The 56,332-nt window shown below is 66.3% G+C and carries 53 protein-coding genes; 3 read left to right on the forward strand and 50 right to left on the reverse strand.

The features are described 5' to 3' along the window. The 42 genes from AC1Q5A_RS07280 to AC1Q5A_RS07485 all read right to left on the reverse strand — a co-directional run. On the reverse strand, positions 1-509 hold a 509-nt coding region (locus tag AC1Q5A_RS07280; protein ID WP_492699717.1), incomplete at its 3' end, for an IS5 family transposase. A 64-nt stretch (positions 510-573) separates the two neighbouring features. Then, the gene (locus AC1Q5A_RS07285; RefSeq protein WP_492700179.1) at positions 574-1,569 is read right to left on the reverse strand and encodes an ABC transporter ATP-binding protein; all 996 of its coding nucleotides are present in this window, start codon (positions 1,567-1,569) and stop codon (positions 574-576) included. Then, positions 1,569-2,312 carry an ABC transporter permease subunit gene (locus AC1Q5A_RS07290; RefSeq protein ID WP_492699719.1) on the reverse strand — a complete coding sequence of 248 codons (744 nt, stop codon included), beginning with the start codon at positions 2,310-2,312 and terminating at the stop codon, positions 1,569-1,571. Before AC1Q5A_RS07290 ends, AC1Q5A_RS07285 begins: the two co-directional genes overlap by 1 nt. Before the next feature lie 20 nt (positions 2,313-2,332). Beyond that, the gene (locus AC1Q5A_RS07295; protein WP_492699721.1) at positions 2,333-3,244 is read right to left on the reverse strand and encodes an extracellular solute-binding protein; all 912 of its coding nucleotides are present in this window, start codon (positions 3,242-3,244) and stop codon (positions 2,333-2,335) included. Continuing rightward, the gene (locus tag AC1Q5A_RS07300; RefSeq protein WP_492699723.1) at positions 3,241-3,591 is read right to left on the reverse strand and encodes a hypothetical protein; all 351 of its coding nucleotides are present in this window, start codon (positions 3,589-3,591) and stop codon (positions 3,241-3,243) included. The genes AC1Q5A_RS07295 and AC1Q5A_RS07300 overlap by 4 nt, the downstream gene beginning before the upstream one ends. Next, positions 3,588-4,160 (reverse strand): molybdenum cofactor guanylyltransferase, encoded by a 573-nt coding sequence (mobA, locus tag AC1Q5A_RS07305; protein ID WP_492699725.1) that lies wholly within the window; start codon positions 4,158-4,160, stop codon positions 3,588-3,590. Before mobA ends, AC1Q5A_RS07300 begins: the two co-directional genes overlap by 4 nt. Continuing rightward, complete coding sequence (locus AC1Q5A_RS07310) at positions 4,144-4,653, reverse strand: molybdenum cofactor biosynthesis protein MoaE (protein WP_492699727.1); 510 nt, start codon at positions 4,651-4,653, stop codon at positions 4,144-4,146. The genes mobA and AC1Q5A_RS07310 overlap by 17 nt, the downstream gene beginning before the upstream one ends. Position 4,654: 1 nt before the next feature. After that, positions 4,655-4,915 (reverse strand): MoaD/ThiS family protein, encoded by a 261-nt coding sequence (locus AC1Q5A_RS07315; RefSeq protein WP_492699729.1) that lies wholly within the window; start codon positions 4,913-4,915, stop codon positions 4,655-4,657. 3 nt (positions 4,916-4,918) lie between these two features. Next, positions 4,919-6,154, reverse strand: a complete 1,236-nt coding sequence (locus AC1Q5A_RS07320) for a molybdopterin molybdotransferase MoeA (protein WP_492700181.1) — start codon at positions 6,152-6,154, stop codon at positions 4,919-4,921. An 8-nt stretch (positions 6,155-6,162) separates the two neighbouring features. Then, positions 6,163-7,161, reverse strand: a complete 999-nt coding sequence (moaCB, locus tag AC1Q5A_RS07325) for a bifunctional molybdenum cofactor biosynthesis protein MoaC/MoaB (RefSeq protein ID WP_492699730.1) — start codon at positions 7,159-7,161, stop codon at positions 6,163-6,165. Positions 7,162-7,164: 3 nt separating this feature from the next. Next, positions 7,165-8,196, reverse strand: coding sequence for a GTP 3',8-cyclase MoaA (gene moaA / locus AC1Q5A_RS07330; RefSeq protein WP_492699732.1), 1,032 nt, complete (start codon positions 8,194-8,196; stop codon positions 7,165-7,167). A 21-nt stretch (positions 8,197-8,217) separates the two neighbouring features. Further along, complete coding sequence (locus tag AC1Q5A_RS07335; protein ID WP_492699734.1) at positions 8,218-9,057, reverse strand: uroporphyrinogen-III synthase; 840 nt, start codon at positions 9,055-9,057, stop codon at positions 8,218-8,220. A gap of 34 nt (positions 9,058-9,091) precedes the next feature. After that, a complete protein-coding gene (cysG, locus tag AC1Q5A_RS07340; protein ID WP_492700182.1) occupies positions 9,092-10,528 on the reverse strand; it encodes a siroheme synthase CysG in 1,437 nt (478 codons plus the stop codon). 29 nt (positions 10,529-10,557) lie between these two features. After that, positions 10,558-13,260: a molybdopterin-dependent oxidoreductase gene (locus tag AC1Q5A_RS07345; protein WP_492699736.1), complete on the reverse strand. Its 2,703-nt coding sequence runs from the start codon at positions 13,258-13,260 to the stop codon at positions 10,558-10,560. Continuing rightward, positions 13,257-13,640, reverse strand: a complete 384-nt coding sequence (gene nirD, locus AC1Q5A_RS07350; RefSeq protein ID WP_492699738.1) for a nitrite reductase small subunit NirD — start codon at positions 13,638-13,640, stop codon at positions 13,257-13,259. The genes AC1Q5A_RS07345 and nirD overlap by 4 nt, the downstream gene beginning before the upstream one ends. 4 nt (positions 13,641-13,644) lie before the next feature. Next, on the reverse strand, positions 13,645-16,215 hold the full coding sequence (gene nirB, locus AC1Q5A_RS07355; protein ID WP_492699740.1) for a nitrite reductase large subunit NirB: 2,571 nt from the start codon (positions 16,213-16,215) through the stop codon (positions 13,645-13,647). Further along, positions 16,212-17,579 (reverse strand): MFS transporter, encoded by a 1,368-nt coding sequence (locus AC1Q5A_RS07360; protein WP_492699742.1) that lies wholly within the window; start codon positions 17,577-17,579, stop codon positions 16,212-16,214. Before AC1Q5A_RS07360 ends, nirB begins: the two co-directional genes overlap by 4 nt. A gap of 529 nt (positions 17,580-18,108) precedes the next feature. Next, complete coding sequence (locus AC1Q5A_RS07365; RefSeq protein WP_492699744.1) at positions 18,109-18,903, reverse strand: SDR family NAD(P)-dependent oxidoreductase; 795 nt, start codon at positions 18,901-18,903, stop codon at positions 18,109-18,111. A gap of 690 nt (positions 18,904-19,593) precedes the next feature. Further along, positions 19,594-20,001, reverse strand: coding sequence for a hypothetical protein (locus AC1Q5A_RS07370; RefSeq protein WP_492699746.1), 408 nt, complete (start codon positions 19,999-20,001; stop codon positions 19,594-19,596). 98 nt (positions 20,002-20,099) lie between these two features. Beyond that, a complete protein-coding gene (locus AC1Q5A_RS07375; RefSeq protein ID WP_492699748.1) occupies positions 20,100-20,678 on the reverse strand; it encodes a GTP-binding protein in 579 nt (192 codons plus the stop codon). Between the two features lie 202 nt (positions 20,679-20,880). Beyond that, positions 20,881-21,516 (reverse strand): hypothetical protein, encoded by a 636-nt coding sequence (locus AC1Q5A_RS07380; RefSeq protein WP_492699750.1) that lies wholly within the window; start codon positions 21,514-21,516, stop codon positions 20,881-20,883. Between the two features lie 404 nt (positions 21,517-21,920). Beyond that, complete coding sequence (locus AC1Q5A_RS07385) at positions 21,921-22,301, reverse strand: hypothetical protein (protein WP_492699752.1); 381 nt, start codon at positions 22,299-22,301, stop codon at positions 21,921-21,923. A 201-nt stretch (positions 22,302-22,502) separates the two neighbouring features. After that, on the reverse strand, positions 22,503-23,093 hold the full coding sequence (locus AC1Q5A_RS07390; protein ID WP_492699754.1) for a 2-hydroxychromene-2-carboxylate isomerase: 591 nt from the start codon (positions 23,091-23,093) through the stop codon (positions 22,503-22,505). A gap of 225 nt (positions 23,094-23,318) precedes the next feature. Continuing rightward, complete coding sequence (locus AC1Q5A_RS07395; RefSeq protein ID WP_492699756.1) at positions 23,319-24,677, reverse strand: DUF1329 domain-containing protein; 1,359 nt, start codon at positions 24,675-24,677, stop codon at positions 23,319-23,321. Positions 24,678-24,723: 46 nt separating this feature from the next. Further along, positions 24,724-26,679, reverse strand: coding sequence for a DUF1302 family protein (locus AC1Q5A_RS07400; protein WP_492699758.1), 1,956 nt, complete (start codon positions 26,677-26,679; stop codon positions 24,724-24,726). Positions 26,680-26,828: 149 nt separating this feature from the next. Beyond that, entirely contained in the window at positions 26,829-29,282 is a 2,454-nt protein-coding gene (locus AC1Q5A_RS07405; protein ID WP_492699760.1) for an efflux RND transporter permease subunit, read from the reverse strand. A gap of 11 nt (positions 29,283-29,293) precedes the next feature. After that, the gene (locus AC1Q5A_RS07410; RefSeq protein WP_492699762.1) at positions 29,294-30,265 is read right to left on the reverse strand and encodes a WD40/YVTN/BNR-like repeat-containing protein; all 972 of its coding nucleotides are present in this window, start codon (positions 30,263-30,265) and stop codon (positions 29,294-29,296) included. Positions 30,266-30,360: 95 nt separating this feature from the next. Further along, the gene (dmpG, locus tag AC1Q5A_RS07415; protein ID WP_492699764.1) at positions 30,361-31,407 is read right to left on the reverse strand and encodes a 4-hydroxy-2-oxovalerate aldolase; all 1,047 of its coding nucleotides are present in this window, start codon (positions 31,405-31,407) and stop codon (positions 30,361-30,363) included. A gap of 10 nt (positions 31,408-31,417) precedes the next feature. After that, a complete protein-coding gene (locus tag AC1Q5A_RS07420) occupies positions 31,418-32,323 on the reverse strand; it encodes an acetaldehyde dehydrogenase (acetylating) (RefSeq protein ID WP_492699765.1) in 906 nt (301 codons plus the stop codon). A 20-nt stretch (positions 32,324-32,343) separates the two neighbouring features. Continuing rightward, entirely contained in the window at positions 32,344-33,132 is a 789-nt protein-coding gene (gene dmpH / locus AC1Q5A_RS07425; protein WP_492699767.1) for a 2-oxo-3-hexenedioate decarboxylase, read from the reverse strand. 12 nt (positions 33,133-33,144) lie between these two features. After that, positions 33,145-33,927 carry a 2-oxopent-4-enoate hydratase gene (gene dmpE, locus AC1Q5A_RS07430; RefSeq protein ID WP_492699769.1) on the reverse strand — a complete coding sequence of 261 codons (783 nt, stop codon included), beginning with the start codon at positions 33,925-33,927 and terminating at the stop codon, positions 33,145-33,147. A gap of 10 nt (positions 33,928-33,937) precedes the next feature. Beyond that, the gene (locus AC1Q5A_RS07435; RefSeq protein WP_492699771.1) at positions 33,938-34,780 is read right to left on the reverse strand and encodes an alpha/beta fold hydrolase; all 843 of its coding nucleotides are present in this window, start codon (positions 34,778-34,780) and stop codon (positions 33,938-33,940) included. A 19-nt stretch (positions 34,781-34,799) separates the two neighbouring features. Then, positions 34,800-36,263, reverse strand: a complete 1,464-nt coding sequence (locus AC1Q5A_RS07440) for a 2-hydroxymuconic semialdehyde dehydrogenase (protein WP_492699773.1) — start codon at positions 36,261-36,263, stop codon at positions 34,800-34,802. A gap of 40 nt (positions 36,264-36,303) precedes the next feature. Next, positions 36,304-36,741, reverse strand: coding sequence for a GlcG/HbpS family heme-binding protein (locus AC1Q5A_RS07445; RefSeq protein ID WP_492699775.1), 438 nt, complete (start codon positions 36,739-36,741; stop codon positions 36,304-36,306). 13 nt (positions 36,742-36,754) lie between these two features. After that, on the reverse strand, positions 36,755-37,729 hold the full coding sequence (locus AC1Q5A_RS07450) for a catechol 2,3-dioxygenase (protein ID WP_492699777.1): 975 nt from the start codon (positions 37,727-37,729) through the stop codon (positions 36,755-36,757). After that, a complete protein-coding gene (locus tag AC1Q5A_RS07455; RefSeq protein ID WP_492699779.1) occupies positions 37,713-38,141 on the reverse strand; it encodes a 2Fe-2S iron-sulfur cluster-binding protein in 429 nt (142 codons plus the stop codon). The genes AC1Q5A_RS07450 and AC1Q5A_RS07455 overlap by 17 nt, the downstream gene beginning before the upstream one ends. Before the next feature lie 9 nt (positions 38,142-38,150). Next, positions 38,151-39,227, reverse strand: a complete 1,077-nt coding sequence (locus tag AC1Q5A_RS07460) for an NADH:ubiquinone reductase (Na(+)-transporting) subunit F (protein WP_492699781.1) — start codon at positions 39,225-39,227, stop codon at positions 38,151-38,153. Between the two features lie 12 nt (positions 39,228-39,239). Beyond that, positions 39,240-39,602 (reverse strand): phenol hydroxylase subunit P4, encoded by a 363-nt coding sequence (locus AC1Q5A_RS07465; protein WP_492699783.1) that lies wholly within the window; start codon positions 39,600-39,602, stop codon positions 39,240-39,242. Positions 39,603-39,636: 34 nt separating this feature from the next. Further along, positions 39,637-41,205 (reverse strand): aromatic/alkene/methane monooxygenase hydroxylase/oxygenase subunit alpha, encoded by a 1,569-nt coding sequence (locus AC1Q5A_RS07470; protein WP_492699785.1) that lies wholly within the window; start codon positions 41,203-41,205, stop codon positions 39,637-39,639. A gap of 39 nt (positions 41,206-41,244) precedes the next feature. Continuing rightward, positions 41,245-41,514, reverse strand: coding sequence for an MmoB/DmpM family protein (locus AC1Q5A_RS07475; protein ID WP_492699787.1), 270 nt, complete (start codon positions 41,512-41,514; stop codon positions 41,245-41,247). Then, on the reverse strand, positions 41,511-42,548 hold the full coding sequence (locus AC1Q5A_RS07480; protein WP_492699789.1) for an aromatic/alkene monooxygenase hydroxylase subunit beta: 1,038 nt from the start codon (positions 42,546-42,548) through the stop codon (positions 41,511-41,513). The genes AC1Q5A_RS07475 and AC1Q5A_RS07480 overlap by 4 nt, the downstream gene beginning before the upstream one ends. Positions 42,549-42,592: 44 nt before the next feature. Beyond that, positions 42,593-42,850 (reverse strand): phenol hydroxylase subunit, encoded by a 258-nt coding sequence (locus AC1Q5A_RS07485; RefSeq protein WP_492699790.1) that lies wholly within the window; start codon positions 42,848-42,850, stop codon positions 42,593-42,595. Positions 42,851-43,131: 281 nt separating this feature from the next. Here AC1Q5A_RS07485 and AC1Q5A_RS07490 point away from each other — a divergent pair, with 281 nt between their 5' ends. The 3 genes from AC1Q5A_RS07490 to msrA all read left to right on the forward strand — a co-directional run bounded on the left by AC1Q5A_RS07490 (position 43,132) and on the right by msrA (position 46,162). After that, positions 43,132-44,817: a sigma 54-interacting transcriptional regulator gene (locus AC1Q5A_RS07490; RefSeq protein WP_492699792.1), complete on the forward strand. Its 1,686-nt coding sequence runs from the start codon at positions 43,132-43,134 to the stop codon at positions 44,815-44,817. Between the two features lie 389 nt (positions 44,818-45,206). Next, the gene (msrB, locus tag AC1Q5A_RS07495) at positions 45,207-45,656 is read left to right on the forward strand and encodes a peptide-methionine (R)-S-oxide reductase MsrB (protein ID WP_492699794.1); all 450 of its coding nucleotides are present in this window, start codon (positions 45,207-45,209) and stop codon (positions 45,654-45,656) included. Beyond that, complete coding sequence (msrA, locus tag AC1Q5A_RS07500) at positions 45,653-46,162, forward strand: peptide-methionine (S)-S-oxide reductase MsrA (protein ID WP_492699796.1); 510 nt, start codon at positions 45,653-45,655, stop codon at positions 46,160-46,162. Before msrB ends, msrA begins: the two co-directional genes overlap by 4 nt. A gap of 8 nt (positions 46,163-46,170) precedes the next feature. Here the strand turns inward: msrA and zipA are convergent, their stop codons facing one another. The 8 genes from zipA to asnB form a co-directional block, all read right to left on the reverse strand. Beyond that, a complete protein-coding gene (zipA, locus tag AC1Q5A_RS07505) occupies positions 46,171-47,139 on the reverse strand; it encodes a cell division protein ZipA (RefSeq protein ID WP_492699798.1) in 969 nt (322 codons plus the stop codon). Between the two features lie 10 nt (positions 47,140-47,149). Beyond that, a complete protein-coding gene (gene smc, locus AC1Q5A_RS07510; protein ID WP_492699800.1) occupies positions 47,150-50,659 on the reverse strand; it encodes a chromosome segregation protein SMC in 3,510 nt (1,169 codons plus the stop codon). Positions 50,660-50,801: 142 nt separating this feature from the next. Then, on the reverse strand, positions 50,802-51,056 hold the full coding sequence (locus AC1Q5A_RS07515; protein ID WP_492699802.1) for a BolA family protein: 255 nt from the start codon (positions 51,054-51,056) through the stop codon (positions 50,802-50,804). Then, positions 51,053-51,352 (reverse strand): YciI family protein, encoded by a 300-nt coding sequence (locus tag AC1Q5A_RS07520; RefSeq protein WP_492699804.1) that lies wholly within the window; start codon positions 51,350-51,352, stop codon positions 51,053-51,055. Before AC1Q5A_RS07520 ends, AC1Q5A_RS07515 begins: the two co-directional genes overlap by 4 nt. Positions 51,353-51,355: 3 nt before the next feature. After that, positions 51,356-52,888 carry a lysine--tRNA ligase gene (gene lysS, locus AC1Q5A_RS07525; RefSeq protein WP_492699806.1) on the reverse strand — a complete coding sequence of 511 codons (1,533 nt, stop codon included), beginning with the start codon at positions 52,886-52,888 and terminating at the stop codon, positions 51,356-51,358. Between the two features lie 105 nt (positions 52,889-52,993). Next, positions 52,994-53,320, reverse strand: coding sequence for a hypothetical protein (locus AC1Q5A_RS07530; protein WP_492699808.1), 327 nt, complete (start codon positions 53,318-53,320; stop codon positions 52,994-52,996). Between the two features lie 42 nt (positions 53,321-53,362). Beyond that, a protein-coding gene (gene prfB, locus AC1Q5A_RS07535) for a peptide chain release factor 2 (RefSeq protein WP_492699810.1) occupies positions 53,363-54,488 on the reverse strand; the annotation gives its coding sequence in 2 pieces (ribosomal slippage) (positions 53,363-54,412 and positions 54,414-54,488; 1,125 coding nt in all). Positions 54,489-54,641: 153 nt separating this feature from the next. After that, a complete protein-coding gene (gene asnB / locus AC1Q5A_RS07540; RefSeq protein ID WP_492699812.1) occupies positions 54,642-56,309 on the reverse strand; it encodes an asparagine synthase B in 1,668 nt (555 codons plus the stop codon). Positions 56,310-56,332: the final 23 nt, after the last annotated feature.

The raw sequence follows: 56,332 nt of genomic DNA on the forward strand, positions 1-56,332 counted from the left end.
TTCTTGGTCTGGTGCATCTCCGGGTCGCGTTGCTTGTCCTTGTTCTTCGTCGACGACGGTGCCTGGATGATCGTGGCGTCCACGATCGTGCCCTGGCGCAGTAGCAGGCCCTTGCCGCTCAGATGCGCATTGACCGTTTCAAGGATCTTCACCGCCAGGCCGTGCTGTTCCAGAAAGCGGCGGAACTTCAGGATCGTCGTCTCGTCCGGAATCGCATCCTCGTTCAGCTCCAGCCCCGCGAACCGCCGCATCGACTCGATCTCGTACAGCGCATCCTCCATCGCCGGGTCGCTCAGCGCGTACCACTGCTGCATGAAGTGGATGCGCAGCATCACCGACGGCTGCATCGGCGGGCGTCCGCGACGGCCCGCCGTGGGGTAGCTCGGCACGATCAGCGCCAGCAGCGCCTCCCACGGCACCACCTTGTCCATCTCGCCAAGGAATTTCTCTCGGCGGGTTGGCTTCTTCTTGACGTCGAAACTCAACGACGCGAACGAACGCTGCTTCATCGGGGATGGGTTTCCTGGGGCTCGTCGCTATGATGCCGCAGACGGGGAATAGATCAGAGCATCCCTAGTGGGGATATCCACGCGGCCAACAGCGAATCGCTGCCGCCGGCAGGTGCAGGTGCAACGCCTCAGGCACGTCTCGTGATAATGGCAGCTCAGCCCAAAGCAGTGCCTTCCCGCAGCGTAGACCCACGTAATGACCACCTGCTCCTACTTGTCGCATCTCCATGCTGACCGCAACGGTTTCCGAGGACACCGCAGATAGATCGTGCAGCTCAACCGCCTGTGGCGCGATATGCCAGTCCACGGCGCTGCCATCGGGAAGCTCCGTGCATACCGGCAGCTCGACTCCGGCTTCCTGCCACAGCAGTCGTTGTGCGCTCCCCACGCCAGCGAGTTTTCCACAATACACGTTGCGGTATCCGAGCAAGCGTGCCACTGCGCCGCTGGCCGGTTTCGCATGCACTTCCGCTGGCGTGCCGGTCTGCACGATGCGATGTTCATGCATCAGCACCAGCCGGTCGGCCACCGCGGCAAGCGCGGGATCGTGGCTGACCGCAAGCGCGGGAATGCGAGCCGCACGGATTTCCGCGATCAACTCGGCGAGTACGTCGTCGCGGGTGGCCGGGTCCAGCGCCGAAGTCGGTTCGTCCAGCAACAGCAGGCGCGGCCGTCGCGCCAGCGCGCGGGCCAGCGCCACGCGTTGCTGCTGGCCGCCGGACAGCGCGGCGGGATAGCGTTCGGCGAGCGCGGCCAGGCCTACGCGCTCCAGCAGCTGCATGGCCTGCTCGCGCCGTCGCGGACCGCGCAGCGCGAAAGCCACGTTCTGCCACGCGCGCAAATGCGGAAACAGCGTGTGTCCTTGCGGCAGGTAGCCCACCGCGCGGTCCTGCGGCGGCAAGCCATCGAACGGCTCGCCACGTGCCGGCGCCAATCCGGCGATCGCGCGCAGCAGCAGCGACTTGCCCTCGCCGCTGGCGCCCAGCAGTACGGTGAAACCGGCCACCTCGAAGCGGGCGTGCAACGTCACCGGGTGTTCGATGCGGTAGTCGATGCGCATCACGGCAAGCGCCCGCGCACGGCCAGGCCAAGCACCAGCGGCAGCGGCAATGCCGTCAGGAAGAACACCCACAAGAGCGGATACACCGCATCGAGTCCGATCTCCTGCAGATTCACCCACAGTTTCACCGGGATGCCCTGCGGGTAGTACGCCACGATCAGCACCACCCCGAATTCGCCCAGCGCACGCACCCAGGCCAGCGCCACCGCGGCGGCGAGGCCCAGCCGCGCCAGCGGCAAGCTGACCTGGAAGAAGCAGCGCGTCGGCGAATGGCCGAGCGTCAGCGCGATCTGCTCCAGCTCGCGCGGCACACCCTCGAACGCGGCGCGCGCAGCGATAACGTAATACGGCAGCGCGGCGTAGAACTGCGCCATCACGAAGGCTGGCGGCGAATTGGTGAGCACCAGACCGGCACGCTCCAGCAGCTGGCCAGCCGGCCCATAGTGACCGTAGATCGTGGTCAGTAACAGGCCCATCGCCAACGGTGGCGTGAGCAGGGCCAGCAGCAGCAACGCGTCGATCAGCCACTGCCCGCGCACGCGATGGCGTGCCAGCCACCAGGCGAACGGCGTGCCCAACGCCACAATCAACAGCAGGGCGACCAGGCTGTAGCCCAGCGACACCGCCACCGCACCGCCGTCGCCATGAGCGAAACCGAAGTGGCGCCAGTCGGTGGCCAGCAGCAGACCCGCGAACGGTGCAGCCAGCAGCAGCAGTGCCAGGCCAGCTGCGAACGTTGGCAAGCGTGGTCGCATGGCGTGCATCACAGCGCCGGTCCGTGCGGCGGGTCGTAGCCGTGCTCGCGCAGCATCGCCTGCCCTTGTGCGCCTTGCAGGAAAAGCACGAAGGCACGGCCGAGTGCGGGCTGCTGCGCATCGGCCGGCACCGCGGCGTAGAACACCAGCGGCTGCACCGCGACCCGCTTGCCGTTGGCCAGGCTGAAGCCGGCTTGCGCATACCACGCCTTCTGCATGGCCGGCTGTGCCAGGTCGATCTGCGCAGGCAGGTCGATGACCGGCAGATGGTGCGAGAACGCCGCGCTGGCGTAGCCGATGGCGGCATCGACCTGGCCGGCTTCCAGTTGGGACATCAGCGAAGGCTCGGCAAAGATCTGTCGCGGGTTCTGCACGTCGCCGGCCACCTTCCGCAGCAGGTCGGGCTGGTGGTAATAGCGCGCCGCCAGCTGCAGGGTGAGCAGTGCATTGGCGCCTTGCGGATCGACCGCAGGATTGGTGCGGCCCAGTCGCAGACCGGGTTCGCGCAGCACCTCGTACCAGGATCGGCTGCCCTTCGCGGCAGCCGCGAAGTCGGCGGCGAAGCGACTGCGCGGGCTGTAGATCACCACCATGCGCGTGCTGGCCACCGGCACCGCATGATCCACCAGGCCGGCCTGCCGCATCACTTCGATCGGGCCCGGCGTGATCGCCACGAAAGCGTCAGCCTGCAACTGCTTTCCAGCCAGCAGCCGGGCCAGCGCGTAGGAGCCTTGGCCGATGCCTTGATAGCCGGCATGGTGCGCCCTGCCGAAAGCCGGGCCGAGCGACTGATCCATCACCGCGCCCATCGAGCCGGCGTAGGCCACGCGCAGCACCGGTGCATCGCTGGCCGACACGGCCATGGCGGACAGCAACAGGAACGGCATCAGCCAGCCCGCGAAGCACCGCCATGCGCTCATGCCCTGCCCTCCCGATCGACGCGGCGCCGGCGCACGCTGTCGCGTACGTCCACGTCGAACAGCAAGCTGAGCGTGGCGCCTCCGGGCACCACAAGTTCGAACTGCAAGCCGTCGCGACTGGGCAGGCGCGTGGCCAGCTCGCGCACGGCCGCATCCGCCAGCGCCACGCGCCAGCCGTCGGGGCTGCGTTGCCAGCCGTGCTGCGCAGCCAGCACGAGCTGGTGGCGTTCGACATGGCCGTCGGGCCAGCGCGTTTCATTACCTACCGTGCCGCCCGCCAGCAACGCCGCCAGTTCCGCCTCGTTGATACGCAGGCGCAACGACTGTTGTTGCTGTTGCACTCTCATCGACTCACCTCGTTCCAGATGGTTTCGGTATTGCAGTCGAGCAGTTGCGATGCCTCGACGGGATCGAGCGCGAGCTCCTCGCAACCCACCGCCTGCTGCAATGCGCGCAGCGAGCGACGGTGTGGCTCGCGCTGCTTCAACAAGGTCCGCACGAACGCGCGGCATGCTTCGTCCAGGTGCAGGCGCAGCGGTAGCACGTGGCCGGCGCAACGCAGGCCACGCGCTTGCGGATGCTCCCTGCGCAGCCGGTACAGCAAGGCGGCGCTGAGCATCGGCATGTCCACTGGTACCACCAGCAGGTCGACGCCGACCGTCACCGCATCGGCAACGCCGGCGAGACCGCCCAGCGGGCCAAGCTGCGGTTGCGCATCGGCAATGCCGCGGTAGTCAGGGCGATCGCCGCTCACGCGCACATCATCCACGCCGGATGCGCGCAGTGCGTCGATCTGGCGCTCGATCAATGGCCGGCCGTGCCAGTCGAGCATGGCCTTGTCGCGGCCCATGCGCGTGGACAGGCCGCCAGCCAGTACCACGCCGATGCATGGAGGTCGGTCAGTGACGGTGGCCATGGTCGCTTCCGGCATGGCTGGCTTGCGCGTGATCGGCTTCGTGCTGCTCCTCGCACAACGAACAACCTTCGCTCCAGGCGCTGTCGCCGTCGATGTAGTGTTCCTGCTTCCAGATTGGCGCCTCGTGTTTCACTGCTTCGATGGCCAGCCGGCAGGCACGGAACGCCTCGTCTCGATGTGGCGTGCCAGCCGCGACCACCACGGCAAGGTCGCCAATGCCAAGACGGCCTTGCGCGTGGGCAATCCACAGCTTGAGCGGCGCCGCCACCTCGGCGCGCGCTCGCTCGCCGATGGCCTGGAACATGCGCAGCGCCAGCGGCTGAAACAGGTCGTAGCTGATCCCGGTGACGATACGGCCCAGGTTGTGCTCGCGCACCCGGCCGACGAAACACGCGATGCCGCCGAAGCGCGGATCGGCCACGAAATCCAGCGCCGCGGCCACGTCCAGCGCGGCCACGCGGCGTTCCACCACGGCGACGTGCAGATCGTCCATCTCAGCCTCCGCTCACCGGCGGGAGCACCGCCAGTTCCACGCCTTCGGACACCATGCGGTGGTTGTGCAGGATCTCCTCGGTGCTGGCGAAGGCCGAGCGGCACACCAGCCCCGCGGGGATCGCCGGCGCGTGTTCGCGCAAATGCGTTGCCAGCAGGTCGCGCAACTCAGCGATGCGGCTGCCGGCGGGCACCTCCAGCTCGACATGACCGCTGGCTTCGGCTTCGCGCAGCGCACCGTACAGCGCGATTCGGATTTTCATGCATCACCCCCTGTCGATGTAGGGACTTTCCAGATGGCCGGCACCGTAGACATCCACCAGCGTGCCGGCCGCGAGTGCGCCGGCTTCGATCGGCACCACGACCCAGGCGTTGGCCTCGGCCAGCGGACGGATGCGGTAAGACTCCTGCCCCGGCAACACGCGGGCGGCGAGGCGGCCTTGTGCGTCCAGCGTCACGCGTGATTTCAAATGAAAACGCAGCCGGGCCTTCTTCGCGTAATCGGCGGCCAGCGACATGCGCCACGGAGTCTCGCGCGGCAAGCCGAGCAGGGTCCGGAGCGCTGGTTCCACGAAGAAGCGCTGCCCCACCGCCACCGCGATCGGGTTGCCGGGCAGACCGAAAAACAGCGTGCCGTCAGGCAGGCGCGCAAACAGCAAGGGTTTGCCGGGACGGATCGCCAGCTTGTGGAAGATCGTTTCGGCACCCAGGCGCGCCAGTGCCTGCGGCACGAAGTCGTAGCGGCCCATCGACACCGCGCCGGTGGAGATCACCACGCGCGCACCGGCTGCCTTGGCGCGCGCGAAGGCAGCCAGGAAGGCTTCCACTTCGTCGCCCACCGTCTCGATATGGCTGAGTTCGACGCCAGCCAGCGGCAGACGCGTGGCAAGAAAGGGGCCATTGGCATTGCGGATCTGTCCCGGCGCCAGCGACTGCGCGGCATCGTCCACCAGCTCACGGCCAGTGCACAGCACGGCCACGCGCGGGCGTTCGACCACACTTGCACGCCCCACGCCCAAGGCCGCAAGCAGCATCTGGTGTTGCGGCGCGATTACCGTGCCGGCGGCGAGCACGACCTCGCCCGCCGCCACGTCGGAACCGGCAGCGCGCACGTTCTGGCCCGGTGCCACGTCCGCCAGCAGACGGATACGCGGCGGTGCTTTCAGCAATTCGACCTGTTCCAACGGAATCACCCGATCCAGACCATCGGGCAGGCGCGCGCCGGTCATGATTTCCCATGCGCCGCGCGCGTTGCCGCGCACACCGTCGCCGGCGGCCTGCTCGCCTTCGATGGACCATTCGCTGCCGGCGACGAGCGGATCGACGCCACCACCCAGCGCATAGCCGTCCATCGCCGAGTTGTCGAACGGCGGCAACGCGCCGGGCGCGATCACCGGCGCGGCGAGCACGCGGCCGATGGCGACGACGACGCGAACCTCCTGCGCGGGCAACGGCGTGCAGCAAGCGAGGATCAGCCGCAGCCCCTCTGCCGGATCGAGCAGGTCGTGGCTCATGCGTGCCCCTCGCCGGTGACCATCGCCAGCGCGTGCGCGAGGATGGGCGCGAGGATATCCATGCCCTGCGCCACCGCCCTGGCGCTGCCGGGCAGCGCGATCACCAGCATGTCGCCCAGCAGCACCGCCTCGGCGCGGCTCAACCAGGCCAGCGGCGTGTGCTGGCTGCTTTCGGCGCGGAACAGTTCGCCGATACCGGGCACGCGGCGCGCGTCCAGCACGGCCAGGGCCTCGGGCGTGACGTCGCGGGGCGACAGGCCGGTGCCGCCGGTGCACAGCACCAGACGAACCTTGGCGGTGGCCAGTTCGCGCAGGCGCGCGGCGAGCGGCTCGGCTTCGTCCGCACGCACTTCGGCTGGGCCTGCCTCGGCGCCCAACGCACGCAGCCGCTCCACCAGCAGCGGGCCGGAAACATCCGCGTACTCGCCGCGACTGGCGCGGTCGCTCAAGGTAATGACGGCCGCCGGCACACCTTCCAGACGCGGCGTGGCGCGCGGTCGGTAATGCTCGCGCTCGGCCTCGCTGATACCGTCAGGATGAAACCACAAACCTTTCTTGCCCCCTTCCTTGAACAGCAGGCGCACGTTGCCGAAGGACAACGCCGGCTGCACCGGCTTGGTGAGGTCGTACAAGGTCAGCAGGGCGGCGCTGACGCCGGCCAGCGCCTCCATTTCCACGCCGGTGCGGGCGCAGGTGGCCACCTCGCAATAGACGCGAATGGTGCGGCGTGCCGGTACCGGTTCGCAACGCACCGCGATGTGTTCAAGCGGCAACGGGTGGCACAGCGGTATCAGCTGCGCGGTGTTCTTGGCGCTCTGCAGGCCGGCGATCTCGGCCATCACCATCGCGTCGCCCTTGGGCAGGCGTCGTTCGACGATGTCGTCCCAGGCGCTGCCGGCGTCCAGTTCGCCCACGGCTACCGCGCGGCGCGCGGTGGCGCGCTTGCTGCGCACGTCGGCCATGTGGAAATGCGGGCGTTCGTCGCGCACGGGCATGGATCAACCTCCGGTGGATGCAAGATGCGGCGTGATGCCGGTGCGGCCCAGGTGCAGGGAATGGCCCGGCTCCTTGTGGCCGATCCGGCCGCCAATGGTGCGCACCAGCGCGTCGAGCTGACCGTCGTTCTGCAGCAGCGGGCGCAACGGGATGCCGAACTCGCCGAACAGGCACAGCCGCAGGTCGCCGGTGGCGGTGACGCGCAGACGATTGCAGTTGGCGCAGAAACCCTGTGAATACGGCGCGATGATGCCGATGCGCCCGGCGTAGTCGGGGTGGGCGTACTCGCGCGCGGGGCCGTCGTCGAGGGCGCGCGGCAAGGCCTGCCAGCCGCATTCGCGGAGTTCGTCTTCCAGTGTCTCCGCGCGTACATGGTGGTCGCGGAAGAAGGCCAGGTTGTCGCCGGTCTGCATCAGCTCGATGAAGCGCAGGCCCACCGCGTGGTCGCGCAGGTAGTCCAGCCAGCGCGGCAGTTCGTTGTCGTTGACGCCGCGAAGCAGCACGGCGTTGAGCTTCACCGTCTGCAGCTTCGCGTCCAGCGCCATGTCCACGCCGTGCAGGATGTCATCCAGCCGGTCGTGCCCGGTGATGCGCGCGAAGGCCGCGCGGTCCAGGCTGTCCACGCTGACGTTGATGGCGTTGAGCCCCGCGTCCATCCACGCGTGCAGGCGCCTGGACAACAGCGTGCCGTTGGTGGTCATCGCCAGTTTTTTCAAGCCGGGCACGGCAGCGGCAGTGCGCAGCACGTCGGCGAGGTCGCGGCGCACGCCGGGTTCGCCGCCGGTGATGCGCAGTTTCTGCATGCCCAGCTCGGCAAAACCGCGCAGCAGGCGCGCGATCTCGTCCAGCGTCAGCGGCCCGGCCACGCCCGCTTCGGCGTGGTAGCCGTGCGGCAGGCAGTAGCGGCAGCGGAAGTTGCAGGCTGGCGTGATGGACAAGCGCAGGTAGGGAAAGCGGCGACCATGATGGTCGGCCAGCGGGACCCTGTCCGTGCTCCCTTCCGGTACGGGACTGGGGTGTAATGCCGAGTGCATTTCCACGGAACCTGACCTCGCTCAGATTGACAAGGCATCGATCAGCGCCTGCACCAGCGGCTTAAGGTAATAGCGATCGATCGGAACGACCGTGACCGCCACGCCGCGCCGCGCCAGCGCCTCGACAACGACCGGCCCGACGGCAGCCACGACCGTTCGCCGCAAAGCCTCACTCAACGCCTCGCCCTGCCCCTGGCCGCTCGCAAGCCGGAACAAGCGCTCCACCTGCTGGAGGCTGGTGAACGCGATCGCGTCGACTTCGCCCTGCTGCAAGCGCCGCATCAAGGCGAGCACATCGGCGTCGCAGGCGTCGTCGGCATAGCGATAGGGGGCGACCGGCAAGGCCAGCGCTCCCGCCTCGGCGAGGAAGGTCATCAACGGCACATTGGGTTCGCTGCCATACAGCTGCACGCCGACGCGGCGGCCATGCAAGTCGAACTCGCGCAGGCAGGCGATCATGCCCGGCGTGGTGGCCGGCTCGGCGATCCGCTCCGGCCGCAGCCCCAGTTCGCGCAGCACGCGTGCCGGCTTCGGGCCGCGCACCACGATGCGCACCTGCGCCAGGCGTGCAATGAAGTCGACCCGCTCGGCGGGTGCATGCCGGTCGAGTGCGTCGAGCAGACGGCTCAGCCCCTCACCGGTGAACAGCAACAGGTCGTCGCAGCCGCCCGCGTTGAACCGGCGCAGCCAATCCAGCACGGGCACCGGATCGGGCGCATCGAGGATGTCCACCAGCGGACAACGCAACACGCTGGCGCCGCGACGTTCGAGCAGGGTTGCAAACACATTCAGCTCGCGCGACTCGGGCACAGCGATGCACTTGCCTGCCAGGGGCAATCTGGGCTCGCCGCCGACGCTCATCGCGATGCCCCGCGGCTGACCGGCAACGCGTCCATCACGCGAGGTCCGCCATCGGTTCGGCAACGAGCTGCCCGACACGGGCGTCGACCAGTTCGCCGAACCATGCCTGCGAAGTTGCACAGGCCGCGACCTCGCCGACGATCAGCAGCGCCGGCGAGCCTACCGCGTGTTCCCGCACGAGCCCCGGCAGTTCGGCCAGCACGCCGGCAATCACGCGCTGTTGCGGCAGGCTGCCGTTCTCGACGATGGCCACCGGCGTGTCCGCGGCGCGACCGTGGGCAAGCAGCCGCACCGTAAGAGCGTCGACCCGCTCGACGCCCATGTAGACGGCCAGGGTCTGCCCACGCTGACCCAGCGCATGCACGTCCGGCATGTCGCTGCCCGCCTTGCCGTGCGCGGTCAGCAGGCAGACCGACTGTGCCAGCCCGCGCTGCGTCAGCGGGATGCCGGCAAAGGCGGCGCAAGCCACGGCGGCGGTGACGCCAGGCACCACCGTGCAGGCGACGCCATGGCGACGCAGAAACGCCAGCTCCTCGCCACCGCGGCCGAACACGAACGGATCGCCGCCCTTCAGGCGCACCACGCGCCGACCCTCGCGCGCGTGTGCCAGCATCAGCCGATGGATCCGCTCCTGCGCCACCTGGCGGCCGCCGCAGCGTTTGCCCACGTCGATGCGTTCGGCATCGCGCCGCACCATCGCGAGGATCGCCTCGCCCACGAGCTGGTCGTGCAGCACCACGTCCGCCTCGTTCAGCGCACGCAGCGCCTGCAGGGTGAGCAGACCGGGATGTCCGGGGCCGGCGCCGACCAGCGTCACCGAACCCTCGCGCCGTGGCGGCCGGTCGCCATGCAGGGCAGCGAGCAGCACCTGTTCGGCCTCCTGCCCACGCGCTGCACGCAGCAGCGGCAGCACCGGGCCATCGTGCAGCCAGTCGTAGAAGGCGCGACGGTCGGCAAGGTTTTCGTGCCGGCGCACGATGCGCGCACGCTGGCGCTGTGCCAGCGCCACCAGCGCGCCGAGTCCATGGTCCAGCACGCGTTCCAGCGTCTCACGCACGCGCCGCGCCAGTGCCGGTGCCGCGCCGGCGGTGGAGACGGCCACCACCAGCGGCGAGCGATCCACCACCGCGGGCACGTGAAAGCGCGAATGCGAGGCATCGTCCACCACGTTGGCGAAGAGGCGCCGCCCGGTCGCGGCGGCGGCCACCTCGGCGTTCAATCCGCGGTCGTCGGTGGCGGCGATCACCAGCCACATGCCGTCGAGCCAACCGGGCACGAATTCGCCACGCTGCCAGCGGATCGTCCCCGCTTCGGCCCAGGCGGCGAGTTCCGCGTCCAGTCGTGGCGCACCCACCGTGACCTGCGCGCCGGCGCCGAGCAGAGCCTCGGCCTTGCGCCGCGCCACGCCGCCGCCGCCGACCACCAGTACCGGCAACCCATGCAAATCCGCGAAGAGGGGATACAGCTTCATTGTCGGGCTCCGGTTTGCCGTGATGTCGTTCATGCCTCGCTCCCGGCGTGTGCTTCGGCGATCAGTCGACGGATCTCCGGAATGCACGAGCCGCAGTTGCCGCCCGCGCGCAGCACGGCCGTCACGCCGACTGGTGTATCCAGGCTCTTCTCGCGGATCGACGTGCAAATCGTGTTGCGGCCGACGCCGAAGCAGGCGCACACCACCGGCCCGGGATCGCCGTCCGCATCCGGCGATTCGCCGGCAAGCAGGCCGGCGCGGTCGGCATCCTCCAGCCGCGGCTTGCCGAACAGCTGCGCCAGCCACCGGCGCGACAGCAAGCCGGGGCGCGGGGAAAGGAACACGCAGGCTTCGAGTCGATCCTCGCGCAACAGCGCGGCGCGATAGATCCCGGCATCGGCGTCCTCGTATTCCAGCCACTCGGCAGCGGTGGCGGCATTCAGCCAGGCCCTGGCCCACGTGCCGCAGTCGCCCGGCCGTTCACGGTGCGCGATCTCGTAGCGCCAGAACTGCTCGCCGCGGATCAACGCCCAGTAACTCAGCTCCGCCGTCGGCAGCCGGCGGCGTCCGAACGCGAAACCGTACCAGCGCACCGGAAACGGCTCCACCTGCACCGGCGTGTGCTTGAACTCCGGCTGGCCGGAGACCGGATCGACCATCGGGCTCACCAGCGCGCCCACGCGCGCATCGGAGGCGAACTGGTCGTTCCAGTGGATCGGCACGAACACCTGGCCAGCCGGGACGCCGCCGCCATGGCGCACCCGCGCCACCATCGCCCCCCAGCGCGAGACCACATGCGCCAGTTCGCCCTCGCGCACGCCGCTGCGCAACGCATCGTGCGGGTGCATGTCGACAAACGGCTCGCCGAGATGGCCGGCAAGCCTTGGCGATTTGCCGGTGCGCGTCATGGTGTGCCACTGGTCGCGTATGCGGCCGGTGTTGAGCAGCAACGGATACTCGCGGTCCGGCGCGTGGGCCGGCAGGCGTCCGGGAGTGGCGACGAAACGCGCCCGGCCATCGGCATGCGCGTAGCGGCCATCCTCGAACAGGCGCGCCGTGCCGCTGCCGTCTTCGCGCACCGGCCACTGCACCGGCGCCAACGCGTCGTAGGCCGACGTATCGAGCGCAGCCAGCCCGCCCAGATACAGTTGCCGTCGCGCCGCCGGCTGACCGCCGACGACGGGCTCGTGGTTGCGGAACGCGGTGAGCCGCGCGTGTTCGACGAAGATCTCGTGCGGCCCGGCGTAGTCGAAGGCTTCGGCAAAACCCAGGCGTTTTGCCACCTCGCAGACGATGTGCCAGTCTGCCCGCGCCTCGCCCGGCGCCGGCAGGAACCGGCGCTGGCGCGAGATGCGCCGCTCCGAACTCGTCACGGTACCGTCTTTCTCGCCCCAGCCCAGCGCCGGCAGACGCACATGCGCATGCACGCTGGTATCGGTGCGCTCGACGATGTCGGAACACACCACCAGATCGCAGCCCTGCAGCGCCTGCCGGACCCGGTCGGCATCGGGCAGGCTGACCACCGGATTGGTGCCCATGATCCACAGCACCTTGATCCGCCCTTCCCGCACCGCGTCGAACAGCGCCACCGCCTTTAGTCCCGGTTCGACGGCGATGTGCGGCGAAGCCCAGAAGGCCTGCACGATCTGCCGGTGCGCCGGCTCGTGCAGATCCATGTGTGCCGCCAGCATGTTGGCCATCCCGCCGACCTCGCGCCCGCCCATCGCGTTCGGCTGCCCGGTGATCGAGAACGGTCCCGCCCCCGGCTTGCCGATGCGCCCGGACAGCAGGTGGCAGTTGATGAGGCTGTTGGCCTTGTCGGTGCCGCTGGTGGACTGGTTCACGCCCTGCGAGAACAGGCTGACCACGCGTTCGTGCCGCGCGAACAGCCGGTAGAACGCCAGCAGGTCGGCTGGCTTCACTCCGCACATGCGCGCCACCGCATCCGGGTCGCCGGCCTCGGCGCTGGCCAACGCCAGTGCGGCGTTCATGCCGTCCGTGTGCGCGTCGACGAAGCCCACATCCATCACCCCATGCCGGAACAGGAAGGCGAGCAGGCCGTTGAACAGCCATACGTCGGTGCCCGGCTTGATCGGCAGGTGCAGGTCGGCCGACTCGCAGGTGGCGGTGAAGCGTGGGTCGACGACCACCAGCTTCGCCCCTGCCGCCTTCGCCTGGGCGATGCGCTGGAATGCCACCGGGTGGCACCACGCCGTGTTGGAGCCCACCAGCACCACCAGTTCGGCCTGCGCCAGGTCTTCGTAGCAGCCCGGCACCAGATCCTCGCCGAAGGCACGCTTGTGCGCGGCGACCGCCGAGGACATGCACAGGCGCGAGTTGGTATCGATGTTCGCGGTGCCCAGGTAACCCTTGGCCAGCTTGTTGACGACGTAGTAGTCCTCCGTGAGCAATTGCCCGGACACGTAGAACGCTACGGCATCCGGGCCATGCCGATCGACTGCGCGGCGGAAGCCGTCGGCCACGCAGTCGAGCGCCGCGTCCCAGCCGACTCGGCGAAAGCTGCCGTCAGCCGCGCGCAATTGCGGGTGCAGGAGACGCCCGTGCAGGTCCGTCGTTTCGCCCAGCGCCGCGCCCTTCACGCACAGGCGGCCGAAATTTGACGGATGCGCGGGGTCGCCTTCGACGCGGGTTGCGCCCGCATCGCCCACGCGCGCCAGTACACCGCAGCCGACGCCGCAGTAGGGGCACGTGGTGGCCACTGCCGCACTCATGTGTCGTCAGCGCCTGCGTCGCGGCGGCTCGGTGCCGCCTCGCGCCTGACCAGCACGCGGTCGCCATCGCGGCGCACCGGCCACGCCGGCACGCGCAAGGCCGATTCTTCCAGGCATTCGCCGCTGCGCAGATCGTAGTGCTGCTTGTGGATCGGCGAAGCCACCACCACCCGTTCGCCGAGATTGCCAACCAGACCGCGCGACAGCACCGCCGCGCCCGATTCGGGGTCGATGTTGCCGATCGCATGGATCGTGTCGTCTGCAAGGCGGAACACCGCCACCTGCTCGCCATCCACCAGCGCGCACACGCCGGTGCCAGGCACGATCTCGTCGATCCGGCACACGCAGGTCCACTCATCCATCATTGCACCGTTGCTCATCGTCTCACTCCGTCTCGACCACAACCGGGATGCGCGCCAGCCGGCTGCGCTTCTCTTCGGGCGTGGCGGGTCGGATCTGGCCACGCTCCGGCACGAAGGCCACCCGATCGTCGCCGGCCTCGCTGTTGACGAAATGCCGGAAGCGGCTGCGCACCTGCGGGTCGTTCACCGCCCGCTTCCATTCGCACTCGTAGCTGTCGATCACTAGCCGCATCTCCGCCTCCAGCTCGGCGCCGATGCCCAGCCTGTCGTCGACGATCACCGCGCGCAGGTAATCCATGCCGCCTTCCAGATTGTCGCGCCACACGCTGGTGCGCTGCAGGCGGTCGGCGGTGCGGATGTAGAACATCAGGAAGCGGTCGACGTAGCGGACCATGGTTTCCGTATCGAGGTCGCCGGCCAGCAGTTCCGCGTGCCGCGGCTTCATGCCGCCGTTGCCGCACACATAGAGGTTCCAGCCCTTTTCGGTGGCGATGATGCCGACGTCCTTGCTCTGCGCCTCGGCGCATTCGCGCGTGCAGCCGGACACGGCGAATTTCAGCTTGTGCGGCGAGCGCAGCCCCTTGTAGCGGTGCTCCAGGTCGATCGCCTGGCGCACCGAATCCTGCACGCCGTAGCGGCACCAGGTGGAGCCCACGCAAGACTTCACCGTGCGCACGGACTTGCCATAGGCATGGCCGGATTCGAAGCCTGCCGCGATCAGCTCCTCCCAGACCAGCGGCAACTGCTCCAGCCGGGCACCGAACATGTCCACGCGCTGGCCGCCGGTGAGCTTGGTATACAGGCCGTACTTGCGTGCGATCTGGCCGATCGAGATCAGTCCGTCGGGCGTCACCTCGCCGCCGGCCATGCGCGGCACCACCGAATAGGTGCCATCCTTCTGGATGTTGGCGAGGAAGTAGTCGTTGGAATCCTGCAACGAAGCGTGTTCCTGCTGCAGCACGAACTCGTTCCAGCAGGAAGCCAGGATGCTGGCCACCACGGGCTTGCAGATGTCGCAGCCCAGGCCGTGGCCATGGCGTGCCAGCAACTCGTCGAAGCGACGGATGCGCTCGACTCGCACCAGGTGATAGAGCTCCTGCCGCGAATGCGCAAAGTGCTCGCACACGTGGTTGTCCACCGCCAGTCCGGCGCGCACCAGCTCCGCCTTCATGATCTGCGTGACCAGGGGCATGCAACCGCCGCAACTGGTGCCGGCCCGCGTCGCCTGCTTGAGTGCATCGAGCGAGGCGGCGCCGGCCGCCACCGCCTCGCACAGCTGCCCTTTGCTGACGTTGTTGCACGAGCACACCTGCGCCGACGCCGGCAACGCATCGACCGCCAATCCCGGCTTGGGTTTGCCATCGCCTGACGGCAGGATCAAGGTCTCCGGCGACTCCGGCAGCTCCATGCCGTTGAGCATCATCTGCAGCAGCGAACCGTAATCGGCCGCGTCGCCCACCAGCACGCTGCCGAGCAGGCGCTTGCCGTCCTCGGACACGACCAGCTTCTTGTAGACCTGCCGGCGCTCGTCGCTGAACTGGTAGCTGAAGCTGCCCGGCGTGGCACCGTGGGCGTCGCCGATGCTGGCCACGTCGACGCCCATCAGCTTGAGCTTGGTGGACATGTCCGCGCCGGCGAATTCCGGCAAGTCGGGCGCCGGGCGCCGGGCCTGCAGCGCATAAATGTGCTTGGCCACCACCCGCGCCATGTCGTAGCCCGGCGCCACCAGGCCGAACACCTTGCCGCCCCACTGCGCGCACTCGCCGATGGCGTAGACGTCACGGTCGCGCGTGCGGCAGAAGTTGTCGACCATGATGCCGCCGCGCTGGCCCACGCCCAGCTCGCTCTGCCGGGCCAGCTCGTCGCGCGGGCGGATGCCGGCGGAGAATACGATGAGGTCGGTTTCCAGATGGCTGCCGTCGGCGAACTCCATGCGATGGCGCCGCGCGGCGCCGTCGACGATCCGCTGGGTGTTCCGGCCGGTGTGCACCACCAGACCGAGGTCCTCGATCGCCTTGCGCAGCATCTGCCCGCCGCTGTCGTCCACCTGCACTGCCATCAGGCGCGCGGCGAATTCCACCACGTGCGTTTCCAGCCCCATGTCGCGCAACGCCTTGGCGCACTCCAGCCCGAGCAGGCCACCGCCGACCACCACGCCGTGCTTCGACCGGCCGCCCCACTCCGACAACGCATCCAGGTCGTCCAGCGTGCGGTAGGTCAGGCAACCGGGGCGGTCGCCGCCCGGAATCGACGGCACGAACGGCGCGGAGCCGGTGGCGATCACCAGCTTGTCATAGGGCAGTTCGTCACCATCGCTTGTCGTCACGCGCTTCCGCGCGCGGTCGATGCCGGTCGCACGGGTCGCCAGCCGCAAGCAGATTCCGGCCTGCTCGAAGAACCCGGGTGTCACCAGCGACAGCTCCGCCGCGGTCTTGCCGGAGAAAAACTCCGACAGGTGCACCCGGTCGTAGGCCGGCCGCGTCTCCTCGCCGAGCACGGTGATCTCCAGATCCGGCGGCTGCAGGGTCGCCAGCTCTTCCAGCAGCCGGTGCCCCACCATGCCGTTGCCCACCACGACTAGTCGCGTCGTCATATCGATGCCCTCCCCGTGGGATCCGCCGACAGCCCTCTCGCTTGCAGCAGAACGTTCTGCCGCAAGGCCTCCTGGTACAGGTGTTCCTCGCTGGCCACGTGCTCGCGGCTGAAGCGCACAGCGAGTGCGCACAGGGAACCGGCGATCACGAAGCCGCCAAGCGCCGCAAAGGTGTGCTGCACCGAGCCGATGTATTTCTGCAGGAACCCGGCCGCAACAGCGCCGACGTTGCCGCCGGCACCGATGATGCCCGCCACGCCACCCAGTGCCTTGCGATCGACGAAGGGCATCAGCGCATAGGTTGCCCCGCACGCCATGTGCATGAACAGGCCGAAAGCCAGCATCGTCGCCACCGCCATGGCCACGCCTTGCGTGTTCGAGAAACACAGCAGCCCGACGCCTTCGCAGAACATCAGCGCGCACAGAAGTCGCGCACGGGACGCCAGGCCTCGCCTGCGTGCCAGCCGATCGGACGCCATGCCGCCCATGGCCCGTGCGAACAAGGCCAGCAGACCGAATCCGCCGACGGCCAGGCCCGCGCCATGCAGGCTCAGCCCGAAGTGGTCGACGTAGTAAGAAGCCGCCACCCCATGCACGAAAAGTTCGATGCCGAAGCAGCCCGCATAGGTGATGCACAGCGCCCACACCCGGTAGTTGCCGGCCGCCTGGCGAAACGCCATCCAGCCACCCGCTTTGCCTTGGCCTGCAGCACCGCCGTTTACGCTCGGTCCGCGGCAATCGCCTTCCGGGCTGTCCTGGGTGAACTTCCAATACAGCACGCCCACGATCACCATCAACACGCCGGGCAGCAGCATGACGATGCGCCAACCGAGACGGTGGTCCACGCCGAGCGCAAGCACACCCGCCAGCGCCAGCGGTATCGCCGCCTGCGCGACGCCACCGCCCGCGTTGCCCCAGCCGGCCGCGGTTGCGTTTGCTGTACCCACCACGTTGGGCGCGAACATCACCGACGTGTGGTACTGCGTGATCACGAAGCCTGCGCCGACTGCGCCGATCGCCAGGCGCACGATCAGGAGCGACACATAGCCCTGCACGAACATCATCCCGAACACCGGAATGGAGCCCAGCAGCAAGAGTCCAGCATAGGTGCGTCGCGGTCCCAGCCGGTCGCACAGCGGGCCGACAAGCAGGCGTCCGAGGATGGTCATCGCCACGGCGGCGATGGTGACATTCGCCACCTGGTCAGAACTGAGTCGGAGATCTTCCCGCAGCAGCGGCATCAGCGGAGCCACCGCGAACCACGCGAAGAAACAAGCGAAGAACGCCAGCCAGCTCAGATGGAACGCACGCATCTGGGGCGTGCGCCATTGGAACAATTCGATCCGTGTCGCCTTGCCCGACATGAGTTTCTCCGATCGAAGATTTACGGATCGCCTTCTGCACGTTGCCGTGCAAAACGCATCTCTGGTTCGCTCGGAATATTGCGAAGCAACATGCATGCCAGCGTGAGCATCGACGGGAAAACGCGGGTCAGCGGATTTTCTGGAGCTGTCCGGCCCGCGATATGCACCATCTGCCGCGCGGTTTTCTTTGATTTGCACCACTGCCGTGCAGTTGGCGGTCTACTTCATCGAGCCCCCGGGCAAAACCTCAGGTGATACGCGCGCCGATTACCGAAGCAGTGGTCGTGGCAACTCGCGACCCATCGAGCCGCCAACCCGATACGACGGCATGGTTCAAACGACGACCTGTCACCTGTGGAGTTCGAGCGGCGCTACGCGCAACGAAGGTCCTGAGCGTCTACGGAACTCTGGGCGGACACTCACTAGCCGCGATAACCCACCCTGATCACCCTGCCCGCGCAGCGCGCATCCCGTCAGGCTACCGAAGTGGACGAGCCTGCAGTTGAACACTGGCGCATCGCTGGTTTACTCAGACAACCGAGCGCACCACGCCACCATCTACCCGCATGGCGGCACCCGTGGTTGCCGAAGCCTGTTCCGAAGCGAGATACACCGATAGGCTGGCCACCTCCTCCACGGTAGCCAAACGCTTGATCAGTGAGGCGGGACGGTGGGTGGCGATGAATTCCCTTTCCACCTGCGCCTGCGGCACGCCGCGCTCGGCGGCGATCTTGCCGAAGAATTCGCTCACGCCTTCAGACAAGGTCGGGCCAGGCAGGATCGAGTTGACCGTGACGCCGGTACCGGCAAGGGTTTCGGCCAGGCCGCGCGATACCGCGAGCTGGGCGGTCTTGGTCACGCCGTAGTGCACCATCTCGGCTGGAATCTGCATGCCCGACTCGCTCGATATGAACTGAATGCGCCCCCAGCCGCGCCTGGCCATGCCCTGCGCATAGTGCCGCGACAGGCGCACGCCGCTCATCACGTTGACTTCGAAGAAGTGCTGCCAGTCGGCGTCCGGGATGTCGTAGAAGGCCTTGGGCTCGAAGATGCCGAGGTTGTTGACCAGGATGTCTGCCTCCGGCACCGCCTCGATCAGTGCGTCCACGCCCGCAACCGTGCCGAGATCGGCAGCGACGCCGCCGAGCTTCGCCTGCGGCAGTTCCTTCCTGATCGCGGCGAGCGCTGCATCGACGCGTGTTTTCGTGCGACCGGTGACCACGACGTGTGCGCCAGTGCCGGCCAGTCCTTTGGCGATGGCCAGGCCGATGCCAGCGGTGGAGCCGCTGACGATGGCGGTGCGAGCGGAGAGATCGATGTGCATGGGAAATATCCTTCAAGGGCGCTGTCGCGCCGGGCGACAAGCAGGAAGCAGGAAGCGGGAAGCGGGAAGCGGGAAGCAGAGGCATGTGCAGCCGTGCCGGAGAGAAGCCATTCCATTTCTGCATCGATGATGATGCATCCGAGTGACCTCCCGGAGCCCGGCGAAGCAATCCCCTCTCCCTCCGGGAAAGGGCGCCCCGCAGGGCGGGTGAGGGTACGCAGTCGCCTCATCGTGCGGCCCGGCCTCGGTGTCGCTCTGCGCGCAGCCGTACCCTCATCCGGCGCTACGCGCCACCTTCTCCCGAAGCGAGAAGGGACAAGCCGGCCGCGACGCGAAGCCATCGGGTGGCATTGGCTTGGAATTGGAATCACGCGGGTGTCGCTCGATCCGCGGCTCGTTGACCGACGAAGAGCGTGGCACCGGCGACCGGCGCCACGCTTCGATGCAACTCGGGCACGGGGGACGTCACCCTGTCGGAACGGCACGACCGGGCACGCAGGAATTTCATTGTCATGAGCAGCTCCTGGCCGAAGAGGGAAATCTCATGCGGCAGAAGCGGGATTGACTCCTCTCCCCGCCTTTTCTGAAAACTGGGAAGCGGCTCCTTCCCACGACTTCCTCTCTCCAGGAAAGCCATCTTCCCAAGTTTCAGACGGTCCGAAAATCGCCGGGCCGTGAAGGGGCGCGGATTCAAGACGCGTTGCCGTCCAGCAGGCGTTCCATCTTGCCGGCTACATATTGCAGGCCGACGATCATCACGCCCAGTGCGGTGCCTTCGGCCGCGGCCATCAGGATCAGCGGCCGGCGCTGTTTGCGCACGGTCATGCCCAGCACCTGGAAGCGACCGGCCTGCACCGTCAGCAGATCCATCGACCGGCTGCCCAGTTCGGGACGCAACTCGCACATGGCGGCATCGCCGATCGACAGCAGCGAGCTGGACAGCGCCGCCAGCTTGCCTACCTGTTGCTCGTCGACCCCGAGGGAACAGACGTTGAAGCCGTCCGGCGTGCACAGCACTGCCGCGCTCAGATTGGGAATGCGCTGGGGGATTTCTTCCATGACTGGCAAGACAAACCGGCCGAGGGCTGCGGATTCCATGGTCCATCTCCTTTCAAGGGGTGATGCAGGCGGCGGGGCACTGCCCGAAGCTCCGGCCGATGCCGCCGCCAACGGTGAGTTGGCCGGACCCGGAGACACTAGGCAACGCCGGCGGACACTGACGGACATGGCGTGCTGAGTGCCACCATGATGGCTTGCAGCACACTGTCGGCTTGTCGCGGATCGGCGGTGATCACCGGCGCCAGCGGGTGAAACTCGCCGGTCAGATCACGGTACGGGTCCAGTGCGCTGTCCGGGCTATCGTCGGGCAGCCGGGTCACGGCCACCGCCAACCGCGACAAGGCGTTGCGCGCGGCCAGTACCTCGAGCCAGAAGCGGCCGTCGGCCAGGGCGCTGGGGCGATTGCCATACAGCCAGAGCACGACCGCCGAGCTGCCGGGCAACAGCGAGTCCCACATGGCCTCGAAGCGTTGCTGACCGGGAACCCCGATCAAGCCCACGCGCTCGTCGCCGGCAAGGCTCCATTCACCGTAATCAAGCCCCACGGTGGTGGTGGTCTTGTCCTGGTTTCCGAGTATCCGGGTTTCGTCGCTGGCAATCTCCGTGCTGGTCACGGGAATGTCCGAGACCGCACGCAGCGCGGTGGTCTTGCCCACTCCGAAGGGGCCCACGAATACCACCCTATGCTCGGTTTGGTAACCCAGTACAACCTTCATTTGTCTGTCTTTCCGCAAGGGTGTAGTTGAAGGCGCGCGTAGCGCCGGGGACAGACGGCCAGGCTGCCTTCCTCGCTCCTCGAAGCCGGGTCCGACCACGGCCTCTCCCCGCGTGCGACGTCACGCCTGTGCTCTGCGGGCATACAGGCCGATGGCGCCTGCGCTGAATAGGCCAGGACATCCTCTGGGTCCATCAGCCGTTTCATTTCGTTGAAAACCGGGCCAGCACGCGTTTGATCAGGCCTCGATGCAGACGCTCGTCGCCGGTTTCGCCGGCACTGGTTTCGGCCGGCTGTGTGGCGGGCGCGTCGGTGTCCACTTCCAGCAAGCCGTCACGGTGGGCGTCAGCCAGCAACTGGTCGAGTACCGTCGCCGTGGCTCCCCATTGCAGCGCCTGCTCGTAGCAGATCGGAGCCCTGAGCAGATGCGAGCAGGTGATGGTAAGGCGCAGGCGGTTGCCGTAGCGGCTGACATTGGGCCATCGAAGCAGGTGCAGCCGTTTATTGCGCCACGGCGAGGCAGCGGCGTCGGGGTCGGCATGGCGATCAGGCGGGACCGGTACCTGGGGCAGCGCCCTCAGGGTGGCGGCGTGCGGATCCACCCAGTCGAGGACCAGCCGCGTGCGCAGCGGCGGTTTGAAGAACGTCCACGACGAGCGAGGCATCTGGCTCAGGAGCCTGGCGATAAAAGCCACTTTCGGCTTGTGGCTGACCTGATCATAGCGCTCGGCCAGAGCGGCAATATCAGCCTCGGCCGCGCTGTCGACGATCCACCATTGCGCCTGTGCAGATGACGAAGTCCATTCCCATGGCAAGGAGGTCAGGCGCAGCGTTGCCATGAAGGCCTTGGTTCCTGGCGCGTCCCTGGTTGATGACCAAACGGAATAATTCATCAAATCGTTCACATGCCGTCGGAGGTTGGATAGCGGCCGCGCGGAAGATTCTTCGAGGGCCGCCATCCGCCCGGATACGGATGCCGCAGCTTGTGTTGCCTGCACGCGGATGCTCGGCCAGGCAGACAACCAGGGGCCCGGAGCCTGTGAAGATTTCCCCTTCCTGTGGAAATCTTCATCGGCGCGTCCGGCGCATGTCCGTACGCACCTCCGTAAATCAGCCACTTGCATGCCTGCTTTGCGACCGGCCATCCGTGCCGGACTTCGAGTTTGAAAAACCCACAAACTCCCAGACTGCGGCGCGCCGGTGCCGGGTCAAGCCGAGGGATCGAGCGGACTGGCGGGATTTTCTAGCTACGCGCCTTGGCAACGGCTTCGAGCGCACGCGGAATGACGATGCTGAACACAATGCCCATATTGGCCTTGCGCGAATTCAGCAACAGCCCCTGCCGCAGATCGTCACCGTGGCGAAGAATCAACACCGAATTGTCGTCCTTGAGATCGACCAGGAAGTAGCGATCCAGCAAGGGAAAACCCGATTCACCGAGTATGCGGCTGATCTCGTCGGTCACCTGATTGAATAAAGCGACGGCAGCCGGTTGCTGGTTGTGGCCCACCAGCGACAGGCCGGTGTCGGCCACCCATATGTCGGTGGCGATGAGGCCGTCCTTGAGCATGCTGCGCAAATCAGCGACCAATTGCTCAAGCTTGGAGATATCGATGTCCAGCATGCCAAACCCTCCCCTGTTGCTTGCAGAACCTTTGATTGTCGAATCATGCAGCCGATGCTGCACACGTCCGGATGATCGATCCCGGCGGGACAAGGCGACCTGACCGGCGACCTCGCTCCACCGCTCGTTACGTGATTCGGGGCAGTGCCGCCGCTTCACGAAAAGCAGGATTTCCGATGCGCTATCGATGCTGCCATCGATTCAGAGGCGGGCCAGGCGCAATTCGGTCAGATGTTCGCGCACGAAATCGATGCGGTCCTGCCCCCAGTAGATCTCCTCGCCGACCATGAAGGTGGGCACGCCGAAGATGCCGTGCTCCTGTGCCCTCCTCCAGTTTTCTTCCAGCACCTCGTGGCGAACCGGATCGTCGGCGGCGGCGGCCGCAGCGCGTCGATCCAGACCCACACGTTCCGCCACCGCCAGCAATACGTCCAGGTCGCCGATGTCCTGGCCTTCGGCCCATTCCGCACGCATGACCTCGATCACATAGGGCCGCAACCGCCCCTGTTCCTGTGCGAGCAGGGAAACCGCGCCGGCGCGCGTCGGGTCCGTGGTCTTGGGCGGCGGGTTGTAGGGAATGCCCATGCGCCGGGCGAAGCGGCCGACATCCTGCCGCGCAAGGGGCACTTTGAGCTTGGCGCGCTCCGGCGGCGACCGGCCGCTCCAGCCGCCCAGCGGTAGCCACACGAGGTTCACATGGAACTCGTCCAGCAGGTCGAACATGCGCTTGGAGGCCAGGTAACAGTAGGGGCTGCGAAAGTTGAAGAAAATCTGCAGATCAACCGCTTGCATCGTTCATCTCCATGACGGCCAGGCACCCGGCTCGCCGGCAACTCGGACAGGATAAGGTCGGACTTCGACGATTGCCGTCCGCATGATCACGTGATCGCCGGCCTGCCGCGCTCGTTACGGTGGAAATCTTCCCGCCGCATCCGGCCAGCATGTCGACGCGCGGAAGCGTTCTTCCGGAAACCAGGCGGAGGTCGCGCACGACCTCCGCCACAACCGCGGAGGGCGTCAGTCACCGCCTCCCGAATCACGCATGTTCTGCACCTGGAACAGGCTGGGCGGATTCAGCTTGTACGAGATCTGGCCCTTGAAGTGGCCGGTGGTGCAGTGCATCGCCTCCAGGTCGACCATCGAGAACGAGTCGTCGATCGGGATGCCCGAATGCTTGTTGATCGGCAGGTGGTGGTCCGGATCGGTCTTGCCGATGATGAAGCTCTTCCACAGATTGCCCTTGCGGTCGTAGATCAGCGTGCGCGACAGCGCACCGGTCTGCGCATCCACAAAGAACAGGCGCTTGCTGATCGGCGACCCGTTGTTGACCGGCACGGCCTCCAGTTCGTAGGTCTTGCGCAGCTGCCAGGTGATCTCCGGGAAGCAACCGCCCTGGCCACCGAACGCGACGAACTTGTAGCCGTCCGGCTGCGGGAATTCGTCCGACAGCTTCAGCTCGTTGTGGCGGTACAACGGCATCAGGATGTCCTTGGCGCCCTTGTAGGTCCACTTCATCTCCGCCACGCGGTCGTTGTAGCCCTCGAAGTCCTGGATCATCAGATCCGAGCCGAGGAACGAGTCCGTGGTCTGCCCGGTAGGCAACCGCCGCACGCGCCGCTGGAAGCCAAGGTACAGATAGGCGTCGTCCTGCTTGCGGTCGTCGTCGTAGCGCTGGATCAGCAACTGCGTATTGCGCACGTCGTCCGGACTCAGCACCTTGACGTAGATGCCGCGGTACAGGTCGGAGGGGTTGGGGGTGACCTCCGGGATCGGCGCGTCCTCGAACCGGTGCTTGTAGTTGAGGAAGTTGAACTGGAAGTCGATGACGCGCTCCACCTGCCCCGTCTTCATGTTCCGGTATTGCCAGTAGAACGGGTTGATCGTGCCGTTGTCGCCCCAGTTCACCCCATGCAGGAAATTCCAGGCCAGCTTCAAGCCCGCCTGCGGGTCGTCCAGCGAAGGCTCCTGCGGAAACGGCCGGCCGGAAACGTAGCCTTCGAGCTGCAGCGTCTTGGGATCCAGCTTGACGTTCTTGTAGCTCGCCTTGGTCGCGTCGCGGAAGCTCTTGGTCAGCAGCTCCGAGAAGGTCGGCTTGGTCTGCACCTTGTACCAGCCGTTCTTGATGTAGGTGTACATCGCCGGGTCCAGCATGCCCTTGTAGGTTTCGACGTTGTCCTTGTCGATGACCACGCCCGGGGTGTAGCCCGGGAAGGTCGGCATGCCCTTGGCGTAAGGGTTGAACGAGGCATCCACGACCGGATCGCCGGTCGGGCTGTTGTTCTCGACGTAGTTGTTGCCCTGCTCGGCAGCGATGACCGCCACCGAGGACAGCGCCAGCAACGCGGCGAGCACGGATGCGAGTGGTTTGTTGTTCATGACGCCTCTCCTGGAGAATGTGGTGTTCATGGGTTCCGCCTGCCGCTCAGAAACTGGCGCGCAGCTTCACGAAGAGCTGGTTTTCCTTGCCCGCCGTGCCCAGCGGCCCGGCACGGAACCGTCCCAGCGGCTCGATGCCGCCCAGGCCGTAGGAGCCGTCGGTGAATGCCTGCGGAGGGTTCGCGCCGGTGTACGTGGTGAACGGCGCCCACGGATTGCACGAGCGGCAATCGTCGAAGTTGTAGCGGCTCAGGTCGTTGTAGTGCAGCAGCGCGCCCGCCGTGAGGCTCAGATGGTTGTTGACTAGCCAGTTCACCGACGGGGAAATGGTCCCGGCGTTCGCCTTCCAGTCATGCGCGAACAGCAACTGCGGGCTGAGGCGGCCATTCATGTAGGTCGGCTTGATCAGCAGGGTGAAGGTGAGGTCGTTCTTCCAGTCGGGGATGCCGGTCGGCCCGAGCGGACTCTGGCCGCGCTGGTAGTCGAAGATGTGCTGGAAGAACAGCTGGGCGGAAATCAGCGTGGCCTGGCGGCCGCTGATGCCGGGGATGAAGGTGAGCCGGTCGATGCCGAGCACCGAACGGAACACCGGGTTGCGGGAGTACAGATTGGGCCTCAGCGTGTTGGAGAACTCCTCGCCGGTGGTGTAGGCGCCCTCGAAGCGCACGGCCGACTTGGCCCACTCCCACTGATAGTCCAGCGAGCCGCCGATCAGATTGATCCGCGGGAACACCATGTCGAACGCGATCAGGCTCCGCACCGGTATGCCCGGGATCGGCGACGCGGTGTTGCCCGGCTGGCCGGTGAAGGCGTTGGTCGCTGCGCCGTTGATCGAGTGCAGGCTGGGCAACTGCGAGCGGTAGGTCAGCGCGTTCAGCGAAAAGCCCAGCGTGCCGCCCGCCGAGACGCCTTCGAACTTCAGGCCGATCGGGGAGTTCTTCAGCGTCCACGCGGGCATGTTCACGTTGCGGATGCCGATCTGGTGCGGGCCGAAGTCGGTGGCCGCGTACATGCCCGGCGTGCCGGGTGGCACCGAAGCGAAGTTGGAGACGGTGCCGCCGTTGTCCCACAGGTTCTTCATGCCGCGGAAGAAGCAACCGGCATCCAGGATCGCGTTGGGCGTACCGCACTGGCCGAGATTGTTGGGGCGGAATTTTTCCATGTTCCAGACCAATTGCAGATTGGATTCCTGGAACCACGACGACGCGCCCATGCGGTATTCGACCGTCGTGATGAGCATCGGGATGCGCGCATCCTCGAGCTCGTCGTAGATGTTGTTGCGCGAATAGTCCACCGGGTTGATCACGTCGAGCACGCGGAACAGGTCCGTCCGCCCCCAGATCACCTGCTGACGACCGACCTTGACGAACACCGACTGTGTCGACGAGAGCGGGATGTTGCCGCTGACGTAGATCTCGCGCAGGAAGTCGAAGCGATTGTTGAACTCCGGGAACTCCAGGTCGTGCCTGCTCAGGTTGCCGTAACCGCCGAAGTTGGCGCAACCGCGCGAATCCACGTTGCAGGGCCGTACCGGCACGCCGAACTCGACGCCGCCACCCGTGGTCGAGTGCCAGCGCTGGCCCAGCACCTGCATGCCCTGGTTGGGGTTGTAGTTGGCCGCGTTGGGGTTGGTGGAATTGATCCCGAAGGCATTCGTGGGAGGCAGCCCCAACGCGGTCGCCTCGGCCTGGTTGATGCCGCCGCCATGCGGGACGAATGCCTGCGAGAGGTTCGGGAACGGGTTGCCGGGGATGCCGGCGAAGACGGGCGACGCCGTATTCTGCAATACGATCGGCCCGCCGGCCTTGTCGCCGTATTCCTTGTCGTTGAGACGGTAGACACCGTCGTAGGTGCCGCGCAAGGTGGCGTGGAATTTCCATTGATCGGACAATTTCTTGTCCAGGGCGAGCTGGAACGTGTTGCGCTCTTTCGACAGCCCCACCCTGTTGCCGGTGTAGTCCTGGCCGCGGAACTGGGTTTCGTTCTCGTAATACCCGTGCACGATCCAGCCCGTCGAAGACGACTGCGCACGAGCAAGGCACGGCAACGACAACAGGGACGCGCCTGCGATCGCAAGGATCTTACTGCTTTGTTTGGCTTTCAATTTCACCTTCATTGGTACCCCTCCCCTTATGTAGGTTTGCGTGGACTTCACGCGGTTCTTGATTCCGCGAATTGCGCCTCCCCGGGCGCCTCCCGCGTGACGCACGTTTCCTGATCGGCGTGCTGGTGGATCTCCCAATCGCTGTCGCTGGCGTGAGTGACGAAGTGCGGGCGGAACACCAGGCACCAGGCGGGCACGATGAACATCGCCGCCAGCGCATTGAGGACGAGCATGAACGACAGCAACAGCGCCGCATCGGACTGGAAGCGCAGGTCCGACATGAAGATCCACAAGGCAACTCCGGCCACCAGCGTCACCGCGGTGAAACTGACCGCGTAGCCGGTGGTGCTGAACGCCTCGATCACCGCGCGCCGCAGGTCATGGACGCGGGCCATTTCCTCGCGGATGCGGTCCATGAAATAGACCGCGTAATCGATGCCCACGCCGACGCCGACGGCGATCACCGGCACCGCGTTGACGTCGATGCCGATATTGTTCCAGCCCATGTACGCATAGGTCAGCACGGTGGAGAACAGCATCGGCACCACCATCAGCACACCGGCGTGCAGCGAGCGGTAGTACGTCGTCACCAGCAGGAAGGCGATCAGCATGACCAGCGGGATGATCACCACGTTGTCGCGGTCGATCGCCTGGTTGGCTGCCGCCGTGACGCCGATGATGCCGCCCGCCAGTTCCATCGACAGCCCCTCCACGCCGGGGGCGATGGCGGCGATGCTGCGGCGCGCCTGCGCCATCGCCCGGTCGATGGTCACCGCGCGGTGGTCCTTGTAATAGAACACCACGTCGGCTTCATCGCCGGCCGGGTTGACGAACTCCTTGAGCGCGCCGGGGACAGGGCTCGACGCCATGTACGCGAACATCAGGCCGCCCACTTCGCGCGCGTCATGCGGAATCTGCGCCCAGCGGGGATCGTTGTAGTGGGTCAGGCGGTTGACCTGACGAACCACCAGCGGCAACGCCTTGGTGCCGCCGGTGTCCGGATCGAGCATCATGTCGGCCTGCAGCGACTCGATGGCATGCATGGCCTGTGGCTGCTTCAGCCCGTTGGGCTTGTCCGTGCGCACCAGCACATGCAGTTCCTCGGAGCCGGGAAACGCGGTGTTGATAGCCTTGGTCGACAGGTTGTAGTCGTGATTGCGCTTCAGCAACGGCGAACCGGGTTCGGAGTCGCCGATCTGCACATGCGCGGCGTAGTAGCCGCCCACCACGAACAGCAGCACCATCGCGCCGAGGATCGTCACGGCGCCGCGCTGGTTGCCGCCAGTGCGCGCCATGAAGGCGCCGAGCGCAGTCCGGATCGCATGATTCTTGTTCTGCGTCTTGCGTGGCGCGGGCAACACCGTCAGCGCCAGCGGCACCATGAAATGCACGGTGAAGATGACCGAAAGCGCCCAGAATCCTGCCGACAGGCCCAGTTTGTGGTCGAACGGCACCGTCGCCAGCACCAGCACGCCGATGCCCAACGCATCCACGATGATCGCCAGCGAGCCCGGGCGGAACAGCGCATCCAGCGCGTTGCGCGCCGCCTTCTTGCCGTCGTGTACGAGCTCGAACTCCTCGTAGTAGCGCGCCACCAGCTGCACACCGTGCGAAGTCGCCCGCGCCGCAATCAAGAACGGGATCGGCATCGCCAGCGGTTCCAGGTTGAAACCGCACAGCGCCATGAAACCCAGGCCCCAGATCGACGACAGGCTGATGCCGATCAGCGGCAGCAGCACGCCGTAGAAGCGCCGGAAGTACAGGATCAGCAGTGTCGCCAGCAGCGCCAGAGTGCCGAACAGGATGGCGATGATCTGGTCGAGGTAGGTGTAGACGTAGCCGGTCAGCACCGGGTTGCCGGTGGTGTAGATGTCGTAACCCGGTGTCGCGAGATCGGCACGCAGCTTCACCAGCGCGTTGATGAAGCTGGGATAGTCGATCTCCCCTTCGTTGAGCCGTGCCCGGATCAGTGCTGAACTGAAATCAGGCGAAACCAGCAGGCCGTAGACCTGGGGGTTCTCGACCACATCCGCCTTGAGCGCCTGCATGGCGGCCGCACTGCTGGCGGGATCCTGGGGATCGTAGTACGGCGTCGAGACGATGCTGCCGTCGCTGGCCAGATGGGTCGAGCGCACCGTGCGATGCGCCAGGCTGGACACCTGGTTGTGGTCGACGAATGGCAGGCTGTCCACGCCCTGGGTGGCCTTGTAGATCAGCGCCAGCGCCTGCGGATTGAAGATGGAGCCATCCTTTGCGCGGACCACCATCACCATCTGGTTGGCGCCGCCGAAGTTCTGCTTGATGCGGTTGTAGGTCTGGATGTAGGAGCTGCTTTGCGGCAGCAGATCGTTGAAGTCGGTGTACATCCTCAGTTTCGGCAGGAAGCTGGCAAAGACCGCCGTCACCAGCAGGATCAGGCCAAGCACAATCTTCGGATTGGCAAACAGCCACTGTTCGCCACGGATCAGGATTCCAGCAATGGTGTCACGGATTTTTTTCATGATGGGCGCCCTCAATCGGCCTGGTGGTTCGGACTGAGCCGATGCAGCTTGTCGCCGCCGGCGACGAATACCCCGCCAGACGGGAACAATGTCAATGCGGCCAGCTCGCCGGAGCCCGTACCCGCGTCGCCGGTATCGACGGCGGTCCAGGCGCCGGCGAGCCAGCGGATCACCCGACCGTCTGCGCCGACACCCCAGGCTGCGTCGCCCGCCCCGTTCAGGGCATAGATCGGCGCTTTCGCCGGGTTGTCGACGGCGGCCCAGGTCGCGCCGCCGTCGGAGGTGCCAAACAGCGCGCCCGCCACGCCGCTGACCCAGCCGTGGTCGCGATCCCTGAAATACATGGCGTAGGGATAGAAGTCGGCCGGCAACGGCGCCGACAACGTCCAGTGCGATCCAGCGTCAGACGTCACCGCCACGCTGCCGAACTCGCCGACGGCGATGCCATGCTGCGGATCGAAGAAGTGCACTGCGCTCAGGATGGCGTCCTTGTCCAGCGCCGTGGACGTCCAGGTCTTGCCCTGATCATTGCTCGAAGCGATGCCGGTGCGACTGCCCACGACCCACAGCCGATTCGTGCCGTCGCAAGTCATCGCGACGGGATCCATCTTGGTGTCGATCGGACGTGCCACCCATTGCCCGTCCTGATCCACCCAGACCCTGCGATGGAAGTCCAACGCCACCAGCATGCCGTCGGGACAGGCGCTGATGCCGACGATCGAAGCCGGCTGGGGAAGCTCTGTCCTCGCCCAGGTCTTGCCGGCGTCCCGGCTGACGAGCAGCGCGCCGCCAAGCGTGCCGGCCACCAGGCTGTGCGCCGTCGCCGCCACCGCATTGAATTGGTCGGTGCGACGAATCGGTTTGGCGCTTTCGGCGGCCGCCGCGGCGTCGCCATGGCCGGCCATTGTGCACGCGCCCAATGCGACGGCGAGCAAAGCCGCCAGCACCGGCATGCGCAGATGTTTCATCTTTATGAGTTGCATGTTTCCCCACCCTTGACGTGCATGGCACGACGGTGCCCGATATGCCTCGTTTCTCCCCCCGGAGGTGCGGAGCAGCTTCGCTGCTCCGCCTGCCGCTATGCGGCGGCTCCGGTTTTCCGCGCGTCGCGCTCGCGCGCCATGCGGAACGCCGTGTCCTCGATCATGTCTTCCTGCCCGCCGACCATCCCGCGCCGGCCCATTTCGAGCAGGATTTCCCGCGCCGGCACGCCGTACTTCTCCTCGGCGCGCCAGGCAAAACCGAGGAACGAGCCGTAGACGCCGGCGTAGCCGAGCGCCAGCGCATCGCGGCCGATGCGTTGCGGCGTTTTCTTCATCGGCACGACCAGGTCTTCGGCGACATCCTGGATCGCGAACAGATCGACCCCGGTCTCGATGCCCATCAGGTCGCACACGGTCACGAACACTTCCGTCTGCGTGTTGCCCGCGCCCGCGCCCAGCCCGGCGCAGGACGCGTCGATGCGGTTGGCGCCGGCTTCCACCGCGGCCACGCTGTTGGCCACCCCCATCGAGAGGTTGTTGTGTCCGTGGAAACCCAGCTCGGTTTCGGGGCGCAGCGCATGGCGCAACGCGCCGATCTTTTCCTGCACCTGCGCCGGCAGCATGTGGCCCGCCGAATCGGTCACGTAGATGCAGTTGGCGCCGTAGCCTTCCATCAGCTTGGCCTGCCCGATCAAGCCCTCGGCCGAGTTCATGTGGCTCATCATCAGGAAGCCGACGGTGTCCATGCCCAGCTTGCGTGCCTCGGTGATGTGCTCCTCGGACACGTCCGCCTCGGTGCAGTGCGTGGCGATGTAGATGCTGCGCACACCCAGGTCGTGTGCCTTCTTCAGGTGCGTCACCGTGCCGATGCCCGGCAGCAGCAGCGCGGACACCGTGGCGCGCTTCATCAGTGGAATGACCGTGGACAGGTACTCCTCGTCGGAGTGCTTGCCGAAGCCGTAGTTGACCGAGCCGCCGCCGAGGCCCTCGCCGTGGGTGACCTGGATCAGCGGGATGCCGGCCTGGTCCAGCCCGGTGGCCACAGCGGTCATCTGCTCCAGCGTCATCTGGTGGCGCATGGGATGCATGCCGTCGCGCAGCGTGACGTCGTGCAGGGTGATGCGTGTCTTTTTCGAATTCATGGTGCGGTCCTCAGGCCACTTGCAGGCTCAACGAGCCATCGAGAATGCGTTCGGCGAACATCTCCGCCGTGCGCGTCGCCGCGGCGGTCATGATGTCCAGGTTGCCGGAGTACTTCGGCAGGAAATCGCCCAGCCCCTCGACCTCCAGGTAGATCGAGACGCGGTTGCCCTCGAACACCGGACCCTGCACGACGCGGTAGCCGGGCACGTACTTCTGCACCTCGCCCACCATCTGCTGGATCGACTCGGTGATGGCGCGTTCGTCGGGCGCTTCCTCGGTCAGGCAGTACACCGTGTCGCGCATGATCAGCGGCGGCTTGGCGGGATTGAGGATGATGATGGCCTTGCCCTTTTTCGCGCCGCCCACCTTCTCGACGGCGCTGGCGGTGGTGACGGTGAACTCGTCGATGTTGAGGCGCGTGCCGGGGCCGGCCGAGCGCGAGGACACGGTGGCCACGATCTCGCCGTAGGCGACGGCTTGCACCCGCGACACGGCCGCCACCATCGGCACAGTCGCCTGGCCGCCGCAGGTGACCATGTTGAGGTTCATCTCGCGCTGTTCGGTGTGCTTCTGCAGGTTGATCGGCGGCACGCAGTACGGGCCGATCGCCGCCGGCGTGAGGTCGATCATCATCACGCCGAGCGCGGTGAGCTTGTCCGAGTTGGCCTTGTGCGCGTAGGCGCTGGTGGCGTCGAACGCGATCTGCACGCCGTCGCCATGCACGAACGGCAGCATGCCGTCGACGCCCTCGGCGGTGGTCTTGAGTCCGAGGTCGCGCGCGCGGGCCAGGCCTTCGGACGCCGGATCGACGCCGACCATCCAGACCGGCTCCAGTACCTCGGAGCGGCGCAGCTTGTAGAGTAGATCGGTGCCGATGTTGCCGGGACCGATGATGGCGCACTTGATCTTTTTCATTGTCCTATTCCTCGCATGGCTCAAACGAAGCGCATCGATACGCTGCCCAGGTCCTGGAAGCGCACGTGGATGGCATCCCCGGCGGCAACCGCAATCGCCTCCGTGGCGCCACCGCTCATGATGAAAGTGCCGGCCGGGAGCTCTTCGCCGCGACTGGCCAGGTGGTTGGCAAGTGCGGCCACCGCGACCGCCGGATGGCCGAGCACCGCCGCACCTGCGGCCATGGCGACAATCTCGCCGTTCTTCTCCATGACCAGCCCGAGCGTGCGCAGGTCCAGCCTTTCGACACCGCGCGCGACATCGCCGACGACGAAGCGTGAGGACGAGGTGTTGTCGGCGATCACGCTGGTCAGGTCGAAGCGGAAGTTCTCGTAGCGCGAGTCGATGATCTCTACCGCCGGCACCACGAAGTCGGTGGCGGCAAGCACCGCGCCGGCATGGCAACCGGGGCCGCGCAGCGGCTGTTTGAGCACGAAGGCGATCTCGGCTTCGACTTTCGGGTGGATCAGCTTCGACGCGTCGATCTCGCCGCCGTTGGCGACGCTCATGTAGTCGAAGAGCAGGCCGAACACCGGCGTGTCGACGCCCATCTGCTTCATCTTGGCGCGCGAGGTCAGCCCGGCCTTGAGCCCTGCGACGCGCTGGCCGCGTGCTTCCTTGCGGGCGCGGATCGCCTGTTGGATGGCATAGGCGTCGTCCCATTCAAGCGCGGGATGCGCATCGGTGATCTTGGCGACGGCGCTCGCATTGAGTTCGGCATCTTCGAGATACGCCGCAAGCTTCCGGATGGTTTCTTGGTCTAGGGTCATGACGTCAGCTCTTCAGGCGAAGCGCACCGAGCAGCTGCCGAGGCCGCCGACGCTGCAGTGGAAGGAATCGCCGGCCACGACCGGCATCAGCGGCGACTGCGAACCGGACAGGATCACCTCGCCGGCCTTGAGCGGGATGCCGAGCGCACCGAGCGTGTTGGCCAGCCAGGCCACCGCGTTGACCGGCGAGCCCTGTACCGCGGCACCGGCGGCGGTCGAGACGATGTCGCCGTTCTTCTCGACCACCATGCCGGCGACCGCGAGATCCAGCCCGCGCAGCGAGCGCGGCGTGCCGCCGAGCACGAATACGCCGCAGGAGGCGTTGTCGGCGACCGTGTCCTGGATCTTGATTTTCCAGTCCTGGATGCGCGAATCGACGATCTCGAAACAGGGCAGCACGAAGTCGGTGGCGCGCAGCACGTCGGCGGCGGTGATGCCCGGACCGTTGAGATCGGCCTTGAGGATGAACGCCACCTCAGCCTCGGCCTTGGGCGCGATCAGCGTGTCCACCGGGATCGGTTCGCCTTCGCTGTAGACCATGCCCGAGAGCAGCTGGCCGAAGTCCGGCTGGTAGACCTTGAGCATGTTCTGCACGGCTTTGGAGGTGACGCCGATCTTCTTGCCGACGACCGTCTCGCCCTTCTCGATGCGGCGCTCGATCATGCGCAGCTGGATGCGGTAGGCGTCGTCGATGCCGATGTCCGGCACGCGGTCGGTCAGCGGTGCCACCGCGCGGCGCCCGACCAGCGCCTCGTACAACTCGTCGCCGTGCTTCTGGATATCCTGCAGGTTCATGGCCATGGCTTCAGGCGGCCTCGTCGAGGAAGTCGGTGACCAGGCGCGCGAAACGCGCCGAGTGCTCGATCTGGGTCCAGTGGCCGCACTTGCCGAACACGTGCAGCTGCGCATTCGGAATCCAGTCGGCCAGGGTCAGCGAATTGGCCAGCGGAATCACCTGGTCCTCGCGGCCGTGGATCACCAGTGTTTCGTGCGGCAGCGCACGGATGTCCGCCGTCGACGTGCACAACGCATCCACTCCGCGCTGGCGCGGCGCCGGGAACATCGCCGAGAACGATTCCTGGAACCCGGGCCGGATGCTGGCGCGGTAGCGCAGCTCGGCCAGTTCGTCGGTGACCAGCGCGCGGTCGTAGGCGAACAGATCCATCATCTTGCGCATGTTCTCGAACGAAGGCTGGTAGCCCCAGACTTCGTCCAGCCCCGGCGTGATTTTGAACGGCACGCCGGCGGCCCCCATCAGCACCAGTCGGCGCACGCGCCCGGGATGGCGGACGGCCAGCGCCAGTGACAGCGCACCGCCGAAGGAGTTGCCGACCAGATCCACCTGCGGCAGCTTCAGCGCGTCCATCACGCCGATCGCGTGGGTGACCCAGTTGTCCATCGTGTAGTGGTAACCGGCGGGACGGTCGGTGAAACCGAAGCCGACCATGTCCGGCGCAACCACGCGACGGCGCTCGGCGAACGTCGGCATCACCGGCCGCCAGTTCGCGAAGGCGCTGACGCCGGGGCCGGAGCCGTGGATCAGCAGCAGCGGCACGCCGGCGGCGCCACGGTTGAGGTCGTGGTAGTTGGTGCGGATGCCGGCGGCGACGATGTCCTGGCCGATTTCGGGATTGCTGTGGGCGTTCATGTTGGTCTCTGGATGGCGGTCAGGCGTACTTGATGCAGACATTGCGCAGCTCGGTGTAGAACTCCAGCGAGTGCACGCCGCCTTCGCGGCCGATGCCGCTCTGCTTGCTGCCGCCGAACGGCGTGCGCAAATCGCGCAGGAACCAGCTGTTGATCCAGGTGAGGCCTACGTCGATCTGGCCGGCGATGCGATGGGCGCGGCCGAGGTTCTGGGTCCACACCGTGGTGCACAGGCCGTAGGGCGTGTCGTTGGCGAGCGCGACGACTTCGTCCTCGCGATCGAACGGCGCGATGTGGCAGCACGGCCCGAAGATCTCCTCACGCACCACTGCCGCGGTCTCGGGCAAGCCGGTCCAGATCGTCGGCTCGATCCACGAACCATCCTGCAGGCCGGCCGGCATCTTCGGCACGCCGCCGCCGGTGACGATGGTGGCGCCGTCGGCCTTGGCCTTGGCGTAGTAGCTCAGCACCTTCTGCTGATGCTCCTTCGAGATCAGCGGGCCGATACCGGTGGCCTTGTCGCCGGGCACGCCGGGCTTCATCGCTTCGGCCTTCTGCTTCAGCGCCGCAACGAACTTGTCGAAGATCGGCCGCTCGACGTAGACGCGCTCGGTGCCCAGGCAGACCTGGCCGCAGTTGACGAAGGCGGCGCGTGCGATGCCGTCCACCGCCGCATCGAAGTCCGCGTCGGCGAAGACGATACCGGCGTTCTTGCCGCCCAGCTCGAACGACACCGGCCGCAGGCCCTTCGAAGCCGCCCCCATGATGGCCTGGCCGGTGCGCGTCTCGCCGGTGAAAGTGATCGCATCGACGCCGCGGTGCGTGGTCAGGAACTCGCCGGCCGAATCCGGGCCGAGTCCGTGCACGACGTTGTAGACCCCCTTGGGCACGCCGACCGCATTCATTACCTCACCGAGCAGGGTCGCGGTGGCCGGAGTTTCCTCGGATGGCTTCACCACCACGGTGTTGCCGCAGGCCAGCGCTGGGCCGACCTTCCAGGTCATCAACAGCAACGGCAGGTTCCACGGGCAGACCACCGCGATCACGCCGCGCGGCTTGCGCAGCGAATAGTTCAGCGCGGCGCCGCCGTCCGGCGTCGCCATTTCGAAGGTTTCGGCCGGGACATTCTTGATGACGTCCGCGAAGACCTTGAAGTTGGCCGCGCCACGCGGGATGTCGATATGGCTGGCCATGCTGCGCGGCTTGCCGGTATCGGCGACCTCGGCGTCGAGGAATTCCTCGAAGCGGCGGTTGATCTCGTCGGCCACCTTGTACATCAGCTCGACGCGCTGCGTGACCGGCATGCGCCCCCAGGGACCGTTCATGGCCGCGCGCGCGGCGGCCACGGCGGCATCCACTTCCGGTCGCCCGCCTTCGCAGACGGCGCCAATCAGCGTGCCGTCGATCGGGTTGCGATTGTCGAAGGTCTTGCCGCTGGCCGAGGCGATGAACTCGCCATTGATGAAGTGCCGAAACTCTTTCATTGTCGAAACCAATTCGTGGATGGAAGTTGGGAAACGTGATTCATCGCGCCTCCTCGGACAGGCCTGCCGAGGCCAGTCCGGCGCGGGCACAGGCAGCGTCCTGTTCCGCGGAGCCGCCCGAAACACCGATGCCGCCGACCCGCACCGCCCCCGCATACATCGGCAGGCCGCCGCCGAACACCACCAGACGCGGGCGTTGCGGCATTCCGATGCGCAGCGCCGGGTCGCCGTCGAGCAGCGACATCCAGCGGTCGGTGGCGAAACCGAAACTGGCGGCGGTGTAGGCCTTATCGATCGCGATGTCGATCGAATGCAGGAACGCGCCCGGCATCCGCTGGAAGGCCATCAGCACGCCGGCTTCGTCGGTGACCGCCGCATTGATGCGGATGCCGAGCTGTTCGGCATGCTGCAACGCCGCCGTCACCGCGGCTTGCGCCGCTTCGGTGGTGACACTGGCGCGGGTATAACTGGCTTTCATCACATTCATCCGGTCATGTGTAAACCGAGACGAAGGAATCCGTCAGCTCACCGGTGTGGTAGAAGATGCTGCGCCCGATGTTCTCCTCGGTCCACGTGGTGACGGGACGATCGCGCTGGGCCTGGTAGCCGAGCCCCGCGAATGTCTCGTTGCGGTTGCCAGAGGGGTCGAAGAAATAGATCGTCTCGCCGCGTGTGAGTCCGTGGCGCGTCGGCGCTACGTCGATGCGCACCCGGTTCTTCGCCATCACGTCGCCGGCCTTGAGCACGTCGTGCCAGGAGTCGAGGAAGAACGACAGGTGGTGCAGGCCGGGCGTGGGGCCGCCAACGAAGGCGATATCGTGCGGCTTGCTGGAATGCGACAGGAAGGACGCGAGTTGGAAGGCGCCATCGGGGCCGACCAGGATCTGCTCGGTCTGGAAGAAGTTCAGCACCTCCTTGAAGAACTTGGTGTTCTCGGCCACCTTGTTGATGTTCTTTTCGGGGTTGAACTCGCACATCAGCAGGCAGTGGTCCAGCCAGTGCGCGCCCGCGCCCTTGATACTGTCCGGCCACGGGTCGGGATTGTCCGAGCCGACATCGGTGCCGACGTATTCCTTCTCGGCGAACAGCCGCATCTCGTGCCCGCTTGGCAACTCGAACGAGAGCATGCGGCCACAGGCCGGCAGGCTGTCGGCCGGAAGCTGCTTGAGCTTGATGCCGTAGGCCTTGATCTTTGCCGCGAGATCGTCGAGATCGCTGTCGCGCTCGACCTTGTAGGCCACATGGTTCATGCCGGCCCGGTCGGACGGCGTCAGGATGACCGAGTACTTGTCCCACTCGTCCCAGCACTTCAAATACTTGTTGCCTGCCGCATCGGTGTGCGTGACGCTCAGGCCGAGCACATTTTCGTAGTGTTTGATCGCAGCATCCATATCCATGACGCGGATGCTGATGTGCCCTATCCTCATGACTGCCATTTCGCTCTCCTCATCATCGATTATGGTCAAGCACTGATGCCGCGATACCGGCACCGCGCATCAGGTTTCGACGTACTTTTTCGCCGACGACTTCCAGCACGACGTCGGTCACCGGCGCCACGCGGCAGGCCAGCGTGTAACCCGCCGCTCCCTCATCCGCGCTTACGTGGGCCCGGCTGATCGCGCCCAGCTGCCGCACGCATCCGGAGTCCACATGCACCTTGCACACCCCGCAGCCGCCATTGGTGCAACCCACCGGTATGCCCTTGCGGCCCAGCCGCAACATGCCGCACAACAGGCTCTCGTTCCGGCCGCAGGCATAGCTCTCCCTGCTGCAGGAAATCGTCACCGACAACTGCAGTGACGCTGCGGTAGCGGATATCGCCATCCCGCCGGGCATGTCGCCACGTTCGTGTTCGCACGCTGCTGCATCGATTCGCATCGGCGTCTCCTACAAGGCCCGGAACAGCGGACTGCGCCGTGCCGCCGCGGCGGCATCGGCTGCGGTGATGAACTTCTCGGTATAGATGTCGCGTTCGAACAGCCGCCCTTGCATCAGGGTCGCGATGCAGGCCTCGATCATCGGCGGTGGGCCGCACAGGTAGGCCTGGTGGCCGCGGAAATCCGCGCTGGCGCCGCCGTCGTCGCTGAAGCGCCGCTTCAATTCTTCGTGCACGAAACCACGCGCACCGGTCCAAGGGTCGCTCTCGTCGAGGTTGGACAGCACCGGCACGTAGTGCAGCCGGGGATGCTCCTTCGCGAGCTGCTCGAAATGACTGGCGAAGTACAGTTCGCTGCGGTCGCGCGCGCCCTGGAACAGCCAGATGTCGTGCGCGAAATCTTCGGCCAGCAGATCGGCCAGCATCGATTTCGGGCTGGAAAGCCCCGAGCCGCCAGCCAGCAGGATCACCGGCAAGCCGGCTGACTTGCGCACGAAGAATCGGCCCATCGGCACGGTCAGCTGCAGCCGGTCGCCGGCCTTCAACACATCGTGCAGCCAGCCCGTGGCGGCACCGCCCGGCACCTTGCGTACGTGCAGTTCGATCAGCTCCTCGCCTGGCGCGTTGGCCAGCGAGAACGCACGCGGCCCTTCGACGCCCGGCAGGTGGATGTTGAGGTACTGGCCGGCCTGGAACGACACCGGCCGATCCGGACGCAGCCAGATGCCCTTGACCGTGGGCGTCAGGTCCTCGATCCGCACCACCTCGGCCTGGCGGTCCTCCAGCGGGAGGTACAGCGCATCCGGGTCCTCGTCGACATCGGCCTCGATCACCGCGTCGTCGTGCAGGGTCGCGCAGCAGGCCAGCGCCTGGCCCTCCTCCCGCTCGAAGTCCATCAAGGCAAACGGGCTGGCGTTGCCGTGCTCGAACTCGCCGCGCACGACCTGCACCTTGCAGGTGCCGCAAAGCCCGTGGCAGCACGCATGCGGCAGCCACACGCCCTGCCGCAGGCAGGCATCGAGGATGGTCTGGTCCTGCTCGACCTCCACGGTCTGCCCCAGGGGCTCGATGGTGAGCTGGTAGGACATGCCGCGATCTCCCTAGGAACCGCTGCCGGCGATGCCGGTCAAGCCAGGTGTAGAGAACTGCACCAACGATTTGTGCAGCAGACCGTTCTCCGCCAGGCTTTTGGCCGGATCGGGTTTCCAGTCAGCCTGGCCGTGCTGCCATTGAACTTTTTTCCAGTTGATCCTGCCGAAATCCGGATGCGAGCCGTACAGGCCGGGCAGCACTTCGTCGCGCAAAACGGCGAAAGGCATGTCCGCTGGCACCGGGATGCAAAACGGTGAGCAGAACATCAGGTGATCCCGCCAATGAAGATAGAGCAGGCGGTTGCCGTGGAAGTTTTCCTCGGCGTCGCGGGGGACGCCGGTATAGTCGGGTGCGAGTGCCTGGACGGCCATGCTCGAATCTCCTCGGAAGGTTGGGTGGCTTGCCTCAATCGGCGTCCGCGCCGCGGGCACCGGTCCAGCGATCCCAATTGGCCTTGTCGGGCGACAGGTCGTGGTCGCCGTTGTCCACCCCGGGCTCGAAGTGGTACCAGGCCAGCACGTCCGGCACGGTGGCGCCGCCGCAGTTGCCCTGGTAGATCTGGTGTACCGGCAGCCATGCCTGCACGTACTTCTCCGGCTCGTAGTCGAAGATGTCCTTGCAGCCGTCCGAACAGAAGTGGTACTTGGCGCCCTTGTAGTCGCTCTCGCGGAAGCAGATGCGCGTCGGGTCCGTGTCGACCTCGGTGAACAACATCGGGATCTGGCAGGTCTGGCACAGCATCGGAAGCCCGGCGCTGAACCAGCGCTCGCCTTTCTTCGCCAGGCCGTCCCAATGCTCGAAGCGAGGGCGATAAAACTTGTCGAAGGTCTCGGGATACTTTTCCGAGAGCCACTCCTTCTCGCCGTCGCCGGGTATCCAGGTGTGGAAGGCCGCGGCATGGGAAAAGTTGTAGAACGTGCTCCAGACCTGGTGCGACAGGTGGGCCTTCTCCTTCTGCGCCACCTCGTGGTATTTCGGCATGCGCACCCCGTAGCGGGACAGGTCCTCGAACAACGCGCCGCCGTTCTTCTCAAAGTAGATTTCCCAGGCTTCCGACCAGGACATCACGCGCTTGGGCAGCATGTAGTCCATCATCATCGCCACCAGCGCCAGCAGCCGGTAGCCGCGCCAGAACCACTTGTCGATCCAGCGCTGCACGATGGGAAGGTTGGCGGGGTCCTGCTCCAGCAGGAACTTCACGATCTCCAGCCCCAGCGTCATGTGACGCGACTCGTCCGACTGCGCGGAAAAGCCGAAGGTCACCGTGGCCATGTCGCCGTTGAATGCGGCGCCGGACATGAAGGGCATGAACAGCAGATTGGTCAGCACGTACTCGAAAGAGAACGAGATCGCCGTGACGAACTCGAACGGACCGGCCGTCATCGCGTCCTCGAAATAGGACTTGGGCACCGACAGGTACCAGACGCGGTCGTACATGTGGACGTTTTCGTGCAGGCCGCTGAAGAACTTGTTGTAGTGGCTGATGGTGTGGATCTGTGTCTGCGCATGGCGCAGTTCGTCGATCGCCTGCATCTGGCAGGCGATCCGCGCACCGACCCCTCGCAGGTTGCGGCCGGCCAAGGCATAGCCGCGGCTGGCGGCGTATTCCAGCGGCGATACGCCCTGGAAGAACAGCTTCAGCGCATTGATGTAGCGCGCATCGGTGACGTTGAGATGGCCGTTGTTCTGCTGGAACGCATCGATGATGGCGTAGAGCTTGCGTTCCTTTTCGCCCTGGAACTTCCAGTAGGCATCCATGGTGAGCCGGAACGGATCCTGCCAGCCTTCCCAGTTGTGGATCTTGATGCCTTCGAACTGGTCGAACGGAAAGACCTTGTCCATCGGCTGGTAGGTGGTGTCCCAGCCAAGGTCGCGCGTCATCAGGTTGTAGCGCTCTTTCAGGCCCAGCTTGCGCGGGGCCGCCTTGGCGGTGTCTGCGCCTTTCGCCACGATATCGGAGGCTCGCTTGTTCATGGTGCTCTCTTCAGTACGGAGTGTGGTGTGGGCGCCGCGTCAGCCGCGGACCAGGCAGAATTCGTCGTCGCTTTCGTCGATGTTTCCCGACAGCGAGATCAGGCAGAGGTGCAGTTCCTGCAGGTCCCAGTCGCGGCCCAGCCGCTGGCCCACGGACTCGCGCCGCACCACCAGCCGTCCCGGCGCGTCGATCTTCACCATGGCGGGAAAATCCGAACGTGTGGCGGCAGGGTTGTCATCAAGGATCGCGTCGATGATGGCGCGCGCCTCGTCGCTGGTTTGCAAGGCGATGAAGACGTTGTTGTTCATGGCGTGCTCCCGGCCGAAACGGATGGTGACGAGGCATTCACGACGATGCCGGCCTGCGCGGCACGCGCGATGAGCTCACCGGCGGCCTCGGCCAGGGCGGCCTCGGCCTGCTCGCCAAACGCCGCCGACGCCCACGGCCGGAAGGCATCGATCAACGTCGGCAACCAGTGCTCGATCCACTGCTTGAGCAGCGCCGCATTGGCTGGCGACTCGGCGGCTGCAGTGCGCAGGCTGGCGTCCATCCAGCGGACGTTTTCCCCGTACCAGCTTTTGGCAAATTCCGTGGACAAGGCGTAGCCGCTGGCCGCTTGCGGTGCCAGCACTTGCTCCAGGCGGCTCATGGCCAGCGGATACACCAGGCCATCGAAGAGGAAATTCTGCACGAGCAGCACTTCGAACCAGTCCGCGGTGACGAACAACTTTTCCATGCAGGCACGTATGCCCTGCCAGCACGGCTCACCCAGCCAGTCCTCCCGGGCCTGCTCAATAACGGCGGTGCCGTTGCCGTCGAGTAGCAAGCCAATCCGGGTCAGGTACTGCGCCAGGCCGAGACGATCCATGGTGTGGAAGTGCGCGGGCTGCGTGATGGCCGCACCGTAGCCGTAGGCCACCACGGCGCAGTTGTTCATGTTGCCGCCCCACTCGTAGTGGCGCAGCGGCACCAGCAGGCGAGCGAGATGCGCACGATCCGTTTCTGCGGCGTCGCGCAGCATGCCGCGGCGCTCGACGAACTCGAAGTTGCTCTCCTGCACCTCCTGCTGTTTGGCCCGCGCCTGGACGTACACGCCGTAGTAGTAATGACGAGGATCGCGGAAGGCGTACCAGTCGGCCATCACGATGGCGGTGCGGCGCGTGTCGTACAGTTCGTACTGGGGCTGCCACAGCGGCTTGTAGTGGAAATTGACCGTCGGCTGCAGGTCGAGGGTCGCTTCCTGGTAACGCGTGGCCGGCTTGTCTGCCCCGAACCGGCGCGCGATATGCGAAAAGGTCTGCCGTATCGGCTGGATGCCGCTTGTTTTGATGTCGACCTGCATGAATAGCTCCTATGATCGTTTACCGATGACGCCGGACAACTGGTTCAGCTCTCGACACCGGCTTCGCCGTAGCGCCACTTCAGCCGCTCGGCATCCGCCGCTGCGCCCTCCGGGCCGGACATGAAACGGCTGTGGTGGCGGGCGCAGAATTCGCGGAACTGCTCGGGGCGCATCACCAGCTCCACGGTCAGGTCCGGATCGCCCATGGAAAACTCGAACTGCACGAATCGCTGCCCGATGCCTCCGGTGACGCGTACCGTCGTCGCTGGTTGGCGGAGTGCTCGCTGAGGTGATGCATTCATCAGTTCTCCCCTTGCGCAGGCCGAATGCCTTGGCAATGTCATAAGAGCAATAGCCGTGCCAAGCCCGCACAAATGGCTTCACACCTCGCTTTGCCGCCATCGAGCCCGCGGCCGCCTCGGGCAGGCCTTGCGTAAATGATCAATTGGTGCAACGCAGCTTGACGATTTGCTCATGCTGCAGTGCAGTGCAAGCTATCCCGGATGCCACGGCCAGGCCTGCAAAGACCATCAAGGCAGCCTGGGCGGCGCTTTCCCCGTCACCCCTTTCTGCGATTGTTCCAATGCCAGCGACTTCCACCCGCCGCGACCTGCTTGCCTCGCTCCGATCGTTGATTCGTTTTGAATCGTCGAGCGGGCTCATCTGGCTCGACCAGAACCGCATGGTGCTTCTGCATACGGGAGCGCTGGGCGCGTTGCGACGCGAGCTACTGGAAAGCCTGGGCGAGCAGCGCGCGCGCGGCCTGCTGTTGCGCATGGGCTTTGTTTCCGGCCAGCGGGATGCGCAGCTGGCGCGCAAATTGCGCCCGGACATCGTCGATCAGGTCGAGAGCTTCAGCACTGGGCCACTGCTGCACGCGCTGGAAGGCGTGGTCAAGGTCGCCACCGTCAGGCAGGACATCGACATACAGCGCGGCCGTTTCTATGGCGAGTACCTGTGGCAGAACTCCTGGGAATGCGAATCGCACGTGCGCGAATCCGGTTATTCGGACGACCCGGAATGCTGGTCGCAGATCGGGTATGCGTCCGGCTATACCAGCGCTTTCATGAACCGCTTCATCGTCTTCAAGGAAGTGGAATGCACGGCACAAGGCGACCCCTGCTGCCGGATCGTCGGCAAGCCGGCCGAAGAGTGGCACGACCCGGACTATCTGCAGTATTTCCGTCCCGATTCGATCGCGCACGAGTTGCTCGACCTGCAGATGGAAGTCGAGCACCTGCGCTCGTCCATCACCCGGCCGCGCTACGAGGGCCCGCTGGTGGGTGCGTCGTCGAAGTTCCTCGATGCGATGGCCCTGCTCCAAAACGCCGCCCCCAGCCAGATCAGTGTGCTGCTGCTGGGCGAAACGGGCGTCGGCAAGGAAGTTTTCGCGCATTGGCTGCACAACAACGGGCCACGTGCCGACAAGCCTTTTATCGCAGTCAATTGTGGTGCCATACCCGACAACCTGATCGAAGCGGAATTGTTCGGCGTCGAGAAGGGCGCCTATACCGATGCACAGAGCACCCGCGCCGGGCGCTTCGAACGGGCCGACGGCGGCACGCTGTTCCTTGACGAAGTCGGTGACTTGCCACCCAGCGCACAGGTCAAGCTGCTGCGTGCGCTGCAATCCGGCGAGATAGAGAGGCTGGGTGGAGAACGGGTCAAGGTCGTCAACGTGCGGGTTGTCGCCGCTACCAACGTCGATCTTCTCAAGGCCGTGCAGGAGGGTCATTTCCGTGCCGACCTGTACTACCGGCTGGCCACATTCCCCATTACCATCCCGCCGTTGCGCGAACGCCGTGTGGATATCCAGTTGCTGGCAGAGCGCTTCATCGAGAAATTTTCTCGCCCCGTCGGCAAGCAGATCCGAGGCTTGAGTGATCGGGCCGTGCAGTCCCTGGTTGATTATGCATGGCCGGGCAACATCCGTGAATTGGAGAACGTCATCGAGCGTGGCGTGCTGTTGACACCTGACAACGCGGCGATCGATGAGCATCATCTTTTTCCGCACGCCGGCTCGGCAGCCGTGCAGCACTTGCAGGCCTCCGGCACGATCGGTGCCGATGCCCCTCGCCACGCCGACGCGATTGCCGAACGTGTACTGGAATCCGGCATCGGGCTCGAGGAACTGGAGGACGGCCTGCTCCGGATGGCGGTGGAGCGCTCGGGTGGCAACCTGACCCAGGCGGCGAAACTGCTCGGCATCAGTCGCGCAAAACTCGCCTACCGGATCAAATGCATGCGAGATACAGGCGAGGGGGATTGAACCGAGCGATCAAGCGGGTGAAATTTGAGCGTATAGCTTGTAGCCGCCCCAGCCGGTACCAGTCGAGCTTGTCCGCAGGGTGGAACCATAGGCGGCAGGATGCTGAATCCGACATCACCACCAGGGCCTGATCGCCGCGCAACACACTACCCTCGATAACGCATCCTGACCACGGCGTCGACATCGCTATAAAAATTCCCGTCGGGATCTCCCCCTGTCTTTTGAAAAGGGTTGAGGTCAAATGAAACGACATCAGGGTCGGCTTCTAGGAGAAGCCCGTGCTCTACAGCTAAATGACTGCAGGATCCAACGTCGTTGGGTTTCCGGACTGAAAACCGACCAAATATTCATGTTGAGTTGATGAGAGACAAAATGGGAGGAGGTTCGACATGTCCCGCTATATCAGGAACCCGGATGCGCTGTCGCGCCTGAGCCCCGAGCAGTACCGGGTGACCCAGCAGAGCGGCACGGAATATCCCGGAACCGGCGAATACCTGCACAACGCGGAACCGGGCATCTATGTCGACGTGGTGTCTGGCGAACCGCTGTTCGCCTCCTCGGACAAGTTCGAGTCCGGCTGCGGCTGGCCGAGTTTCACCAGACCGATCGAGTCGGCGAATGTCAACGAACGGCGCGACACCACGCACGGCATGATCCGCACCGAAGTGCGTTCGGTGCACGGCGACAGCCACCTTGGCCATGTCTTCCCCGACGGCCCTGCCGATCGCGGCGGCCTGCGCTACTGCATCAACTCGGCCTCGCTGCGCTTCGTCCACCGCGACGACATGGCAGCCGAAGGCTACGGCGATTACCTGGACCAGGTGGAGAACGTGCGATGACGACCGAGCGTGCGCTCCTGGCCGGCGGTTGCTTCTGGGGCATGCAGGATCTGATTCGCCGCCAGGACGGTGTCGTTTCGACGCGGGTCGGCTACAGCGGCGGCGACGTGCCGAATGCCACCTACCGCCACCATGGCAGCCATGCCGAGGCGATCGAGATCGTGTTCGATCCGGCGCGGATCGGCTATCGCACGTTGCTGGAATTCTTCTTCCAGATCCACGACCCGTCCACGCCGGACCGGCAGGGCAACGATCGCGGCAGTTCCTACCGCTCGGCGATCTTCTACACGTCGGATACCCAGAAACGCGTCGCCGAGGACACCATCGCCGACGTGGATGCCTCGGGCCTGTGGCCCGGCAAAGTGGTGACCGAGGTGGCGCCGGCCGGCGATTTCTGGGAGGCCGAGCCGGAGCACCAGGATTACCTGGAGCGTTACCCCGGCGGCTACACCTGTCACTTCATCCGGCCGGGCTGGAAACTGCCGCGCCGTCAGACGGCCGGCTGATCCGGGCGTCACCGCCCGAAAATGATTTCCTTGCCTTCATGGTCGCGGTCCCAGCCGCGCAGCTGGTCGCGGATGTGGGCGATGCCCTGGCGGCCCAGTGCATTGCGCTCCTCGTCGAGCACCTGGCCGTCCAACAGCTCGGCGAGGCGTTGCGCCGTGGGCAGCATGGCGTCCCAGGCGTCCAGTGCAGGCAACGGCGCCGGCAGGGTCATGAAGAAGCTCACCCCCGGCGTTTGCAGTGCGTCGAGCCGCGCCAGATCGAAGTTGCCGGGCTTGAGCATGTTGGCCACGCTGAAGATCGGCCCCAGCTCGCGCTTGCCGTCGACCAGGCGGTGGTAGATGCCCATGTCGCCAAATTCGAGTCCGGCCTTTTCGGCGGCGACGACGAGGTCGGCTCCGCTGAAGCGCCCTCCTTCGCGGGCCACCACGAACAGCGTGACGATGCGCTCGACCGGCAGCTGCGGCGGGCGCCGGCCGAGGTCGGAACGCGGCGCCGAGAAGGCCGCCGGCGCAGCGGGCGGAGGCGCCGGCTCGGCAACGGGCGGAACGTCCTTCGGCGGCACGGGCTCGGCGGAACTCGGCGCGCGCAGGGCATCGATGATCGAGGCGACGTGATCGGCCAGCTTGGGCGGCGTCCTCGGCCTGGCGGCCGGCGCCGGCGGCCTGGCGTGTTCGCCGGAGAGCGTGGCGCCCAGCCGCTCGAGTTCCTCGCGCAAGCCGACATCCAGCTCGCCCTGCTGCGGCGGGATATCGCCGATGAACGGCCCGTCGACGGCCGGTCCGCCGCCCTGCCCGCCCAGCGTGGGTTCGCGGCGCTCGCCGGCGGCGTGCGGCCCCGGCGCGCCCCGGCGCTTGCCCTGCTCCTTCTTCGGCTGGCCGAACAACCAGATCAGCGCCAGCACGATGACGCCGACGATCAGCAGCGGAATGCCGACGGCGGGGTTCCAGGCAAGGGCGGTCACGGGTTGCAGCGTCATCATGGGATCCTCAGGCAGCTCCTGCCAGTTTAGCCGCTTCGGCCAGGTCCACCTGCACCAGCCGCGACACGCCCGGTTCGCGCATGGTCACGCCGCACAGCTGGCTGGCCGCCTCCATGGTGGCCTTGTTGTGGCTTATGAAGATGAACTGCACCTTTTCGCTCATCTCGCGCACCATGCCGGAGAAGCGCCCCACGTTCGCCTCGTCCAGCGGCGCGTCCACCTCGTCGAGCAGGCAGAACGGCGCGGGATTGAGGCTGAAGATCGCGAACACCAGCGACACCGCGGTGAGCGCCTTCTCGCCGCCGGACAGCAGGGTGATGTTGGACACGCGCTTGCCCGGCGGCCGCGCCATGATCGACACGCCGGTGTTGAGCAGGTCGTCGCCGGTCAGTTCCAGGTAGGCATGGCCGCCGCCGAACAGGCGCGGGAACAGTTCCTGCACGCCGGCGTTGACCTTGTCGAAGGTTTCCTTGAAGCGCTGGCGGGTCTCGCGGTCGATCTTCTTGATCGCGCCTTCCAGCGTTTCCATCGCACTGGTGAGGTCGGCGAGCTGGTTGTCCAGGTAGGTCTTGCGCTCGCTCTGCTCGGCGTGTTCCTGGATCGCGGCCAGGTTCACCGGCTCCAGCCGCACGATCTTCTGGCCGATCTCGTTGAGCTGCGCGCGCCACTGGTTCGCGTCGATATTCTCGGCCAGTTCGGCCAGCAGGGTTTCCAGCGCCAGGCCGGATGCGGCGATCGCCTCGGCCAGCTGTTCGGCGCGCAGTTGCAGCGCCTGGGCGGCGAGGCGCTTCTCGGAGAGGCCCTCGCGCAGGCTGGCCAGGCCCTGCTCCGCCAGGTGCCGCTGCTGCTCCAGCTTGCGGAATTCGACGTCGCAGTCTTCCAGCGCGCGGCGCGCCTCGACCAGCTGCCTGTCGACCAGCAGGCGCTGATCCAGGTAAGCCTGCCGCTCGGCTTCGAGTTCGGCGATCGGGTCGGAGCCGGCGGCGAGCTGTTCGCTGATCTCGTTGCGGCGCGCCTCGATCTGGCGCAATTGGGCGTCCATGCGGCCCAGCGTCTGTTCCAGCGAGCCCAGCGAGGAGCGCTTCGACTCCAGCGCCAGCGCCAGCGCATGCGACTGCTCGGCGGCCTCGCGCGCATTCATGCGCGCCTCTTCGCGCGCTTCGAGCAGCGTGCGCCGCTCGTTCTCCAGTTCGCGGCGCTGGTCTTCCTGGTCGCCCATCAGGCCGACCGACTCGTCCAGCCGCGCGCGCGCCTCGCGGGCCTGGTTCTGCAATTCGTCGAGCTGGGCCGCGAGATCGCCCAGTTCGCCGCTGACCTTCTCGGCGCGGGCACGGGCGGTTTCCAGCTTGCCGCGATGGCTTTGCAGCTGGCCGGCCAGCTCGGACTGGCGGCGATGGGCGTTGTACAGCTCGCGCTGCGCGTCGTCGCGCGCGCGCTCCGCCTCGAACTTGCTGGTGCGCAGCGTATCCAGCCGTTCGCTGGACTCCTCCAGCTGCGCCTCCAGCGTGGCGACCTGCTCGGTGAGCAGGCGCAGCTCGCGCTCGCGCGCCAGCACGCCGACCTGGCTGCCCTGCGCACGGCGCACCCGCGCCCAGCCCGGCCCCAGCCATTCGCCGCCGCGGGTGATCACCGACTGGTACGGCGCCAGCGCGGACAGTGAAGCCACGCGCTGATGCGCCTCGCCCAGCGACTCGGCGGTCAATACATGGCCAAGGATCGCCAGCGCCGCCGCCGGCCCGCGCACGTGGGCGGCCAGCGTGCCGGCGGTGTTGGCGCCGCCGTCGGCGGCGTCTAGCAGCGCCACGTCGGCGTTCTGGAGCGCGTCGAATTCGGTGGCCAGCGCGTGTGATCCGTCCACCAGCACGCTGTCGAGGAAGCCGCTCAACGCGGTTTCCACCGCGGTTTCCCACCCCGCCTCGACCTGCAGCGATTCGCCGAGGCGGCGCGAGCGGTCCAGCCCCAGCCGTGCCAGCCAGCCGCTGGCGGCGCTTTCCTCCTGGCCCAGCGCGGCGTGCTGCAGCGCCTCCAGCGAGGCATGGCGGCCGCGTGCCGCCTGCAGCTGCTGGCGCGCCTCGTTCAGCGCCGACTGCACCTGGCGCTCTTCCTCCAGCACCTTCTCGTGGCCGGACTTGTGCTGGTCGAGCAGGCTGCCCAGGGTCTCGACGCGTTCGCGCTGGGTGTCGTGTTCGTCGATCAGCTGCTGGCCGGCGGCGTCCAGCGCGGCCACGTCGGTGGCCTTCTGCTCCGCTTCCAGCGCCTCGCGCCGGCGCGACAGGTCGATCGCCTGGCGATCGAGGTAGTTGAGCCTGGTGCGCTCCACCTCGGCCGCGCGGTTGGATTCGCCGGCGTTGCGGGTATGGCTGTCCCAGCGCTGCTGCCAGTCGGCCAGCTTCGCCTCGGTGCTGCGCTGGGCTTCGGCGGTGTCGTCCTGCAGCTGCTGCAGGGCTTCGAGTTTCGGCTCGCCTTCGGCCAGCGCCAGGCGCAGCGCCTCGACCTGACCGCGGTCGGTGGCGATGTGCGCGGCCAGCTCGGCATGCTCGCGCTCGGCGTCGCCGTGGGCACGCTGCAGGCGGTCGGCGGTCTCCTTGTTGTAGCGCACCTGCTGCTCGACCCGGGCGATCTCGGCGCCGACCTTGTACACCTCGGCCTGCACCGCGTTCAGGTGCTCGTTGGCGTCGGTATGGCGTTCGCGCACGCTTTCCAGCTGCGCCTCGATCTGGCGCTGGCCGGCCAGCTGCTTCTCGATCTCGATCTCGGCGGCGGTGAGCACTTCGCCCTCGCCCGCGTGCTGGCTCTTCAGGCCGCGGTACTCCAGCGCGCGCAGTTCGGCCTCCTTGTGCGTCTGTTCTTCCTTCAGCGCCTTCCAGCGCTCGGCGGCACGGGCCTGGCGGTTCAGGTGTTCGAGCTGCTTGTCCACCTCGTCGCGCACGTCCTTAACGCGGTCGAGGTTCTCGCGGGTGGCCTTGATGCGGCTCTCAGTTTCCTTGCGCCGCTCCTTGTACTTGGAGATGCCGGCGGCTTCCTCCAGATGCGTGCGCAACTCCTCCGGGTGCGCCTCGATGATCTGGCTGATCATGCCCTGCTCGATGATCGAGTAGCTGCGCGGACCCAGGCCGGTGCCGAGGAACAGGTCGGTGATGTCGCGCCGGCGGCAGCGCGCGCCGTTGAGGAAGTAGGCGGACTGGCCGTCGCGGGTGACCTGGCGCTTCACCGAGATCTCGGCGTACTGGCCGTACTCGCCCTGGATCGAGCCGTCGGCGTTGTCGAAGATCAGCTCGACCGTGGCCTGCCCCACCGGCTTGCGCGTGTTGGAACCGGAGAAGATCACGTCGGTCAGCGAATCGCCGCGCAGGCGGCTGGCCGCGCTCTCGCCCATCACCCAGCGGATCGCGTCGATGATGTTGGATTTGCCGCAACCGTTCGGGCCGACCACGCCGATCATGTTGCTCGGCAGGTGCAGGGTGGTGGGGTCCACGAAGGACTTGAAACCGGCGAGTTTGATCGTGGTCAGGCGCATGCGGTCGTCATGGGGTCATCGGTCTTGCCCGCGCAGGTCGGGCGACAAGGCACTGTGCCAAACGCGGGGCGGCGCTGCAATGCATTCCTGAATGTGGTGTTACTTTAGAAATACAGTTTATATTATTGTATTTGTTGATATTTTACTTTGCGTCGATCGACAGGGCATGGATGCCCTCGTCCATCAATCCGTCGAGCGCGGCGTAGATCATCCGGTGGCGCCTGATCGGCGACTGGCCGGCGAAGGCGGTGCTGACGATGCGCACGTGGAAGTGGCCCTTGCCCTCCCCCGCATGGCCGGCATGCTTGTGGCCCTCGTCCAGCACTTCCAGCTCGGAAGGCGCAAAGGCGGCCTGCAGGCGCGCGCGGATCTGCTCGATGACGGGCGCTGCGCTCACGGCAGCACTTTGCGGAACGGCTTGACCGTGGTTTCGCGGTAGACGCCAGCGGCGATGTACGGATCGGCAGCGGCCCAGGCCTGCGCTTCCGTCAGCGAGGAAAACTCGGCCACGATCAGGCTGCCGCTGAAGCCGGCCGGGCCCGGGTCCTCCGCGTCGATCGCCGGGAACGGCCCGGCCAGCAGCATGCGGCCTTCATCCTGCAGTTGCTGCAGGCGCGCCAAGTGCGCCTGCCGCGCGGACTTGCGCGCTTCCAGCGAGCCGGGGTGATCGGTGCCGATGATCGCGTACCACATGGTTCAGGCCTCCGGGCGCATGTAGGGAAACAGCAGCACGTCGCGAATCGAGGCGGAGCCGGTCAGCAGCATCACCAGCCGGTCGATGCCGATGCCGAGACCGCCGGTGGGCGGCAGGCCCACTTCCAGCGCGCGGATGTAGTCGGCGTCGAAATGCATCGCCTCGTCGTCGCCGGCATCCTTCGCGTCGACCTGGGCCTGGAAGCGAGCGGCCTGGTCTTCCGGGTCGTTCAACTCCGAGAAGCCGTTGGCCAGTTCCTTGCCGTTGATGAACAGCTCGAAGCGGTCGGTGATGCCCTTGTCGGTATCGCTCTCGCGCGCCAGCGGCGACACCTCGACCGGATGGTCGGTGATGAAGGTGGGCTGGACCAGGGTGTGCTCGACGGTCTTCTCGAAGATCTCCAGCAGCAGCTTGCCCCAGCCGTAGCCGGGCTTCACCTGCACGTGCAGGCGTTTCGCGTGCGCGGCCATCGCCTCGCGGTCGCGCAGCTCCTCGCGGCTGATCTCCGGGTTGTGCTCCAGCACGGCGTCTTCCATGCGCCAGCGGCGGAATGCCGGACCGACGTCGATCGCCGCGCCGTCCCATTCCAGTTGCGTGGTGCCCAGCACAGCCTGCGCGGTATCGCGGATCACCGCCTCGGTGAGGTCCATGATCTCGTGATAGGTGGCGTAGGCCTGGTACAGCTCCAGCATGGTGAATTCGGGGTTGTGCCGGGTCGACACGCCCTCGTTGCGGAAGTTGCGGTTGATCTCGTAGACGCGGTCGAAGCCGCCGACCACCAGCCGCTTGAGATACAGCTCCGGCGCCACGCGCAGGTACAGGTCGATGTCCAGCGCGTTGTGATGGGTGGTGAACGGCTTGGCCGTGGCGCCGCCGGGGATCACGTGCATCATCGGCGTTTCCACTTCCATGAAGCGGCGCGACGGTGCTTCCAGCCACTGGCGCATGTAGCCGATGATCCGCGAGCGCAGCATGAAGGTGCGCCGTGCTTCCTCGGTGACGATCAGGTCGACGTAGCGCTGGCGATAGCGCTGCTCCACGTCGGCCAGGCCGTGGAACTTGTCCGGCAGCGGGCGCAGGCTCTTGGTCAGCAGGCGCAGCTGGTCGACACGGACGGAGAGCTCGCCGGTCTTGGTGCGCATCAGCACGCCCTCGGCGCCCACGATGTCGCCCGCGTCCCAGCCCTTGAATGCCTCGTAGGCCTCGCCCAGCGTGCCCTGGTGGATGAACAGCTGGATGCGCCCGCTGAAATCCTGCAACTGCACGAAACTGACCTTGCCCTGCACGCGCTTGAGCACGATGCGCCCGGCCATCTTCACCCGGCGTGCCAGCGCGTCGACGACTTCAGCCGTGTGCGTCTCCTTGTCGGCAAATTCGGCCTGCAGGTCGCCGGCGAAACTGTCGACCTTGAAGTCGTTGGGGAACGCGATGCCCTGCCCACGCAGCGCCTTGAGTTTCTCGCGACGCTCGGCGACAAGTCGGTTGACGTCCGGCTTGTTCTCGTCGATGGGAAGGGTATCGGTCGTTTCGCTCATGGGGATTCCAATGCTGCCTGCGCTCCTGCCGGCTGGCGGGCGCTTTCTCGTCTGTCTGGCGGTTGTCGACTTGATCTGCCGGTGTCTCCGCACCGCCGCCGTGCGTCAGCCGTCCTTGCCGAACACCTGCTTGACCGCGTGCTTGGTCGCGTCCCAGCCTTCGCGCGCGCCGTGACCCACGGCGACGCCGGCCTTCTTCGCGCCGTGGCCGATGCCGGTGCCGGCTTCCTTCGCGCCGTGGCCGACCTTCTTGGCGACACGCTTGGTCGCGTGGCCGACATCGCGGGTGCCGTCGGCGACGCCATGGCCGACCGCCTTGGCATCCTGCTTGATGCCTTGCCCGGCGCTGCCCTGCTGCGACTGTGCTGCCGCGCCGAACGCCGCCAGCGCGGCAGAAGCGATCAGGATTGCGCAGATCTTCTTGCTGTTCATGCGAGCCACCTCGTCAGTGAGTGGAGCGGAAGGAAGCGGAGGTCACGCGTCGATGCGTTTGGCACCGGCCTCGAGGCCGGATTTCAGGCTCGCCTCGATGAACTCGTCGAGGTCGCCATCGAGCACCTTCTGGGTGTCGGAACGCTCGATGCCGGTGCGCAGGTCCTTGATGCGGCTCTGGTCCAGCACGTAGTTGCGGATCTGGCTGCCCCAGCCGATGTCGGACTTGGTGGCTTCCAGCGCGTCCTTCTCCGCATTGCGTTTCTGGATCTCGAGCTCGTACAGCTTGGCGGCCAGCATCTTCATCGCGGTGTCGCGGTTCTGATGCTGGCTGCGGCCGGTCTGGCAGGCCACCACGGTATTGGTCGGGATGTGCGTGATGCGCACCGCCGACTCGGTCTTGTTGACGTGCTGGCCACCGGCGCCGGAGGAGCGGTACACGTCGGTGCGCAGGTCGGCCGGATTGATGTCAATCTCGATGTCGTCATCGACCTCCGGCGAGACGAACACTGAGGTGAAGCTGGTGTGCCGCCGGTTGTCCGAGTCGAACGGGCTCTTGCGCACCAGCCGATGCACGCCGATCTCGGTCTTCAGCCAGCCGTAGGCGTAGTCGCCCTCCACGCGGAACGTGGCGGACTTGATGCCGGCCACGTCGCCACCGGAGACCTCCATCAACTCGGTCTTCCAGCCGCGGTTCTCGCACCAGCGCAGGTACATGCGCAGCAGCATCTCGGCCCAGTCCTGCGCCTCGGTGCCGCCGGCGCCGGCCTGGATGTCGACGAACGCGTTCATCGCGTCCATCTTGCCGGAGAACATGCGCTGGAACTCCAGCTTGCCGACCTGCGATTCCAGCTTGGCCAGGTCGCCGGTCACCGATTGCGCGGTGTCGTCGTCGCCGTCGGCGATCGCCATCTCCAGCAGGTCACCGGCGTCATTCAGCCCGGCGGTCAGCGTGTCGATGCCGTGGACGATGGTGTGCAGGCGGGCGCGCTCGCGGCCCAGCTCCTGCGCGCGCGCCGGATCGTCCCACACGGTGGGACTCTCCAGTTCGCGGGTTACTTCTTCCAGACGTTCGCTTTTCGTAGCGTAGTCAAAGATACCCCCTAAGCGACTCGACGCGGCCACGAAGGTCGGCGATCTGCGCAAGGATGGGATTGGTCTCGATCATGGTGAAATCATTGTTGGAGGCAAGCACACAAGAATAACAGACCCGTTTGCCGCAGGCGCCCCCGCGTCGTAGGGCGGGCAGTGCCCGCCGCTCTTAGCCATGACCGGTCAAAAGCCGGCGGGCAGTGCCCGCCCTACGATCAGCCGGCCGCATTCACGCCAGCGCCTGGGCGTGGACACCTTTCACGGCCCGCCCGGACGGGTCGGCCGCGTTCGCGAACGCCGGGTCCCACGCCAGCGCGGCGGGCGAGGAACAGGCGATCGACTTGCCGCCGGGCACCGTGGCTGCGCAGGCTTCGCCGGGGAAATGCTGCTCGAAGATGCGCCGGTAGAAGTACGCCTCCTTGGTCGCCGGCGTGTTGAACGGGTAGCGCGCCGCCGCCGCGGCGAACTCGCGGTCGCTGACTGCCTGCTCCGCGTGCGCCTTCAATCCGTCGATCCAGCCGTAACCCACGCCGTCGCTGAACTGTTCCTTCTGCCGCCACAGGATTTCCTTCGGCAAGGCGCCGTCGAACGCCTCGCGCAACACGTGCTTCTCGATCTTGCCGTGGCCGGCCATCTTGCGCGCGGCGTCCAGCCCCATCGCCACGTCGATGAACTCCAGGTCCAGGAACGGCACGCGCGCTTCCACGCCCCAGGCCATCATCGCCTTGTTCGCGCGCAGGCAGTCGTAGCTGTGCAGCGCGTCGAGCTTGCGCACGGTCTCCTCGTGGAAGGCCTCCGCCGAAGGCGCCTTGTGGAAGTACAGGTAGCCGCCGAAGATCTCGTCCGAGCCTTCCCCCGACAGCACCATCTTCACGCCCATCGCCTTGATCCGCCGCGCCAGCAGGTACATCGGGGTGGCAGCACGGATGGTTGTCACGTCGTAGGTCTCGATGTGGCGGATCACCTCCGGCAATGCGTCGAGCCCCTCCCAGAACGTGTAGACGAAGCCGTGGTGCACGGTGCCCAGTGCGTCGGCGGCGACCTGGGCGGCAGCCAGGTCGGGCGAGCCTTCCAGCCCGATCGCGAAGGAATGCAGGCGCGGCCACCAGGCTTCGCTGCGGTCGTCGTCCTCGACCCGCTCGCGCGCGAAGCGTGCGGCGCAGGCGGCGACCAGCGAGGAATCCAGGCCGCCCGACAGCAGCACGCCGTAGGGCACGTCGGTCATCAACTGCCGATGCACGGCCTGCTCGAAGGCCTGGCGCAAGGCCGGCGCCGCCACCTCATGGCCGCGCGTGGCGGCATAGTCGCGCCACGGCTTTTCGTAGTATTGCCGCAGTTCGCCGCTGGCGCTGTCGTAGATGTGGCCAGGCGGGAACGCTGCCACGTCCGCGCACACGCCGACCAGCGCCTTCATCTCCGAGGCCACGCACAACCGGCCCTGCGCATCGTGTCCCCAGTACAAAGGGCACACGCCGATCGGGTCGCGCGCAATCAGGTAGCGCTGCGCCGCGCCATCCCACAATGCGAACGCGAAGATGCCGTTGAGCCTGCCCACGAAGTCGCTGCCCTGCGCGCGGTACAGCGCGTTGATCACTTCGCAGTCCGAACCGGTGGTGAAGTCGTAGTCCAGTCCGGATGCCAGCTCGCGGTGGTTGTAGATCTCGCCGTTCACCGCCAGCGCCAGCGCGCCGTCGCGCGAGCGCAGCGGCTGCGCGCCGCTGGCCGGGTCGACGATGGCCAACCGCTCGTGCACCAGGATCACCCCGGCGTCGACGAACACCCCGCTCCAGTCCGGCCCGCGATGGCGCTGCCGCTGCGACAGCTCCAGCGCCTGCCGGCGCAGCGCCGCCAGGTCGTCGCCCGGCTGCAGGTCGAATATTCCAAAGATCGAACACATCTGATGTCTCCATTTGCGTTCGT

The organism is Rhodanobacter sp. GW835-FHT13D09 (genome assembly GCF_058793995.1).

Excerpts from the sequence above, each read along its gene's own strand:
- AC1Q5A_RS07285 (WP_492700179.1), bottom strand. The coding sequence starts at position 1,569 with ATGCGCATCGACTACCGCATCGAACACCCGGTGACGTTGCACGCCCGC.
- AC1Q5A_RS07295 (WP_492699721.1), bottom strand. The coding sequence starts at position 3,244 with ATGAGCGCATGGCGGTGCTTCGCGGGCTGGCTGATGCCGTTCCTGTTG.
- AC1Q5A_RS07300 (WP_492699723.1), bottom strand. The coding sequence starts at position 3,591 with ATGAGAGTGCAACAGCAACAACAGTCGTTGCGCCTGCGTATCAACGAG.
- mobA (WP_492699725.1), bottom strand. The coding sequence starts at position 4,160 with ATGGCCACCGTCACTGACCGACCTCCATGCATCGGCGTGGTACTGGCT.
- AC1Q5A_RS07310 (WP_492699727.1), bottom strand. The coding sequence starts at position 4,653 with ATGGACGATCTGCACGTCGCCGTGGTGGAACGCCGCGTGGCCGCGCTG.
- AC1Q5A_RS07315 (WP_492699729.1), bottom strand. The coding sequence starts at position 4,915 with ATGAAAATCCGAATCGCGCTGTACGGTGCGCTGCGCGAAGCCGAAGCC.
- moaCB (WP_492699730.1), bottom strand. The coding sequence starts at position 7,161 with ATGCCCGTGCGCGACGAACGCCCGCATTTCCACATGGCCGACGTGCGC.
- moaA (WP_492699732.1), bottom strand. The coding sequence starts at position 8,196 with ATGCACTCGGCATTACACCCCAGTCCCGTACCGGAAGGGAGCACGGAC.
- AC1Q5A_RS07335 (WP_492699734.1), bottom strand. The coding sequence starts at position 9,057 with ATGAGCGTCGGCGGCGAGCCCAGATTGCCCCTGGCAGGCAAGTGCATC.
- cysG (WP_492700182.1), bottom strand. The coding sequence starts at position 10,528 with ATGAAGCTGTATCCCCTCTTCGCGGATTTGCATGGGTTGCCGGTACTG.
- AC1Q5A_RS07345 (WP_492699736.1), bottom strand. The coding sequence starts at position 13,260 with ATGAGTGCGGCAGTGGCCACCACGTGCCCCTACTGCGGCGTCGGCTGC.
- nirD (WP_492699738.1), bottom strand. The coding sequence starts at position 13,640 with ATGAGCAACGGTGCAATGATGGATGAGTGGACCTGCGTGTGCCGGATC.
- nirB (WP_492699740.1), bottom strand. The coding sequence starts at position 16,215 with ATGACGACGCGACTAGTCGTGGTGGGCAACGGCATGGTGGGGCACCGG.
- AC1Q5A_RS07360 (WP_492699742.1), bottom strand. The coding sequence starts at position 17,579 with ATGTCGGGCAAGGCGACACGGATCGAATTGTTCCAATGGCGCACGCCC.
- AC1Q5A_RS07365 (WP_492699744.1), bottom strand. The coding sequence starts at position 18,903 with ATGCACATCGATCTCTCCGCTCGCACCGCCATCGTCAGCGGCTCCACC.
- AC1Q5A_RS07370 (WP_492699746.1), bottom strand. The coding sequence starts at position 20,001 with ATGGAATCCGCAGCCCTCGGCCGGTTTGTCTTGCCAGTCATGGAAGAA.
- AC1Q5A_RS07375 (WP_492699748.1), bottom strand. The coding sequence starts at position 20,678 with ATGAAGGTTGTACTGGGTTACCAAACCGAGCATAGGGTGGTATTCGTG.
- AC1Q5A_RS07380 (WP_492699750.1), bottom strand. The coding sequence starts at position 21,516 with ATGGCAACGCTGCGCCTGACCTCCTTGCCATGGGAATGGACTTCGTCA.
- AC1Q5A_RS07385 (WP_492699752.1), bottom strand. The coding sequence starts at position 22,301 with ATGCTGGACATCGATATCTCCAAGCTTGAGCAATTGGTCGCTGATTTG.
- AC1Q5A_RS07390 (WP_492699754.1), bottom strand. The coding sequence starts at position 23,093 with ATGCAAGCGGTTGATCTGCAGATTTTCTTCAACTTTCGCAGCCCCTAC.
- AC1Q5A_RS07395 (WP_492699756.1), bottom strand. The coding sequence starts at position 24,677 with ATGAACAACAAACCACTCGCATCCGTGCTCGCCGCGTTGCTGGCGCTG.
- AC1Q5A_RS07405 (WP_492699760.1), bottom strand. The coding sequence starts at position 29,282 with ATGAAAAAAATCCGTGACACCATTGCTGGAATCCTGATCCGTGGCGAA.
- AC1Q5A_RS07410 (WP_492699762.1), bottom strand. The coding sequence starts at position 30,265 with ATGCAACTCATAAAGATGAAACATCTGCGCATGCCGGTGCTGGCGGCT.
- dmpG (WP_492699764.1), bottom strand. The coding sequence starts at position 31,407 with ATGAATTCGAAAAAGACACGCATCACCCTGCACGACGTCACGCTGCGC.
- AC1Q5A_RS07420 (WP_492699765.1), bottom strand. The coding sequence starts at position 32,323 with ATGAAAAAGATCAAGTGCGCCATCATCGGTCCCGGCAACATCGGCACC.
- dmpH (WP_492699767.1), bottom strand. The coding sequence starts at position 33,132 with ATGACCCTAGACCAAGAAACCATCCGGAAGCTTGCGGCGTATCTCGAA.
- dmpE (WP_492699769.1), bottom strand. The coding sequence starts at position 33,927 with ATGAACCTGCAGGATATCCAGAAGCACGGCGACGAGTTGTACGAGGCG.
- AC1Q5A_RS07435 (WP_492699771.1), bottom strand. The coding sequence starts at position 34,780 with ATGAACGCCCACAGCAATCCCGAAATCGGCCAGGACATCGTCGCCGCC.
- AC1Q5A_RS07440 (WP_492699773.1), bottom strand. The coding sequence starts at position 36,263 with ATGAAAGAGTTTCGGCACTTCATCAATGGCGAGTTCATCGCCTCGGCC.
- AC1Q5A_RS07445 (WP_492699775.1), bottom strand. The coding sequence starts at position 36,741 with ATGAAAGCCAGTTATACCCGCGCCAGTGTCACCACCGAAGCGGCGCAA.
- AC1Q5A_RS07455 (WP_492699779.1), bottom strand. The coding sequence starts at position 38,141 with ATGCGAATCGATGCAGCAGCGTGCGAACACGAACGTGGCGACATGCCC.
- AC1Q5A_RS07460 (WP_492699781.1), bottom strand. The coding sequence starts at position 39,227 with ATGTCCTACCAGCTCACCATCGAGCCCCTGGGGCAGACCGTGGAGGTC.
- AC1Q5A_RS07465 (WP_492699783.1), bottom strand. The coding sequence starts at position 39,602 with ATGGCCGTCCAGGCACTCGCACCCGACTATACCGGCGTCCCCCGCGAC.
- AC1Q5A_RS07470 (WP_492699785.1), bottom strand. The coding sequence starts at position 41,205 with ATGAACAAGCGAGCCTCCGATATCGTGGCGAAAGGCGCAGACACCGCC.
- AC1Q5A_RS07475 (WP_492699787.1), bottom strand. The coding sequence starts at position 41,514 with ATGAACAACAACGTCTTCATCGCCTTGCAAACCAGCGACGAGGCGCGC.
- AC1Q5A_RS07480 (WP_492699789.1), bottom strand. The coding sequence starts at position 42,548 with ATGCAGGTCGACATCAAAACAAGCGGCATCCAGCCGATACGGCAGACC.
- AC1Q5A_RS07485 (WP_492699790.1), bottom strand. The coding sequence starts at position 42,850 with ATGAATGCATCACCTCAGCGAGCACTCCGCCAACCAGCGACGACGGTA.
- AC1Q5A_RS07490 (WP_492699792.1), top strand. The coding sequence starts at position 43,132 with ATGCCAGCGACTTCCACCCGCCGCGACCTGCTTGCCTCGCTCCGATCG.
- msrB (WP_492699794.1), top strand. The coding sequence starts at position 45,207 with ATGTCCCGCTATATCAGGAACCCGGATGCGCTGTCGCGCCTGAGCCCC.
- msrA (WP_492699796.1), top strand. The coding sequence starts at position 45,653 with ATGACGACCGAGCGTGCGCTCCTGGCCGGCGGTTGCTTCTGGGGCATG.
- zipA (WP_492699798.1), bottom strand. The coding sequence starts at position 47,139 with ATGACGCTGCAACCCGTGACCGCCCTTGCCTGGAACCCCGCCGTCGGC.
- smc (WP_492699800.1), bottom strand. The coding sequence starts at position 50,659 with ATGCGCCTGACCACGATCAAACTCGCCGGTTTCAAGTCCTTCGTGGAC.
- AC1Q5A_RS07520 (WP_492699804.1), bottom strand. The coding sequence starts at position 51,352 with ATGTGGTACGCGATCATCGGCACCGATCACCCCGGCTCGCTGGAAGCG.
- lysS (WP_492699806.1), bottom strand. The coding sequence starts at position 52,888 with ATGAGCGAAACGACCGATACCCTTCCCATCGACGAGAACAAGCCGGAC.
- AC1Q5A_RS07530 (WP_492699808.1), bottom strand. The coding sequence starts at position 53,320 with ATGAACAGCAAGAAGATCTGCGCAATCCTGATCGCTTCTGCCGCGCTG.
- asnB (WP_492699812.1), bottom strand. The coding sequence starts at position 56,309 with ATGTGTTCGATCTTTGGAATATTCGACCTGCAGCCGGGCGACGACCTG.